Source organism: Flavobacterium agri, assembly GCF_013401995.1.
Classification (GTDB): domain Bacteria; phylum Bacteroidota; class Bacteroidia; order Flavobacteriales; family Flavobacteriaceae; genus Flavobacterium; species Flavobacterium agri.
Genome location: NZ_JACBJI010000002.1, coordinates 230686 through 288356, shown reverse-complemented (window position 1 = coordinate 288356; position 57671 = coordinate 230686). Strand labels below are relative to the sequence as shown.

At 48.3% G+C, this 57671-nt stretch carries 53 protein-coding genes, 2 tRNA genes and 1 pseudogene (2 of these 56 only partly in view); 22 read left to right on the top strand and 34 right to left on the bottom strand.

Features of this window, described 5'->3' with window-relative positions; genetic code table 11:
- A protein-coding gene (locus HZF10_RS05340) for an AI-2E family transporter (protein ID WP_176005149.1) crosses the window boundary here: on the bottom strand, nt 1-432 show its 5' portion. 648 nt of this gene lie to the left of the window's left edge; 432 of the gene's 1080 nt are visible here — the first part of the coding sequence; its start codon is at nt 430-432; its stop codon lies off the left edge, out of view.
- 61 nt (nt 433-493) lie between these two features.
- A complete protein-coding gene (locus HZF10_RS05335) occupies nt 494-1273 on the bottom strand; it encodes an alpha/beta fold hydrolase (protein ID WP_176005148.1) in 780 nt (259 codons plus the stop codon).
- Nucleotides 1274-1378: 105 nt separating this feature from the next.
- On the opposite strand from HZF10_RS05335, the gene bioD reads away from it, so the two are divergent.
- The 5 genes from bioD (at nt 1379) to HZF10_RS05310 (ending at nt 5667) form a co-directional block, all read left to right on the top strand.
- On the top strand, nt 1379-1996 hold the full coding sequence (gene bioD, locus HZF10_RS05330; RefSeq protein ID WP_176005147.1) for a dethiobiotin synthase: 618 nt from the start codon (nt 1379-1381) through the stop codon (nt 1994-1996).
- Between the two features lies 1 nt (nt 1997).
- The gene (gene bioA, locus HZF10_RS05325; RefSeq protein ID WP_176005146.1) at nt 1998-3272 is read left to right on the top strand and encodes an adenosylmethionine--8-amino-7-oxononanoate transaminase; all 1275 of its coding nucleotides are present in this window, start codon (nt 1998-2000) and stop codon (nt 3270-3272) included.
- 75 nt (nt 3273-3347) lie between these two features.
- Nucleotides 3348-3944, top strand: coding sequence for an SET domain-containing protein (locus HZF10_RS05320; RefSeq protein ID WP_176005145.1), 597 nt, complete (start codon nt 3348-3350; stop codon nt 3942-3944).
- A 69-nt stretch (nt 3945-4013) separates the two neighbouring features.
- On the top strand, nt 4014-5168 hold the full coding sequence (locus HZF10_RS05315; RefSeq protein ID WP_176005144.1) for a beta-ketoacyl synthase N-terminal-like domain-containing protein: 1155 nt from the start codon (nt 4014-4016) through the stop codon (nt 5166-5168).
- A gap of 1 nt (nt 5169) precedes the next feature.
- On the top strand, nt 5170-5667 hold the full coding sequence (locus HZF10_RS05310; RefSeq protein ID WP_176005143.1) for a hypothetical protein: 498 nt from the start codon (nt 5170-5172) through the stop codon (nt 5665-5667).
- Here the strand turns inward: HZF10_RS05310 and HZF10_RS05305 are convergent.
- The 3 genes from HZF10_RS05305 to HZF10_RS05295 all read right to left on the bottom strand — a co-directional run bounded on the left by HZF10_RS05305 (nt 5664) and on the right by HZF10_RS05295 (nt 13152).
- Nucleotides 5664-5870 (bottom strand): hypothetical protein, encoded by a 207-nt coding sequence (locus HZF10_RS05305; protein WP_176005142.1) that lies wholly within the window; start codon nt 5868-5870, stop codon nt 5664-5666. The genes HZF10_RS05310 and HZF10_RS05305 overlap by 4 nt on opposite strands.
- Nucleotides 5871-5911: 41 nt before the next feature.
- The gene (locus tag HZF10_RS05300) at nt 5912-6376 is read right to left on the bottom strand and encodes a hypothetical protein (protein WP_176005141.1); all 465 of its coding nucleotides are present in this window, start codon (nt 6374-6376) and stop codon (nt 5912-5914) included.
- A 113-nt stretch (nt 6377-6489) separates the two neighbouring features.
- Entirely contained in the window at nt 6490-13152 is a 6663-nt protein-coding gene (locus tag HZF10_RS05295) for a RemA C-terminal-like gliding motility protein (RefSeq protein ID WP_176005140.1), read from the bottom strand.
- Between the two features lie 453 nt (nt 13153-13605).
- On the opposite strand from HZF10_RS05295, the gene HZF10_RS05290 reads away from it, so the two are divergent.
- On the top strand, nt 13606-14988 hold the full coding sequence (locus HZF10_RS05290; RefSeq protein WP_176005139.1) for a PQQ-dependent sugar dehydrogenase: 1383 nt from the start codon (nt 13606-13608) through the stop codon (nt 14986-14988).
- A gap of 66 nt (nt 14989-15054) precedes the next feature.
- On the opposite strand, the gene HZF10_RS05285 is transcribed toward HZF10_RS05290, so the two are convergent.
- Both HZF10_RS05285 and HZF10_RS05280 read right to left on the bottom strand, forming a co-directional pair.
- Nucleotides 15055-16014, bottom strand: a complete 960-nt coding sequence (locus HZF10_RS05285) for an OmpA family protein (RefSeq protein ID WP_176005138.1) — start codon at nt 16012-16014, stop codon at nt 15055-15057.
- 184 nt (nt 16015-16198) lie between these two features.
- Nucleotides 16199-16960, bottom strand: a complete 762-nt coding sequence (locus HZF10_RS05280; RefSeq protein WP_176005137.1) for an exodeoxyribonuclease III — start codon at nt 16958-16960, stop codon at nt 16199-16201.
- A 336-nt stretch (nt 16961-17296) separates the two neighbouring features.
- Here HZF10_RS05280 and HZF10_RS05275 point away from each other — a divergent pair, with 336 nt between their 5' ends.
- Complete coding sequence (locus HZF10_RS05275) at nt 17297-19111, top strand: GNAT family N-acyltransferase (RefSeq protein ID WP_176005136.1); 1815 nt, start codon at nt 17297-17299, stop codon at nt 19109-19111.
- On the opposite strand, the gene HZF10_RS05270 is transcribed toward HZF10_RS05275, so the two are convergent.
- The 11 genes and pseudogenes from HZF10_RS05270 to serS all read right to left on the bottom strand — a co-directional run bounded on the left by HZF10_RS05270 (nt 19108) and on the right by serS (nt 28351).
- The gene (locus tag HZF10_RS05270; RefSeq protein WP_246282481.1) at nt 19108-19482 is read right to left on the bottom strand and encodes a DUF2752 domain-containing protein; all 375 of its coding nucleotides are present in this window, start codon (nt 19480-19482) and stop codon (nt 19108-19110) included. The genes HZF10_RS05275 and HZF10_RS05270 overlap by 4 nt on opposite strands.
- Nucleotides 19483-19543: 61 nt before the next feature.
- Nucleotides 19544-19909, bottom strand: a complete 366-nt coding sequence (locus HZF10_RS05265; protein WP_176005134.1) for a DUF4234 domain-containing protein — start codon at nt 19907-19909, stop codon at nt 19544-19546.
- A 64-nt stretch (nt 19910-19973) separates the two neighbouring features.
- Nucleotides 19974-20363: a VOC family protein gene (locus HZF10_RS18155; protein ID WP_176005364.1), complete on the bottom strand. Its 390-nt coding sequence runs from the start codon at nt 20361-20363 to the stop codon at nt 19974-19976.
- A 21-nt stretch (nt 20364-20384) separates the two neighbouring features.
- Nucleotides 20385-21323, bottom strand: a pseudogene (locus HZF10_RS05260) (2-hydroxyacid dehydrogenase); the annotation flags it as partial.
- 33 nt (nt 21324-21356) lie between these two features.
- Nucleotides 21357-22004 carry a hypothetical protein gene (locus tag HZF10_RS05255; RefSeq protein ID WP_176005133.1) on the bottom strand — a complete coding sequence of 216 codons (648 nt, stop codon included), beginning with the start codon at nt 22002-22004 and terminating at the stop codon, nt 21357-21359.
- A gap of 116 nt (nt 22005-22120) precedes the next feature.
- Complete coding sequence (gene mgtE, locus HZF10_RS05250; RefSeq protein WP_176005132.1) at nt 22121-23473, bottom strand: magnesium transporter; 1353 nt, start codon at nt 23471-23473, stop codon at nt 22121-22123.
- Entirely contained in the window at nt 23454-24242 is a 789-nt protein-coding gene (rsmA, locus tag HZF10_RS05245; protein WP_176005131.1) for a 16S rRNA (adenine(1518)-N(6)/adenine(1519)-N(6))-dimethyltransferase RsmA, read from the bottom strand. Before rsmA ends, mgtE begins: the two co-directional genes overlap by 20 nt.
- A gap of 1 nt (nt 24243) precedes the next feature.
- Complete coding sequence (locus HZF10_RS05240; RefSeq protein WP_176005130.1) at nt 24244-24564, bottom strand: DUF4286 family protein; 321 nt, start codon at nt 24562-24564, stop codon at nt 24244-24246.
- Between the two features lie 64 nt (nt 24565-24628).
- The gene (locus HZF10_RS05235) at nt 24629-26407 is read right to left on the bottom strand and encodes a tetratricopeptide repeat protein (RefSeq protein WP_176005129.1); all 1779 of its coding nucleotides are present in this window, start codon (nt 26405-26407) and stop codon (nt 24629-24631) included.
- A 136-nt stretch (nt 26408-26543) separates the two neighbouring features.
- Complete coding sequence (locus tag HZF10_RS05230) at nt 26544-26903, bottom strand: nuclear transport factor 2 family protein (RefSeq protein ID WP_176005128.1); 360 nt, start codon at nt 26901-26903, stop codon at nt 26544-26546.
- A gap of 176 nt (nt 26904-27079) precedes the next feature.
- Nucleotides 27080-28351, bottom strand: coding sequence for a serine--tRNA ligase (gene serS / locus HZF10_RS05225; RefSeq protein ID WP_176005127.1), 1272 nt, complete (start codon nt 28349-28351; stop codon nt 27080-27082).
- Between the two features lie 239 nt (nt 28352-28590).
- Between serS and HZF10_RS05220 the strand changes: the two genes are divergently transcribed.
- Nucleotides 28591-30498 carry a M1 family metallopeptidase gene (locus HZF10_RS05220; RefSeq protein ID WP_176005126.1) on the top strand — a complete coding sequence of 636 codons (1908 nt, stop codon included), beginning with the start codon at nt 28591-28593 and terminating at the stop codon, nt 30496-30498.
- Between the two features lie 103 nt (nt 30499-30601).
- On the opposite strand, the gene HZF10_RS05215 is transcribed toward HZF10_RS05220, so the two are convergent.
- From HZF10_RS05215 to HZF10_RS05200, 4 genes are all read right to left on the bottom strand, one after another.
- Nucleotides 30602-31384 (bottom strand): SDR family NAD(P)-dependent oxidoreductase, encoded by a 783-nt coding sequence (locus HZF10_RS05215; protein WP_176005125.1) that lies wholly within the window; start codon nt 31382-31384, stop codon nt 30602-30604.
- A 44-nt stretch (nt 31385-31428) separates the two neighbouring features.
- Nucleotides 31429-31941 carry a cupin domain-containing protein gene (locus HZF10_RS05210; protein WP_176005124.1) on the bottom strand — a complete coding sequence of 171 codons (513 nt, stop codon included), beginning with the start codon at nt 31939-31941 and terminating at the stop codon, nt 31429-31431.
- Nucleotides 31942-32040: 99 nt separating this feature from the next.
- Nucleotides 32041-32988, bottom strand: coding sequence for an aldo/keto reductase (locus tag HZF10_RS05205; protein WP_176005123.1), 948 nt, complete (start codon nt 32986-32988; stop codon nt 32041-32043).
- On the bottom strand, nt 32985-34046 hold the full coding sequence (locus tag HZF10_RS05200; RefSeq protein ID WP_176005122.1) for a Gfo/Idh/MocA family oxidoreductase: 1062 nt from the start codon (nt 34044-34046) through the stop codon (nt 32985-32987). The genes HZF10_RS05205 and HZF10_RS05200 overlap by 4 nt, the downstream gene beginning before the upstream one ends.
- Nucleotides 34047-34211: 165 nt before the next feature.
- On the opposite strand from HZF10_RS05200, the gene rseP reads away from it, so the two are divergent.
- From rseP to HZF10_RS05185, 3 genes are all read left to right on the top strand, one after another.
- Nucleotides 34212-35555, top strand: coding sequence for an RIP metalloprotease RseP (gene rseP, locus HZF10_RS05195; protein WP_176005121.1), 1344 nt, complete (start codon nt 34212-34214; stop codon nt 35553-35555).
- Nucleotides 35556-35638: 83 nt separating this feature from the next.
- Nucleotides 35639-35712 (top strand) — tRNA-Asn (locus tag HZF10_RS05190).
- Nucleotides 35713-35754: 42 nt separating this feature from the next.
- Nucleotides 35755-35826: transfer RNA gene (locus tag HZF10_RS05185), tRNA-Arg, on the top strand.
- Nucleotides 35827-36131: 305 nt separating this feature from the next.
- On the opposite strand, the gene HZF10_RS05180 is transcribed toward HZF10_RS05185, so the two are convergent.
- From HZF10_RS05180 to HZF10_RS05170, 3 genes are all read right to left on the bottom strand, one after another.
- Nucleotides 36132-36500 carry a hypothetical protein gene (locus HZF10_RS05180; protein WP_176005120.1) on the bottom strand — a complete coding sequence of 123 codons (369 nt, stop codon included), beginning with the start codon at nt 36498-36500 and terminating at the stop codon, nt 36132-36134.
- A gap of 548 nt (nt 36501-37048) precedes the next feature.
- A complete protein-coding gene (locus HZF10_RS05175) occupies nt 37049-37483 on the bottom strand; it encodes a hypothetical protein (RefSeq protein WP_176005119.1) in 435 nt (144 codons plus the stop codon).
- A gap of 420 nt (nt 37484-37903) precedes the next feature.
- The gene (locus HZF10_RS05170) at nt 37904-38434 is read right to left on the bottom strand and encodes a hypothetical protein (RefSeq protein ID WP_176005118.1); all 531 of its coding nucleotides are present in this window, start codon (nt 38432-38434) and stop codon (nt 37904-37906) included.
- Nucleotides 38435-38599: 165 nt separating this feature from the next.
- On the opposite strand from HZF10_RS05170, the gene HZF10_RS05165 reads away from it, so the two are divergent.
- Both HZF10_RS05165 and HZF10_RS05160 read left to right on the top strand, forming a co-directional pair.
- Nucleotides 38600-39256, top strand: coding sequence for a DUF6766 family protein (locus tag HZF10_RS05165; RefSeq protein WP_176005117.1), 657 nt, complete (start codon nt 38600-38602; stop codon nt 39254-39256).
- 26 nt (nt 39257-39282) lie between these two features.
- A complete protein-coding gene (locus HZF10_RS05160) occupies nt 39283-40098 on the top strand; it encodes a mechanosensitive ion channel family protein (RefSeq protein ID WP_176005116.1) in 816 nt (271 codons plus the stop codon).
- 81 nt (nt 40099-40179) lie between these two features.
- On the opposite strand, the gene HZF10_RS05155 is transcribed toward HZF10_RS05160, so the two are convergent.
- From HZF10_RS05155 to HZF10_RS05140, 4 genes are all read right to left on the bottom strand, one after another.
- Nucleotides 40180-41604: a TolC family protein gene (locus HZF10_RS05155; RefSeq protein WP_176005115.1), complete on the bottom strand. Its 1425-nt coding sequence runs from the start codon at nt 41602-41604 to the stop codon at nt 40180-40182.
- The gene (locus HZF10_RS05150) at nt 41604-44765 is read right to left on the bottom strand and encodes an efflux RND transporter permease subunit (protein ID WP_176005114.1); all 3162 of its coding nucleotides are present in this window, start codon (nt 44763-44765) and stop codon (nt 41604-41606) included. Before HZF10_RS05150 ends, HZF10_RS05155 begins: the two co-directional genes overlap by 1 nt.
- A 22-nt stretch (nt 44766-44787) precedes the next feature.
- Nucleotides 44788-45870, bottom strand: coding sequence for an efflux RND transporter periplasmic adaptor subunit (locus HZF10_RS05145; protein WP_176005113.1), 1083 nt, complete (start codon nt 45868-45870; stop codon nt 44788-44790).
- A 152-nt stretch (nt 45871-46022) separates the two neighbouring features.
- Nucleotides 46023-46421: a hypothetical protein gene (locus HZF10_RS05140; protein WP_176005112.1), complete on the bottom strand. Its 399-nt coding sequence runs from the start codon at nt 46419-46421 to the stop codon at nt 46023-46025.
- 198 nt (nt 46422-46619) lie between these two features.
- On the opposite strand from HZF10_RS05140, the gene HZF10_RS05135 reads away from it, so the two are divergent.
- Nucleotides 46620-47153: a hypothetical protein gene (locus HZF10_RS05135; RefSeq protein ID WP_176005111.1), complete on the top strand. Its 534-nt coding sequence runs from the start codon at nt 46620-46622 to the stop codon at nt 47151-47153.
- Between the two features lie 154 nt (nt 47154-47307).
- On the opposite strand, the gene HZF10_RS05130 is transcribed toward HZF10_RS05135, so the two are convergent.
- On the bottom strand, nt 47308-47514 hold the full coding sequence (locus HZF10_RS05130) for a hypothetical protein (RefSeq protein WP_176005110.1): 207 nt from the start codon (nt 47512-47514) through the stop codon (nt 47308-47310).
- A 225-nt stretch (nt 47515-47739) separates the two neighbouring features.
- Here HZF10_RS05130 and HZF10_RS05125 point away from each other — a divergent pair, with 225 nt between their 5' ends.
- Nucleotides 47740-49779, top strand: a complete 2040-nt coding sequence (locus tag HZF10_RS05125; RefSeq protein ID WP_176005109.1) for a M13 family metallopeptidase — start codon at nt 47740-47742, stop codon at nt 49777-49779.
- 189 nt (nt 49780-49968) lie between these two features.
- Here the strand turns inward: HZF10_RS05125 and HZF10_RS05120 are convergent, their stop codons facing one another.
- Nucleotides 49969-50253 (bottom strand): hypothetical protein, encoded by a 285-nt coding sequence (locus HZF10_RS05120; protein WP_176005108.1) that lies wholly within the window; start codon nt 50251-50253, stop codon nt 49969-49971.
- 194 nt (nt 50254-50447) lie between these two features.
- On the opposite strand from HZF10_RS05120, the gene HZF10_RS05115 reads away from it, so the two are divergent.
- The gene (locus HZF10_RS05115) at nt 50448-50747 is read left to right on the top strand and encodes a hypothetical protein (protein ID WP_176005107.1); all 300 of its coding nucleotides are present in this window, start codon (nt 50448-50450) and stop codon (nt 50745-50747) included.
- Between the two features lie 71 nt (nt 50748-50818).
- On the opposite strand, the gene HZF10_RS05110 is transcribed toward HZF10_RS05115, so the two are convergent.
- Nucleotides 50819-51322, bottom strand: coding sequence for a lipocalin family protein (locus HZF10_RS05110; protein ID WP_176005106.1), 504 nt, complete (start codon nt 51320-51322; stop codon nt 50819-50821).
- A 632-nt stretch (nt 51323-51954) separates the two neighbouring features.
- Between HZF10_RS05110 and HZF10_RS05105 the strand changes: the two genes are divergently transcribed.
- Entirely contained in the window at nt 51955-52167 is a 213-nt protein-coding gene (locus HZF10_RS05105; RefSeq protein WP_176005105.1) for a helix-turn-helix domain-containing protein, read from the top strand.
- Nucleotides 52167-52889, top strand: a complete 723-nt coding sequence (locus tag HZF10_RS05100) for a BglII/BstYI family type II restriction endonuclease (protein ID WP_176005104.1) — start codon at nt 52167-52169, stop codon at nt 52887-52889. Before HZF10_RS05105 ends, HZF10_RS05100 begins: the two co-directional genes overlap by 1 nt.
- On the opposite strand, the gene dcm is transcribed toward HZF10_RS05100, so the two are convergent.
- Nucleotides 52886-54169, bottom strand: a complete 1284-nt coding sequence (dcm, locus tag HZF10_RS05095; RefSeq protein WP_176005103.1) for a DNA (cytosine-5-)-methyltransferase — start codon at nt 54167-54169, stop codon at nt 52886-52888. The genes HZF10_RS05100 and dcm overlap by 4 nt on opposite strands.
- Before the next feature lie 102 nt (nt 54170-54271).
- Between dcm and HZF10_RS05090 the strand changes: the two genes are divergently transcribed.
- The 4 genes from HZF10_RS05090 to HZF10_RS05075 all read left to right on the top strand — a co-directional run bounded on the left by HZF10_RS05090 (nt 54272) and on the right by HZF10_RS05075 (nt 56524).
- Complete coding sequence (locus tag HZF10_RS05090; protein WP_176005102.1) at nt 54272-54742, top strand: very short patch repair endonuclease; 471 nt, start codon at nt 54272-54274, stop codon at nt 54740-54742.
- Nucleotides 54743-54789: 47 nt separating this feature from the next.
- A complete protein-coding gene (locus HZF10_RS05085) occupies nt 54790-55188 on the top strand; it encodes a helix-turn-helix domain-containing protein (protein WP_176005101.1) in 399 nt (132 codons plus the stop codon).
- Nucleotides 55189-55315: 127 nt separating this feature from the next.
- Nucleotides 55316-55849 carry a helix-turn-helix transcriptional regulator gene (locus HZF10_RS05080; RefSeq protein ID WP_176005100.1) on the top strand — a complete coding sequence of 178 codons (534 nt, stop codon included), beginning with the start codon at nt 55316-55318 and terminating at the stop codon, nt 55847-55849.
- Nucleotides 55850-56038: 189 nt separating this feature from the next.
- Entirely contained in the window at nt 56039-56524 is a 486-nt protein-coding gene (locus HZF10_RS05075) for a hypothetical protein (protein WP_176005099.1), read from the top strand.
- 186 nt (nt 56525-56710) lie between these two features.
- On the opposite strand, the gene HZF10_RS05070 is transcribed toward HZF10_RS05075, so the two are convergent.
- On the bottom strand, nt 56711-57671 hold the 3' portion of the coding sequence (locus tag HZF10_RS05070) for an MFS transporter (RefSeq protein ID WP_176005098.1). It continues 200 nt past the right edge of the window; the window shows 961 of its 1161 coding nt (coding positions 201-1161); the start codon falls outside the window, past its right edge — the gene reads right to left on this strand; its stop codon occupies nt 56711-56713.

Genomic DNA, 57671 nt, shown 5'->3' with positions numbered 1-57671 from the left:
ATCGGTCATGGCCTTATCGTCCGATTGTACGAGGCTGAACATTTTCTTGAGGTCGAAGCCGCGTTCCATCTGCATGTCGAAACCTGTCGTATTTTGTACCCAATCATCGGCACGCGTGGCAAACGTATTGAGGTTGGTTTGCATGTTCGCTTCTACATCGGTAGCGAAATTCCCGACTTGCGTCACCACGAAATACAGAAAACCGATCAACGCCAACGAAGCGAAAAACAACGCGATGAAAGCCGCGAGCGACCTAGGCATCTTATATTTCTCCAAACGGTTGCAGAACGAGGTGAGCAACATCGCGATATAACCCGAAACCATAAGCGGAATCAGGATTTTACGCGCCATGACCATCACGAAAATGATGATGATGATCAGCAGCGACAGGAAAACGGCTTTTATATAAGGCGGAATTTCGGTTCGTGTCATGCCAAAAGTGTTGTTCTCCTAAATATAAGGAAAAACGACACGTTATCGAACCGTAAGCGCTTTAAAGTGAATCGATAAAGCGTTTTGCGGCTTCAATCGTTTGGTCGGGCGCTTCCTTATGAGGCGTGTGGCCGATGTTTTCCAGGATATAGGTTTCGGCTCTTGAGCTTACTTGGGAAACCGTCTTTTCGACCTGTTCCAAACTGCCGAATTCGTCCGATTTGCCTTGAATGAAAAGCAGCGGACAATTTACGTTCGGCAACAAATATTCGATATTCCAACTGCGGAAAGAATCGCTAATCCAAGTCAACGTCCAGGCTTTGAAAAGCATTTCTACTTTGTCGCCATGATACTTTTTGAGGCGCTCGCGAAGATCGGTCGTTTCGAAAGCGACCATGGCTTCGCGGATTCCTTTCAAAGTGATTTCCTCGACAAAAATATGAGCGGCTTCACAAATCACGGCTTTGATGCGATTCGGGAATTTCGCGGCCGCAATCAACGCGATCGAACCACCGTCGCTGTGACCGAAAAGGATGGCGTTTTCGATTCCCAAATCAGATAACAATTCGTTCAACGTTTCGGCTTCTGCATCCATATAATCGTTTGTCCTTTCCCATGTCGGCATCGCATCCGACTTTCCGTAACCCAATCTGTCATACACCAAAACGTTGCAATTTGCAGCCTCGGCAAGCACTTGCGTGAAATCGCGCCAAAGCTTGACACACCCCAAAGAATCGTGCAAAAACACAAGCGTCGGTCGATTTTCGTGACTGTTCGTGTATTCTGCATACGCCTTTTTCCCGACGAGATCGATGTAGGTTTTTATGGTTTCGGACTTCATATCGTCGCTGCTTTTTCTTGGTTTTGGAAAGGTTCAAATATAGGACGGCTGCGTTAAAAATCCGTTTACAAACGTTTATAAACGCTTACACCGTATCTTTGCGCCATGAAGTTTTTTATCACCGGAATCTCTACCGACGTGGGAAAAACCGTGGCTTCGGCCATCGTAACCCAAGCGCTCGAAGCCGATTATTGGAAACCCGTTCAGGCCGGCGATCTCAATAATTCGGACAGCCACAAAATCGAAAAGTACATCTCGAACGACACGACCAAAATCCATGCGAATGCGTACGCTTTGAATACGCCCGCAAGTCCGCATTTGGCTGCGGAGTTGGACGGCCTCCGAATCGATCTTGAGAAAATCGTCGAACCGAAGACCGACAACCATCTCGTTATCGAAGGCGCAGGCGGATTGCTCGTTCCGCTTAACGAAATCGATACGGTTGCCGATCTGATCAAGCCCGATTACAAAGTCATCGTCGTTTCCCGTCATTATCTGGGTAGCATCAGCCATACTTTATTGACGATCGAAGCCTTGAAAAACCGCAAAGCGGATATTGCCGGAATCATTTTTTCGGGTGACGAGAATGCATCGACCGAAAAAATAATCCTTGGAAAAACCGGCGTGAAAATGATCGGACGCATCGAAAACGAGCCGTATTTCGACAAAAACGTGATTGCGGAATATGCCGACGATTTGCGTGAAAACCTTCTAAATTCCTGACATGAACCTCATCGAAAAAGACAACGCCTACATCTGGCATCCGTATACGCAACACAAAACCGCCAAAACGCCCGTGGCCATTGCAAAAGCTGAAGGTGCACTGGTTTGGGACGTGGACGGAAAAGAATACATAGACGCGATCGCTTCGTGGTGGGTGAATCCGTTCGGCCATTCGAACAAATTCATAGCCGACGCGATCTACGCACAACTCACGACATTGGAACACGTACTTTTTGGCGGATTCACCCACGAACCCGCGATAAAAGTCGCCGAACAATTGCTCGACATGCTGCCGTCGAACCAGCAAAAAGTGTTCTTTTCAGACAACGGTTCGACTGCCGTGGAAGTCGCCATAAAAGCGTCGTTGCAATATTTCTTCAACAAAGGCGAGATGCGCAAAACCATCATCGCTTTCGAGGACGCGTTTCACGGAGACACGTTCGCCGCAATGGCCGCAAGCGGGATTTCGCTGTATACGCAGGCTTTTAAGGGTATGTTTATCGATGTCGTACGAATTCCGGTTCCGACTTCGGGTAATGAGGAAGTTTCGAAATCGGCTTTGAAGAAAGTGATTTCCGAAAATGATTGCGCGGCGTTTATTTTCGAACCTTTGGTTTTGGGCGCAGCCGGAATGGTGATGTACGAACCCGAAATTTTGGACGAGCTGATTTCCATCTGCAAACAAAACAACGTACTTACGATCGCCGACGAGGTCATGACCGGATTCGGCAAGACCGGAAAAACCTTCGCCTGCGATTACCTTTCGCAACAACCCGACGCGATCTGTCTGTCTAAAGCGCTTACCGGAGGCACGATCCCGATGGCGATCACGACGTTTACCCAAGAGATTTTCGATGCGTTTTATTCGGACGATATCAACAAAGCGCTTTTCCACGGGCATACGTTTACGGCCAATCCGACGGGTTGCGCGGCAGCACTTGCGGCTTTCGAATTGCTGGCATCGAAACAAATACAGAACGATTTGGTTCGCGTGAACAAAACCCAATCGGCATTTGCCCAAAAAATCGCGAAACATCCGAAAGTCAAGGCTTCGCGAGTACTCGGGACGATTATGGCTTTCGACATCAAAACCGATGGAGAATCGGCTTACTATGGCGAACTGCGCAACAAACTGTACGATTTCTTTATACGGAACGGGGTGATTTTGCGCCCCGTCGGAAATACGGTCTATGTGCTGCCGCCTTATGTGATGACCGACGAGCAACTTGAAAAAGTGTATTCCGTGATCGAAAAAGCGCTAGAGGAAGTCGCCTGACGTGTGGAAAGATTGTGCTGATTTTAAGATTTCGGTTTTGTGAAATCTGTAACTTTAATACAAAATCAGCACTTTATGATTCATCCGGACACCGAACTGCGGTTCATAAGCGACGTCATAGGTTATGGCGTGGTCGCGAAAAAATTTATTCCGAAAGGCACGATTACCTGGGTTCAGGACGATTTGGACCGCATTTTCACACCCGAAGACGAAAACAAGATTTCTCCTAAAATGCGCGATTACCTCGAAACGTATTGCTTCACCAACAGCCGAGGTTATAAGGTGTTGTGTTGGGACAATGCGAAATTCGTCAACCACAGTTTCAAGCCGAGCTGCATGAGTACGGCTTACGATTTCGAGATTGCCGTGCGCGACATCCATCCCGGTGAGCAATTGACCGACGATTACGGCTACCTCAACGTTTCGGAACCGTTCGAAGCCGAAGATGAAGGAACAGAGCGAAAAGTCGTTTACCCGGACGATTTAGTGCATTACTACAAGCTTTGGGACGATTTGATCCGTGAAAACCTATCGGCAATCGCCAACGTAGAACAACCTTTACAGTCTTTCGTTCCCGATACATTGTGGCAGGAATTCTCTCAAGTGATTGACGGAAAGGCCGAACTGAAATCGTTGCTCACTTGTTACTACGATTCGCAGAAAAATAAATAGGATTGGCGTATTTTTGCGGCGAATCGGTTGAGATTCCTCCTTCGTCGGAATCCACCCCAATCCTTACCCGTGCAACAACCTGTTTCCATAATTTCCGTCGCTTCGGTCTCGCCTTTGGGTGATTCCGACGAAAGCGTATGGAACGCCTACCTTTCCCAAAAACCTTTTTTCTCAAAAGCCGATTTCAATGGAAATGTGGCTTGGGGCGCATTCTTGTCTGAATCGATAAAATCGGAAATCGAACAGCTCAAGAATTCGGACAACAAATACCGTTCACTCGACGATTCGGTGCTGTTCGCGATTTTGGCTTCGAGGAAAGCGATCGAAAAAACGAATTGGAAAAAGGACGACATTTTCGGAATCAATATCGGTTCTTCACGCGGAGCTACGGCTTTGTTCGAGAAACACTACGAAGAATTCCGCAGCAGCGCAAAAGCCCACACGCTGGCGTCTCCGACCACGACTTTGGGCAACATCTCGTCTTGGGTAGCGCACGATCTGCAACAGGACGGACCCGAAATCTCGCATTCGATCACGTGTTCGACCTCGCTTCACGCGTTGCTCAACGGAATCGCATGGCTCAATTCGGACATGGCCGACAAATTTCTCGTCGGCGGAAGCGAAGCGCCACTCACGCCGTTCACGATCGCGCAAATGCAGGCGTTGAAAATCTATTCGAAAGAGGAAAGCGAATTCCCGTCTCGCGCGATGGATTTCGAAAAAACGCAGAATTCAATGATTTTGGGCGAAGGCGCGGCGATTTGCTGTCTGGAAAAAGGTATTTCCGAAAACGCGATCGCGATCATTTCGGGAATCGGATATGCGACCGAAATCCTCGAGCACAACACCTCTATTTCTACGGAAGCGGACTGTTTCCAAAAATCGATGAAAATGGCTTTGGGCGATACGAATCCGAATGAAATCGACGCGATCGTGATGCACGCGCCGGGAACGATCAAAGGCGACCTTACCGAATTGCGCGCCATCGAAAAAGTATTCGGAAACCACAAACCGCTGCTTACGACCAACAAATGGCAAACCGGCCACACGTTCGGCGCATCGGGGATTTTGAGCGTCGAGATGGCTGTGATGATGTTGCAAAATCAGGAATTTATCCGAACTCCTTTCCACAAAAGCGAAAAATCGGTAGGTTTGAAAAAAATCATGGTCAACGCGGTCGGTTTCGGCGGAAATGCGGTGAGCGTGATCGTACAAACCAACTGATATGAACGCCATTATTTCGTACACCAAAGAAGTTCCCGTTTTTAAATACGCAATCGGAAGCCTTTTGGTACTTTTCTTCCTTTTCGGATTGCTTTCGTTGAACTACCTAAGCCTGATATTCCTTATTCTCGGGCTTGGAATCATGACAACCGAAGGCGCCGAACTCGATCTCGACGCCAAGACATACCGCACGGTGAAATCGCTTTTCGGCATCAAGTTCGGAAAGTGGCAACCGAACCCGAAGTTCGATTACGTTTCGGTATTCAGTACGCATGAAACGCAGCAAGTGACGGTCGTGACCGCTTCGGCCAGCTTTCGCGAACAACTTATCGTGCTCAACGTGTTTTACGGCAACAAGCATTTTACGTTTTACAAAACCAAAGACAAAACCGATGCGATGGAAAAGGCCAAACACATCGCCATGGCGTTGGAGATCGATGTTTTGGATGCGACCCGCCGTGAAAAAATCTGGCTTGACAAGAATTTGCAGCCGATTTAGTCGTAATACGTAATCGTTCGCTTTCGCAAATAAAGAGGTTTGCCATTGACGGTTTTGGTTTGTTCGATCCAGTTGTTTTTGTGGTCGAATGTGTATTTGAATTCGCAAATTGTGGTCTTGCCGTTAGACGTGAATTTAGCCCGGCTCACCAAACCTTTGGCGTTGTAAGCATATTCTATGGTTTCCGACCATTCGGGATACATATGTTTCTTTTCGAAACGTATGCAGCAGATTGTTTTTGTATTCAAATTACGTTGGAAAAAGCACTTGTAGAAAGCAATCTGCAGTCATAATCGTAACAAGCGTTTTCGCGATAGAAAGATGTGTCGTTGCGTGTCGATATCTCGCTTATCCTATTTTGGTATTCGTCGTACTCGTAACGGTATTTGTTCCTCACCGAATTGTCTTTGTTGAACCAATTGTCGATTTGCATCAACCCATTCTCGTCGTACTGGCGATAATAATTCACAAAATGACTTGCCGCCGACCGTTTCCAAAGGAAATTAAATCGCCGAATCGTCGCCTCGGGACTTACGAAACCCATATGCCCGAATTCGTCATCGGACGAAAAAAGCTTGGCATTTTGACGAATCGAATCGAGGAAATACAGTTTTTCGCGCACCGATTTCACCTTGCCAAAAATCAACGTATCGTTTTGCGCATACACTAGATTGCAAACAAGAAAGAAAAAATAGACGTACGATCTCATATGGTGTTTCTTTAATGGATGCCGTATACGCAAAAAAGGTTGCAAACAAAAAAATCCCGCCAACCAAGCGGGATTTTTACCTAAACTAAACAACTAAAAACAACCTAAGTATCTTAATACATAATTACTTTTTTGGTGATGACCACGTCGTTGTCGAGCGTCACTTTCACGATGAGTACCTGCGATGCGATGTTCAGATCTTTGGTACTGAACAACGTCGCGTTGATGCCTGACTTTTCGTAGACTTTCTTTCCTGTAAGGTCGAAAATCTGGATGTCGGTCATGTTGTAATTGCCCGAACTCACTTCGATGTGCTTGTCCGATTTCACGATGTACACACTATTCTCGTTAGGCGTATGGTCGCCGATTCCAAGCGATGGCGTCTGGTAGTGGATTTCGAAGCGCGAATCGAACGTTCCTGTCGCCGACGTGAACGAATAGTCGGCTTCGCTCAAATTGTGGTAGCTCATATCGGTCTTGTCGAGCAAATAGACGTTCTGGTTTTGGAACAGTCCGTCGAAATGCTCAAGCGAAATCGTGAATGTTCCCGGAACCGAAGTCTTGAATCCGATCGGCACGACATCGGCTACATCAAAAGGCAACGCTCTTCCTTGTATCGACATTTTGCCGTTGTTCACGAAGCTGTAGATGCTGATGAAATTGCCTCCGTTGAAAATAGGCCCGTCGAACAAGCGATCGAGTCCGTTGGTCGCGTTCTGGATGTATCCGAGAAGCATCTCGTCGTAAGCGCCATCGGCATTGTGGATGTTGATCCAAGCCCTGTGTTTTTCCAACCCTACGGTTTGTACCGTCGCAGCGGATGCGTTGTTGGCCACCTTGAAGAATTGGTCGTTCTGGCTCGTGACGCGCATCGAATTGCGGAAGGTCGCCGTATACGAACCGTTGGCCAAAGCCGGATTGGTATCGATAAAGAACGATTGGCCCGAAGCGACCTTACCCGTTGGTTCAACACCTCCCGTGATGGCAGGGTTAGCTGTTTTCACGCCTCCGGTGAGGTTGTATTTCGCATAATCGTCTGCCGTATAATTATATTGTGCGTTTCCTGGAATCGACGCGCTGATGGCCGTGTTGTGCGTCCAAAGATAAATCGTGCCGTTCACGAGGTTCTCGTTGGCCGGATCGGTCAGGAACAAATCGATATCGATAGCCGACGGATACGGATTCCCGACAAGGTTGAATGTTCCGGCACCTTTAGCGATCGGCGCCGCGATGATTCCCGTATTCGGAACACCCACGAACGAACTGTGATAAACACCTTGGGTCGCATTGGTCACGCTCCAATCTAGAGGCGCACGCACGATGTAACCGCGTCCCGGCTGCATCACCTGCGCACCGTTCATATGGATTACCCAGTTGTTGGTCACAGGGTTGAAGCTGTAATATTTGTCGAATCGAGTCAAAGGCGACAAGTTGTAAAGCGTGAAGTTCTGAACCGGTGACGACCAATATGTGAAGTCGTAATTCTTCATCGGAGCCGAGTTTCTTTTAACTGTACTTACGCCAATGTTTGCCGCGTCGTCTTCGATCTGGACGATGCTTCCGTTGCTTTCTACGATGATATTCGAGCCTTCGTCCACGATGATCTCGCGTTCTACGATAAGGTTCGCATTCGATTGCACCGTAATCGTCGCGTTGTTGGTCACTTGACATGTACAGGCCGTGATGTTCGAAGTCAGGTTCAAATTGGCCGATACGATGATCGGGGTAAGCGCCGTCGGAGTTCCGCTCCAAGTACCATTATAGGTGATTGCGGGAAGGATCGTGATCACGACCGGATCGGTATACGCCACCGGACAAATTCCGCTTTGCACCGCAGCCCTGAAATATCTTGTGGACGGGATCGATCCCATTTGAGCCGAAGTCAATACATCTGTCGTGTTCGCGATGTCGGTCACGCCTGAAGTAAAGGTCGAGTTGCTCGCATATTGCCATTTGACGATGGTTCCCGTATAGCCCGTCAACGTAATGTTTTGCGGCATGGAATTGCGGCAGATGACCGTAGAAGGAGACACGAGCGTTCCTGCATTCGTTCCTCCGGAAACGGTTACGGTCGATGTAACGCCTACGGTAGTCAATCCGCACAGGCTGTCACGACGGCGCACCCAATATGTGGTCGTAGCCGTAGGAGAAACCGTGATCGATGCCGAAGCCTCACCTGCGATGATATTCTGTCCTACGGTTCCCGTCCCCCATTGGAACGAACCATTCGTGCCCATCGTTCCTCCCGAAGCGGTCAACGTGACCGACGCACCGTTACATGTAGCGCCCCCGCCGGTAATGGTGGTCGGAGCAGTTGACGCAACGTCCGTTTTGGTGAAGTTCATCTTGAGGTTGGCGCCTCCGCCATTTTCCCTTACGCGCACTTCAATTTGGGAGGTATTGGTCAGGTTGAAACTTCCTGTGATCGCGCCGTTGTTACAGCCTCCGCCTCCGCTCCAGTTGTCGCAAGAGAATACGAGGTTGCCGTCTACGTATACGCGAACCTGGTCATCCCAATTGGCGAGTGCCAAGGTATAAGTTCCACAAGGGAAACCTCTTCTTTTGTAGATGAATGTGAAATTGTCCACCGGAACCGAACATCCGTTCCAACCCGCAGAACTCGAAACCGATAAATTGTTGTTCCAGCTGTTCGTACCGGTCTGTGTGTCGAAACTCAAATCGGTAGACACGTAATATCCGGCGTAGACCGCTGTGGCAAGCGTGATGTCGCCTGTAGAATATCCGTAAACGTTCCATTGGTTCGCACCGAAAGTCGACGGGTTGCCCGGAGCGGCCGTAATGTCGACGGTAGTCGTCGCTTCGGCCGTATATCCCGTACACGGTGCAGCCTGCACGCGACGAACCCAATAAGTAGTCGTCGCTGTCGGTGTTACTGTGATGGTATTGCCTGTTTGTCCCGTAATGATGTTGCTTCCGACAGTACCCGTTCCCCATTGGTAAGTCGCACCCGAACCGCCTGTAGCCGTCAGGGTATAACTCGATCCGGCACAAACCGATGATGCCGGAGCACCTGTAATGGCCGTCGGAGCTGTCGCCGCAGCGGAAACCGTTACGGTTCTCGTTTGTCCGCCCGTAGTCGTATTACAAGGCGCGATATCGAGACGACGCACCCAATAGGTCGTAGTCGCCGTCGGGCTGACCGTGATCGAAACGCCATTTTCGCCTGCGATAATGTTGTTTCCGACCGTACCCGTACCCCATTGGTAGCTTCCTGCCGTTCCCAATGTTCCACCCGTAGCGGTCAAGGTCGTGCTTTGTCCCGAACAGATGGTGTTCGTTCCGGTCACTGCCGTCGGAGCGGTCGATGCCGTATGCACTGTAATGGTAAAATAAACCGCGGTAGAAGTTCCCGAACAACTCGCGTCTACGGTACGTACCCAATAGGTGGTCGTAGCGGCAGGCGTCACGTTGTACGTGTTCCCGTTTTGTGTGCTCAGGATGTTCGCCCCTGCAGTATTTCCCGTACCGAATTGGTATTGTCCGCCGCTGCCTAGAGTAGCGCCCGTCGCCGTAAGCGTCGTTTGCGTTCCCGAACAGATCGGCGAAGTTGCCGAAAGTGCTGTCGGAGCCGTCGACAAAGTCGTTACGTTGATCGTAATCGTCGGTCCGCCTGTTTGCGTATTACAAGGAGTGGGATCGATGCGGCGCACCCAATACACGGTTTGTGCCGTCGGGCTTACGGTAATCGATGCTGCGGTTTGTCCGGCGATGACGTTTTGTCCGACCGTCCAGCCCGTTCCCCAGTTATAAGTCGCGCCGGTTCCTATAGTTCCGCCCGAAGCGGTCAAAGTCGTACTTGCGCCAGAACAAACGGTATTGTTGGTTGCCGTAATCGTCGTCGGATTGGTTGAAGCGGTCGAAACCGTAACCGTATAAGTCACGCCTGCCGTATACGTTCCGCAGGTCGCATCGTAAGCACGCACCCAATAGGTAGTGGTCGCATTCGGATTGATGTAATAATTATTACTCGCAGCGCCTGCAATGATGTTGTTGCCGACAGTCGCGCCCGTTCCCCATTGATATTGGCCGTTGCTGCCTAAAGTAGCGCCGTTTGAGTAAAGCGTCGTTCCTCCTGTTCCGTAGCACAAGACATTCGTGCCTGTGATAGAGGTCGGAGCGGTTGGCGCCACGTAAGTGTTCAACGTATAGAAAACCGCGGTCGTTCCCGGACATGGTCCCTGGTCGACCAAACGCACCCAATAGGTAGTCGTAGCGGTCGGTGTTACGGTGATGGTTGCGGCGGTTTGTCCGGTGATGATGTTTTGTCCCGCCGTATTTCCGGTTCCCCATTGGTACATGCTTCCTGTTCCGGGTGTTCCGCCGTTAGCGGTCAAAACGGTAGACGTGTTCGCGCAGATTGTTCCCGCTCCGGCAATGCTCCAAGGTCCGGTCGAACCTTTATAAACCGTTGCGGTTACACCCGTCGTGTAGGTCGCGCAAGAGGCGTCGTATCGTCTTACCCAATATACGGTCGTAGCCGCCGGGTTTACATAAAGTGTCTGGTTCGTGCCTACAATCACGTTGTTGCCGACAACCGCTCCCGTTCCCCATTGGTAGGTCGCGCCTGCAGCAGCCGTTCCGCCATCCGCGCTAAGCGTGACTCCGGAAATACTGCAAAGTGACGGGCTTCCCGAAATGGACGTCGGAGCTGTAGAAGACGCATTCACCGTTACCGTTACCGTAGCCGCGTTCGTTGGCGTATTACAAGGCGACGGGCTCGTTCTTCTCACCCAATAGGTAGTCGTGGCGGTTGGTGTGACCGTAATGGAAACGCCCGTCGCACCCGCAATGATGTTCGAACCGACCGTTCCCGTCCCCCATTCGTACGCTCCTCCGGCTACAAGCGTTCCTCCGTTCGCGGTCAAAGTCGTGCTTCCGCCGCAAGTGGTCGTAGTTCCTGTGATCGAAGTCGGTGCAGTCGATGGAATCGTAACCGTAACCGTTTGCGTAACGCCCGAAGTCGTAAGGTTACAAGGTGTTCCGTCGATTCGACGCACCCAATAAGTCGTATTCAAGTTCGGGTTTACGGTGATTGAAGCAGCCGTTTGTCCCGTGATGATGTTGTTGCCGACTGTCGCACCCGTTCCCCATTGATACGTGGCGTAAGCACCCGCATAACCGCCGGTAGCCGTCAAAGTAGTAGAGCTTCCGTTACAGATGGCATTGTTTCCCGAAATCGAGGTCGGAGCCGTAGAAATATCGGTACAAGCCGTATAATTGAACGTGACGCGGGTGTCACCGCCTCTTTCGTAGAATTCGATCACGAAATCCTTGCTTCCGCTCAAATAAAGATTAGCCGTAGATGATGTAGCGTAACCGTGATCGGCCCAGTTGGAAAGCGTCCAGGTGGCGCCGCCGTCCATACTGAAACGGTAACCGTCGTCCCCACCGACCGTGAACGTGTAATAGCCAGCCGTCCAGTTTTTGCTCATCTTGAAACGGATCGCGAAGTTCCCGGCATACGTGCCGCAAATGTTCGCACCGCTGATGGCTGCCGTGCCCAAGTTATAATCGAAAATTTCAGGTTCTGCGATCGTACCGCGATAAACCGTGGTCGTAAACGGAGTCGCCGGCGGGTTGGCCGCATCGATTCCCGAATACACATATCCGATCCATGAATTCGTTGCGTATGAAACCTGATCGCCCGGAACTGGTGTTACCGTTACCGTAGCGGTAACTCCTGCAGTTCTTCCGCAGTTGCCGCCATTGATGCGACGTACCCAATATGTGGTTGTAGCGGTTGGTGAAACCGTGATGGAAACGCCTGTCTGGCCTGCGATCGTATTATCGCCGACAACACTTCCGGTTCCCCATTCGTAAACCGAACCTGCGGCCAAAACACCTCCGTTTGCGGTTAGTGTGGTGCTGCTTCCGGCACAGATGCTGGTAGTTCCCGTAATGGATGTGGGAGCTGTAGACGTTGGCGTAACCGTCACCTGTTGCGTTACGCCCGAAGTCGTCATCGCGCAAGGTGCCGGATTCTGGCGTCTGACCCAATAGGTTGTTGTCGCAGCGGGATTTACTGTAATCGAAGCGGTTGTTTGTCCGGCGATGATGTTGTTTCCGACGACATTTCCGGTTCCCCATTGGTAGGTAGAACCTGCCGCAGCATATCCGCCGGTTGCGGTAAGCGTAGTCGAAGAAGCGCCGCAGATGTCTGTAGTTCCCGAGATTGCAGTTGGAGCCGTCGAAGGATCGGTACAAGCCGAATAAGCAAAACTCACATGATATTGTCCGCCTTGATCATAACTTTCAAAAACCATATCGAGTGTTCCTGAAAGGTACAAAGTGGCAGTTGTAGTTTGGTAAGAATGATAGTTCCAGTCTGACATGGCCCAAGTCGCGCCACCGTCAATACTCAATCTCACGCCGTCGTCACCTCCGATCGTCACCGAATAATAACCCGGAGTGAAGGTTTGGCGCATCCTGTAACGCACAGAAAACGAATCGGGATAAGAGCCGCAAACCGTTGCAGCCGTCGGAGCCGCGTTGACCAGATCGGAATCGAACTGTTCGGCCAACGTGATATAGCCGCGATACACCGTAGTCGTGAACGTGTTTTGAGGCGGATTGTTCGCATCGAGCCCGGAATAGACATAACCTGTCCAGAATCCTGTGCTGTAATTGTTAGGATTACCGGGCGGCGTAGGACATTGCGCCCACATGGACGCACTTGCGAAAAAGAACAACAGCGTGTAAATCAACGAACGGGTGAAGTTCGGTGTCGTTACGTCGCTAAAGTAGTTTGTTTTCATTGAGATTGAGGTTGAATTGTTTTTAAGACTTGTAGTCTTACGGTAAATTGTTTGTTTAGGTTTTTCGTCTGACTTCTCCCAAATAGAAATCATCGACCAAATGTATATAATCATCGACGAAATGCACAAATTTTAATTTTAAATAATTTTTTTCCTACATACTTACTATAACGTTATAGTATGCTATTTTACTATATAATAATCTGATTTACAGCAAATTAAAAATTATCCATTTTTATTAGAGAAATTGTAAGTTTTTTCAAAAAGGAAGAAAAAACCTACAACAATTTTATGTAGTTTGTCGGATTTATTGAACACTTCGTCGATAAAACAATAATTCGAAATTTTACTATATTGCTGTTTTACAGTAAATTATATAAGTATGAACCATACTCCTCTTAAATCGTCTGTACATTTCCTATTATCTTTATGACAACCTAAAAAACAATAGCCATGAAAACACTTCTATCTACTATGCTTTTGATGTTGGGAATAAGCGTGTTGGGCCAAACGATAGGCCTTACGACGGTCGCTTCCGGATTTTCGGGGCCGATCGCGATTGAAAACGCCGGAGATTCGCGGTTGTTTGTCGTACAGCAAGGCGGCGCGATCCGAATCCTGAATCCCGCAACTGGAACAATCAACGCTACCAATTTTCTTACGCTTACCACGGCTACGATCGCTACCGGCGGCGAACGCGGGCTTCTTGGCTTGGCGTTCCATCCGAATTATGCCAGCAATGGCTACTTTTACGTGTATTATACCCGAACAGGCGACGGCGCTTTGGTCGTTTCGCGTTATTCTGTAAGCGCGAATCCCGATGTAGCCGACGCTTCTAGCGGATTCCCTATCATCTCGGTGCTTCACCCTACGAACAGCAACCACAACGGCGGATCGCTCAGATTCGGGCCCGACGGCTATCTGTACATCGGCATGGGTGACGGAGGTGGCGGAGGCGATACGCCCAACAATGCCCAAACCCTTACTCAAAACCTCGGTAAAATGTTGCGTATCGATGTCGATTCGGCTTCGCCATACGGCATTCCGGCGACGAATCCTTTTGTAGGCATTGCCGGAAATGACGAAATCTTTTATGTAGGTGTGCGAAATCCCTGGAAATGGTCGTTCGACAAGGAAAACGGCGACTTATGGATTGCCGATGTCGGTCAAAACGCGATCGAGGAAGTAAACCACCTTGTGTCTCCGCTAACGCCCGGACAGAATTTGGGCTGGCGCTGTTATGAAGGAAACGTGCCTTACAACACGTCGGGTTGCCAACCGGCTTCGAATTACGTGATGCCTTTGGCGCAATACACGCATGACGACACCAACGGATGTTCGGTCACGGGCGGTTATGTGTATCGCGGCAGCCAGTACCCGAATTTCATCGGAAAATATTTCTTCGCCGATTACTGCATCAGCGAACTCGCGACCATCAATGCGGGCGGAAGTACCATTACGTGGACGAACAACCTGAATTTCGCAGGTTCGATAACGACTTTCGGACAGGGCATGAACGGGGAATTATACGTGAACGGAGGCGGCACGATTTACAGGATCATCGACACATCTTTAGGTGCCGATGATTTTGCGCGCAACGGCATGCGCCTTTACCCGAACCCAAGCGAAGGCGAAGTGTTTCTCGATGCTCCGAATTTGCCTTATCCGGCACAATTCAAGGTGTACGAGAATACCGGAAAAATCGTGGTGGACGAGCGCATCGAAAACACGTTGGGCGGACATTTCACGACAGGAGATTTGGCCCGAGGCGTTTATATGGTGATGCTCGAAGACAGCCAGGGAAATATGTACAGAACCAAACTTGCTATAGAATAAGTTCGATTTTCGTCAATAAAAAAAGGTTCCTTGTTCGGGAACCTTTTTTCGTAGCATTTCTATTGGTTAAATCTCGTTGAGCATCTTCGATATCTCATCGAGTTTTGGGGTAAGGATGATTTCTATGCGTCGGTTTTTGGCTTTGCCTTCGGGCGTGTCGTTACCCGCGATCGGGGAATACTCGCTTCGTCCCGATGCGGTAAGGTTGCCCGGGTTGATGCTCTTGTTCTCCATCAGGATGTTCACGATGGCCGTGGCACGCTTGGTAGACAAATCCCAGTTGTCTGAAATCTGGCCAGAGCCTTGGTATTTCACGTCGTCCGTGTGGCCTTCGATTTGTACGGTGATGTCCGGGTTTACGCCCAACACCTTACCTACTTCCACAACGGCGCGGCGTCCTTCGCTTCCGACAGCCCAACTTCCCGAACTGAAAAGCAGCTTGTTTTCCATCGAAACGTACACTTTGCCGTTCTTTTGCTCTACGGTCAAGCCTTTGCCTTCGAAGCTGTTGAGCGCTTTAGACAAGGTTTCCTTGAGCTTTTTCATGGCCGCGTCTTTTTGCGACATCATGTTCTCGAGTTCGGCCAAACGTTGTGAACTCGATTGCAAATCGGACTTTAGCTTGTCAAGACGTGCCTGTTCGGCGGCGAGCGCTTTTTCTTTGGCTTCGAGTTTGGCCAAAAGCTCGCGGTTCTTGTTCATGTTGCTTTGCAGTTCGTCGCTGCTGTTCTTTTCTAAAGCGGCATAAGACGATTGCAGGTTCTTGAGGCTGTTCGAGGCGGCCAAATACTCGTTCTGCAGCTTATCGCGTTCCGATTTGGTCTTCGCGAGTTCGTCCTGAAGCGTTTTGTAATCGAGGTCGAGCTGGTTTTTCTCTTTGGTCAGGTTGTCGTTCGTATCGGCGAGCGAGCGGTTTTCCTTTTTGAGCTTGGCGTATTTGTCCTCGAGTTCGGTGTACAATTTTTTGGACACGCACGATGTGGAAAGCACGGCGATCAAAAGTGCGACTGTGATTTTCTTGGTCATTTGGTTTTGATTTGGATTCGTAGGAATCGTTTATGGTGGTTTTGTTGATTTCGACGAAGGAGAAATCTCATCCAAGGCGAACTGGTCGAGATTTCTCCTTCGTCGAAATCAAAACCTCATCAAACCACTCCGTACAAAATTAAAAACCCGCATCGGGCAAAGGATGCGGGTTTTGAAAAGTTATTCACTCGATTTCAACAAGCACCGGACAATGATCGGAATGGTGCGCATCCTTAAGGATGACCGCGCGCTTGAGTCGGTTTTCGATCTCGCGCGTGACCAAAAGATAATCGAGACGCCAGCCTTTGTTATTGGCACGGGCGTTGGCGCGGTACGTCCACCAGGTATAATGATGCGGATCTTGGTTGAAATGCCTGAACGAATCGATGAATCCCGAATCGATGAACATGCCCAGCCATTCGCGTTCGCGCGGCAAAAACCCCGAAACATTAGCGTTGCGGATCGGATCGTGGATGTCGATCGCGTTGTGGCAGATGTTGTAATCGCCTCCAATCACGAGGTTCGGGATTTCTTTGCGCAGGTGCGAGATGTACTTGTGGAAATCGTCCATATATTGGAATTTGTGGTCGAGACGCGCGATATTGGTTCCAGACGGCAAATACAAACTCATCACCGAAATGTTGTCGAAATCGGCGCGCAGGTTACGTCCTTCAAAATCCATCGATGGGATTCCGGTTCCGAAAACGACATTCTTGGGTTCGGTTTTGGAAAGGATTGCCACGCCGCTGTAGCCTTTCTTTTCGGCCGAAAAATAATATTGGTACGGATATCCGGCTTCCGAAATCAATTCGGTCGGGATTTGGTCGCGCGTGGCCTTGATTTCCTGCAGGCAGATCACGTCCGGGTCGGCCATTTTGAGCCATTCGATAAAACCTTTGTTGATGGCGGCGCGAATGCCGTTGACGTTATAGGAGATGATTTTCATTAGTATGTAAAATGTTTTTTTGTGAAATGTGAGATGTGAGATGTGAAATGTGAGATGTGAATCTTTTGAAATATTGGTTTTTCTTGTCAGCATTCGATCCAAAGTTATGATTTGGACGCGTAATTCAAATACTCGCATCCTAAATCCTCCAACAATATTATACGGAGTCGACCATATCACATTTTACATTTCACATCTCACAAAAAACATTTCCAGTCTCCGTAGCAATATCTCAACACTACTGCCAAATCCGCTCGAATTTTTGCGAGAAATGCAAACGTTACAGTCGCTTAACATGGCGTAATTTTCCTATCTTTGCCCGATAAACCAAACCAAATGGGGCTCGTCACCGCTAAAGAAATCGCACGTGCGATAAATGCTGACAAATATGGAGTTTTCGGGACTTTTGCCGGCTGGGTGCTGATGAAAGTGCTTCGTATCTCTACCCTGAGAAAAATCTACAACAGGCATAAGGACGAATCGGCCGTAGACTTCCTGAATTCGGTCATAGGCGAATTCCAGATCAAGTTCGAGATTCCCGAAGAAGATTTCAAAAGACTTCCTAAAGAAGGCCCTTATATCACGATTTCAAACCATCCGCTTGGCGGCATCGACGGCATTTTGCTGCTCAAGATGATGCTCGACCGCGAACCCGATTTCAAGATTATCGCGAACTTTTTGCTGCACCGCATCGAACCGCTCAAACCGTATATCATGCCGGTAAATCCGTTCGAGTCGCACAAGGACAAATCGAGCGTGATAGGACTTAAGGAAACGTTCCGTCATTTGAAGGACGGACATCCGCTGGGCATGTTCCCTGCCGGAGAAGTTTCGACGTTTAAAGACGACAAACTCATGGTAGACCGTCCGTGGGAAGAAGGCGCGATCAAAGTAATCCGCAAGGCACAAGTTCCGGTCGTGCCGATTTATTTCCACGCGAAAAACAGCCGCCTTTTCTATTTCCTGTCGAAAATCAGCGACACTTTAAGAACGGCGAAGCTTCCGTCGGAACTGTTGACACAGAAAAAGCGCGTAATCAAAGTGCGCATCGGGAAACCGATTTCGGTAGCCGAACAAAACGAATACCAATCGCTAGAGGAATACACAACGTTTTTGCGTACCAAGACGTATATGCTCGCGAACGCTTTCGAGAACGATCCGTCTTTCCTGAACAACGCGAACAAGCTGTTGCAACAGCAGCAACGTCCGCCCAAGCAGATCGTGCATCCGGCGAACCAGGACAAGATACTCGAGGAAATCTCGATGTTGCGCCAAACCGACGACGCTTGCTTTACGCGCAGCAAGAACTACGAGGTTTTCTTTACCGAAGCGCAGAAAATCCCGAACATCCTTCACGAGATCGGGCGTCTCAGGGAAATTACGTTCCGCGAAGTAGGCGAAGGCACGAACGAGTCGATCGACCTTGACAAATACGACCAGTATTACCATCATATGTTTTTGTGGGACGACGAGGCGAAATGCATTGCCGGCGCGTACCGCATGGGATTGGGAACCGAAATCTATCCGAAATACGGCATAGACGGTTTTTATTTGCACGAGCTTTTCCGATTCGAACCCGAATTGTTCCCGATGATGAGCCAATCGATCGAAATGGGACGTGCGTTCATCGTTCCCGAATACCAACAAAAACCGATGCCGTTGTTCCTGTTGTGGAAAGGCATCGTGCATACGACATTGCGCCATCCGGACAACAAATACCTGATCGGCGGCGTGAGCATCTCGAACCAGTTCTCGAATTTCTCGAAATCGCTGATGATCGAGTTCATGAAGTCGCATTATTACGATCCTTATGTGGCGTCGTTGGTGTCTCCGAAAAAGGAATTCAAGGTCAAATTGAAAGATGCCGACAAAGATTTCGTGTTCAACGAAGCCGAAGCCGACCTCAACAAATTCGACAAGATCATTGACGAGGTCGAACCGGGGAATTTGCGCTTGCCGGTGCTTATCAAAAAGTACATCAAGCAGAATGCGAAAGTGGTCGCGTTCAACGTGGATCCTTTGTTCAACAATTCGGTAGACGGTTTGATGTACATCCGCATCGCCGATTTGCCCGACAGTACCGTAAAACCCGTACTCGAGGAATTCCAGGCCGAACTCGAAAGAAAACTGGAGAAAAAAGGCGAAATCTAACGCCAGATCGATTGTAGCATCACCTCATCATAAGTGTGGTTTGCCAGGAAAAAGCACAGTCGTATAAAGTGATAAACAATCAGGGTTATCGCAAGCGTCCATCCTATTTTTTTACTGTAGAAAACAGAATTGAAGTATTCTTTTCCCGTAGAAAGTTCCAACGGCAAAAGAACCAACAATCCTAGGCAGAAAACAAATGTCGAAAGCCCGAAAATGTGGTAATACAGGCTTTTGTAAATATCGCCTTCATACAAAAAAACCAAAGATTTGGTAATCCCGCAACCCGGACAAGGCATGCCCGTGAGCATTTTGAACGGACAGAACGACTGGGCGGTTTCGAGATGGTTTCCGCTTTCGGTGAGATGTATCAAAAAAGGAATTGCCAGGGTCAAAACAGCCCCGGCAATTCCGTAAATCTTGTACTTTTTCTTCTTATTTGTAAAGCTTGTTGATGTCACCTTGTACGATCATTGCGGCTACCATCGGGAAAAAGAATCCTAAAACCAACAAAAGAACCGATTGGTCTTTTTGTGTCTCGCCTGTTTTTTGATACAAAACCGGCAACGCTTCTTTCCCTGCGAGGTAATAAAAATACATGTTTACGGGTGTGCAGCATCCGGCGAAAATCGCGATCGGCTGCGAAATGACTTCACGTCCTACTACGGCGTTCATCACTTGTGCCGCTTTGATGTTCCAGTAAATGAGGTACAGGCCGCAGGTCAAAAACCCGAGCACAAGCACCAAAATAGGGTCTACGTTGAATACAGGAATGTCGTTGTTCTCCCTAATTTCTTCCATATTTGTTTGATTTAAAGGTTGGTTGATTTTACGAAGAACGGAAAATCTCACAAAAAAAGCAAACCTACAGGAAAGCGCTGTCGAACGGTTCCCAAAGTTCGATCTTATTGCCTTCTAAATCGAGTATCCATGCGAATTTGCCGTATTCGAAAGATTCGGGCTCGCCAACCAGCGTCACGCCTTCGTTTTTGAGTTGGGCAAGCAGCCTGTCGAGGTTTTCGACGCGGAAATTCTGCATGAACGGCTTGGTCGACGGTTCGTAATACGTCGTGTCTTCCTTGAATGGCGACCATTGCGTAGAACAGTCGTTTCCATCGGCGTCTTTCCACCAAAATGTCCAACCGTATTGATCGACCGGAATTCCCAAATGTTGTTTGTACCAAGCCTTCAACGCGTCGGGGTCTTTTGCCTTGAAGAAAAAACCGCCGATTCCCGTGACGCGTTTCTCGGGCATTTCGCCAATCGTGTATCCGAAATAGAGCATCTTGATTTTATTGACGATGACCTGGGCGAGTCGTTGTTTGCTTTCGACTGTCCAACCCGCGATGTGAGGCGACAACAGCACGTTTTCGGATTGGAGCAGATATTGGAACGCCGCTGGCATTTCCCCGTCGAACAGATTTTCGAACGAGAGCTTTTCGTATTCAAGTACGTCCAAACCTGCGCCAAGGATTTTCCCCGATTCCAAAGCCGAAACCAAATCATCGGTCACGACGTTTTTGCCGCGTGAGGTATTGATGAGCCAAAACGGTTTTTCGAACGCGTTGATAAAGGCCGAATCGACCATTTTGTCTGTTTCGGGCGTCCATGGTATGTGAAGGCTGAGCACGTCGGCTTTTTGCTGAAGTTCCGATAACGAAACCTGCTTGGCATTGCCGTCGGACACGTTTTCCTGAATATCGTAACACAAAACCTCGACATCGAATCCTCGCAGTTTTTTGGCGAACGATTTCCCCATGTTGCCGTACCCGATGATTCCGACCGTTTTGCCGTCGAGTTCGTGTCCGCGGTTCTTTTCGCGATTCCAGTGACCCGCACGGATTTCTCGATCGGCTGTGTTGAGTTTGTTGAAAAGACTAAGCAGCATGCCTAATGAATGTTCGCCCACGGCATTTCGGTTGCCTTCGGGAGCGGCTATGAGTTCGATGCCTTTGGATTCGGCATAGTCGATGTCGATGCTTTCGAGTCCGGCGCCGACGCGGGCTATGAATTTGAGGTTCCGAGCGCAGTCGAGGAACTGTTTGTCGATCTTGAAACGGCTTCGGATGACGATACCGTCATAATCGGCGATCTTGGCTTCGACTTCCGATTTCGAAGACGTATAATCTTCGTGGTTCTCAAAACCCGAATCGGCAAGTTGTTGCAGTAAAATTTGATGGTTGCTGTCTAGATGAAGGATTTTCTTGGCACTCACGGCTGTGTTTTTGCCAAAGTTACCAAAAAGGCATTATTCATTGAAGATGACCATGTCTGAAATGATGCCTGTATCGGCAGCCCAAGTGTCCGAAGTGAGTACTTTCCCTTTGTCGTCGGTCACTTCGTATGTGATCGTACTCGGCCAAACCGTGCCTACGTCGGTGACTTTGAGCGCTACTTTATTGAAACCTTTATCCAACGGAATGTCAATCGATTCGCGCGTACCCGTCATGACAAGGTCGCGTACCAACCTATCGTTGATGTAAACCGAAATACGCTCGCCGTCTATGAAAGCTCCCGTATCCTGATAATGAATCGTAATCAAACTGCTCTTCACGCGAAATTCGCCTACGTGCTTGTTCACGCGCAATTCTTTGAAATTCTTCCCGCCGCTGCCTTCGGTGTTGATTTTCTCGGCTACCGCATCGCCCGGATTCTCAAATTTTGGCTTTGGCGCACCAAAATTGATCTTGTTGTCCAGATCCAGACTGTAGGTTTTAGAAGGTTCGCCCTTAATCGAAGGCGGCACATAATACGGATCTTTCTTTGGAGGCGTAACCACAGGCGCGGTTATTTCGGGAGGTTTGATCGGCGGAATGTTGAGCGCGTTGTTGCCCGTGTCGCGCTGTGAAAAAGCGTTCGCAGCGACCAAAAGCAATATGGGCAACCATAATTTCATGCGTTCAAATAAATGAGAGTCACAAATGTAACGGAGAAACTTTCGCTTCGGTATGGTTTAACTTAAAATTGTAGTTTGGATGCAATCGCCGTGGTTCCTCGACTGCGCTCGGAACCTCAAAACCCCAAAATCAACTTCGCAATCGAGAAGTAAATCAAAATCCCGCAAATATCATTGCTCGTCGTAATGAACGGGCCGGTCGCGAGAGCCGGGTCAATCCCGAACTTATCGAGCAAAATCGGGATAAAAGTACCGATAAGCGACGCGATGATGATTACCGAAACCAAAGCGATGGTCACGATTAACCCTACGATCATTTCGACGTCCAAAAGAAAATGACTCCCGAGGAAAAGTATGATGGCCAGGATCGATCCGTTGAGCAACGCAAGCGACACTTCCTTGATCAATCGGTTGAAAAGCGAACCGCTGATGGTGTTGTTGGCCAAACCCTGAACGATGATCGCCGACGATTGTACGCCCACATTTCCCGCCATTGCCGCAATCAAAGGCGTGAAGAAAAACAAGTGACCGTGTTCAAGCATCGCGCCTTCGAACAAACCGAGTACGCGAACCGAAATGAATCCGCCCAAAAGTGCGAGAACCAGCCATGGCAAACGCGCGCGCGTCAAATCGAGGATGCTGTCATCGGCCTCGACGTCCTGTGAGATACCCGCCGCGAGCTGGTAATCCTTGTCGGCTTCGTCCTTGATTACGTCTACGATGTCGTCGATCGTGATGCGCCCTACGAGAATACCCATTTCATCGACTACTGGAATCGCTTCCAAATCGTATTTCTGCATGATGCGCGCAACCTCGACGTCTTCGGTATCGATTTTCACCATGTTCAGTTTTCGGATATAGACATCCGAAATCGCCGTTTTGGTAGAAGTCGTGAGCAAATCTTTCAATGACAAACGCCCTTTCAGCCTGTCTTCGTCATCGACTACATAAATCGAATGCACACGCGACACGTTTTCGGCTTGGATGCGCATTTCCTTCACACACGTCAAAACGTTCCAGTTCTCGTTGACTTTGACGAGTTCCTTGTGCATCAAACCGCCCGCCGTGTGCTCGTCGTAACGCAAGAGTTCGACGATGTCCTTGGCGTGCTCCACGTCCTGAAGCTCGAGGATGACCTCCTCTTTCCGGCTTTGCGGAAGTTCGGCTATGATGTCGGCGGCGTCGTTCGTATCGAGCGCGTCGAGTTCTTCGGCAATCTCTTTAGGGGAAAGGCGCTCAAGGATGTCCTCGCGTTGTTCCTCGTCGAGTTCCAAAAGGATTTCGGCCGTCTTCTCGGTATCGAGAATTTTGAAAATATACGTGGCTTCGTTGGCGTCGAGTTCGTCGAGGATTTCGGCAATATCGGCAGGGTGCAGATCGTTGAGCAGGGTTTCGAGTGCCCTGTCGTCTTTGCTCGTGATGAGCACTTCGATTTGCGAAATTAATTCCTTACTGACTTTGAACTCCATCAGCCTCGATGTTTTGGGTTACCGAAATGAACTGCGCCACGTCCAGTTGCTCCGGACGGAGGTCAAAGATAGGATTTTCGCGCAATTTTTCGGACAGGCCGAAGCTTTTTAAACTGTTCCGGAGTTGTTTCCGACGTTGGTTGAAAGCGGTCTTGACGACATTGAAAAAGAGCTTTTCGTTACACGGAAGCGTATAGTTTTCCTTCCTCGTCAATCGCAAAACGCCCGATTTCACTTTAGGCGGAGGCGTGAATACGTTCTCGCTCACGGTAAACAAATATTCGGCTTCGTAAAACGCCTGCACCAAAACCGAAAGGATTCCATAGGTCTTGCTGCCTTTTTTCTCGCAGATGCGTTCGGCCACTTCCTTTTGGAACATACCCGAAAACTCGGGAATCTGATGCCTGAAGTCGAGCGTCCTGAACACGATTTGAGACGAGATGTTATACGGAAAATTCCCGATGATCGCGAATTGGCGCTCCTCGAAAACCTCTTTGATGTTGTATTTCAGGAAGTCTTTCGAAATGATCTTGCCGTGAAGCTTCGGATAATGCGCATTGAGATAATCGACCGATTCGTGGTCGATCTCGATCACATAAGTCGTAAAGTCTTTTTCGAGCAGATATTTCGTCAAAACGCCCATTCCGGGACCGATTTCCAAAACATCCGAATAACCGTTTCCGCTAAGGGTTTCGGCAATTTTTCTCGCGATGTTCTCGTCGTTGAGAAAGTGCTGGCCGAGGTGTTTTTTGGCTTTTACCTTATCCATGTCATACGGTTTTGTGATCCGAAATCAACTCGAGTTCGGTGCGGAACGCCAGCATTTTATCGCCCCAAAGCGCGACTCCTTCGGCTCTCAATCTTGGCGCGTCTTCTTCGTAATAACGCTCGAGCATTTCGCGGTTTTCGGCGCAATATTGTATCGAATACGTCGTGCCGCCCATGTCTTCATCGACCAAAACCTTGACCATTCGCGCCGAGGTGAATTTGCCCGTCGCGAGCACGTCGGCTATGTGTTTGTGCTGGATCCAATGCATCCATTCGTCGTGAACGGATTCGTGTATGTTGATGGTGACGTTGTATAGAATCATGATTTGATGTTTTGATGTTCCGAACAGAAACGATCGGAATTTGGAATTTGGGTTTTGAAATTTTCTACAAGTTCGTATCGCCGCGCAAAGTGCGGTATTTCTTTCTTGCTTCGACGAAATAAATCGAATCCTGATGCTCGAATATCACTTTCTCGTAAAGCGGTTTGGCTTTTTCGGGATCTTTGAGGTTGTAGTTGTAGATGTCGGCCGAGAAGTACAAGGCTTCGTCTACATAAATACCGTCTGCGTGGTTGTCGATGATACTTTTGTACAGCGTCAAAGCCGTATTGTAATCGCCTGTCTTTTCGTAAATCCTGCCCAAACGAAGCAAGGCCACACCTTCGATCGGCTGACCTTTGAATTCCTGCAAAATGGCCTGGAACGCGGCTTCGGATTCCTTTATCTTGTTCTGGTAAAGCAAATAATCGGCTCGTGCGAACTTTTTGAGAGCCGTTTGCGTGGAATCTTCGACGGTATTGTCCGAAATCAGAAGGAAATATTCCAAAGCGTCATTCGCGATCAATTGCGTCGATGCCGATTTGAGCGTCTTGAACTGCGCTTGCGCCCAAGTGAAATCGCCTTTAAAGTAGCTTGTACGCGCCGACTTGAGGCTGGCTTCATGTCCGACGGCATCGTTTTTCAAATCGTCCTCGATCTGCGAATAATAAATCAACGCCTGGTTGAATTTCTCTTCGTACAGCAAAATATCGGCAAGTTCCATTTTCACGTCCGATTGCTGGTATTTGTTGAGTTGGAGCTGCAACGCTTCCTTGAGCAAGGTTTTGCCCAATTCAGGATTTTTCATGTTGAACGTCACGAAATGCGCCTGCAGAATCTGCAAATCCAACGTGAACGGATTGAGTCCGAACTCGTCCATGAGCTTCTTGAAATCGCCTTCAATCAACGCGTTGTCTTTATCGGTCGCCGATTTGACGCGCATTTCCATAAGGTAATAATTGGCCTTGACACGCAAATCGATATCGGTCGTATTTTCCAAAACCCATCCGAAAATCTCCTTGGCCGTCTCGGAATCGTTTTCCTGAACCGCAAGTTCGGCGAGGTTCACGATGTTGAAGAACGTCTCGGGATTGCGTTTGTAGATCGCCTTTTCCTGTATGAACGCTTTTCCGTATTCTTTTTGTTGGACGTAGAACCAGCTCAGGTATTGGTTCCAGAAAATGTCCTGGTTTTTTTGGGCACGCAATAATAAAGCTTTGCGAAGGGTTTCGTTGAAATTCGTGTCGGCGTCCTCATTCATGAAACGCGACAACTGGTTTTGCACGACGATACCGCTGTTCGGATTCGTGAAGGCCTCGTCGAGAAAGGTATTGATCATCATCTCGGTATTGCCTTGTTGTCCGTAAAGCAACGCCATCTGATAGTTGAAATTCATTTTCGGTTCCTTCTCGAGCGCAAGTTTATAGGCGCGCAACGAATAATCGAGCAGCGAACGTTTTTCGAAAGTCGAGGCGACACTATAAACCTCTCCTACATTCTGCTTGATACGGTCGAGCGCGTCCTCGTAATATTTCTTGGCTTTGGATTCGTCCTTTTTGAGTTGGTAATTGTACCCGATCTCGACCAAAAGACCGCCTTGTTTGTATCGGTCGAAGCGTTCGCGCAACAGGCGTTCGGCTTCTTCAAGTTGTTGCAATTGCTGGAAAGATTCGATCAGACGTTGAAAATAAATGCTGTTCGACGGCTGGTTCTTGAGCAATTCCTGATAACTGACTTTGGCCTTCTCGAATTCGCCTTTGTCAAAGTAATTCTGGGCGAGCTGCTCGTTCTGTGCGAAAGCGGCCAACGAAAAAAGCACGGCGATAAGGGCAAATATGCGTTTCATTTCGGGTATTCCTAGACCTTTCCAATATAACACTTTTTTGTACGGATTAGTGTATCGGAAAGCGCAAAGATACGGGCGTTGAGGCATTATGCACGCACTTTTGGGAAAAACCCAAGATTTTTATGGGTTTCCCGATTCAACCCAAAAACAAATGCAGCGACTTGATTTTGCCGTTTTCGATTATCGCGACGTCTGATCCTTTGGCGACAGGCGTTTGGCCGGGAATGCCGAGCGTCCACGAAATGAGTTGGATTTCATTATTGGCTTTGGCGGGCTCTGTAAGTTGGAATGAGAATTCAACCGGCCATTCCGATTGCAGTTTCCCGATCACATCATTGATCGCGTCGTGGCCGACGAATGGTTCGTCGCCGTCAGTTTCAAAAAATTGGATATCGGACGCATAGATTCTTTGCATGGCCTGCAATCTGTTTTGCGAATTGCGGTCATTCCAAATGACCAATAAGCTGTCTTCTAAAAGTTGGGCTCGATTTTTCATGATGTTTACGATTTTGTATAAACCAAAAGTAGATCATGTAAAATCGTGACGTATTGATATTTGTCATAAAAGGAGATTGACAAATGTCAAGTGTAAGCCACGAATTTCACCAATCTATTTGTGCGATTCGTGTCATTCGCAGCTAAAAAAAAGCCCCCGAAATTGGAGGCTTATTGTTAGTTGATGATGTCGAATCCTGTATACTTTCGCAACACTTCCGGAATCACGATGCCTTCGGGCGTCTGGTAATTCTCGATGATTCCGGCGAGAACACGCGGCAAAGCCAACGAGCTTCCGTTGAGCGTGTGCGCCAAATGGTTCTTGCCGTCCTTGTCGCGGAAACGCAATTTCAAACGGTTAGACTGGAAGGTTTCGAAATTCGATACCGAACTGATCTCAAGCCAACGGTCCTGGGCCGTAGAGAACACTTCGAAATCGTAAGTCAAAGCCGAAGCGAATCCCATGTCGCCACCGCACAAACGCAACACGCGGTACGGCAATTTGAGCTCGTCAAGGATGTTTTTTACGTGTTCGACCATTCCGTCGAGGGCCGCGTATGAGTTTTCTGGTTTTTCGATGCGTACGATTTCTACCTTGTCGAATTGGTGCAAACGGTTGAGACCGCGCACGTGAGCGCCGTACGAACCGGCTTCGCGTCGGAAACACGGTGTGTAACCCGTATTGAGCACCGGCAATTCGTTCTCGTGAAGGATCACGTCGCGGTACAGGTTGGTCACGGGAACTTCGGCCGTCGGGATCAGGTACAGATCGTCTTCGGTCACGTAATACATCTGGCCTTCCTTGTCCGGAAGTTGGCCCGTTCCGTAGCCCGAAGCCTCGTTTACCAAATGTGGCACCTGGACTTCGTTATATCCGGCTTCTGTGTTTTTGTCGAGGAAATACGAAATCAACGCGCGCTGCAATTTCGCGCCTTTGCCTTTGTAGACCGGAAAACCTGCTCCCGCGATTTTCACGCCGAGCTCGAAATCGATGATGTCGTATTTTTTCACAAGATCCCAATGCGGTTGTGCTTCGCCGTGCAATTGCGGAATTTCGCCGCTTTGGAACACGGTTTCGTTGTCGTCGGCAGTTTTGCCGTGAGGGACGATGTCGGCCGGGAGGTTCGGAATCGTGTACATTTTTGCCGTGAGATCGTTCGCGAACACGTCGAGTTTTTCAGAAAGGTCTTTGCTCTTTTCCTTGAGTGCGACCGTTTTTTCCTTTAGGATCGCGGCTTTGGCCTTCTCCCCGTTTTTCATGAGTTCGCCAATGTCTTTGGACAGCTTGTTCGATTCGGCTAAAGTATTGTCGAGTTCGGCCTGGGTTGCGCGGCGGTTTTCGTCTAAAGAGACGACCTCGGCGATCAAGGCGGTTGCTTCGATGTTGCGCTTGGCAAGGGCATCGATTACTTTTTGCTGGTTTTCGCGAATGTAAGCTATTTGTAACATGGCGTATTTTCTTGATTTTTCGGTGATAGAGCGGCAAATTTAGTCATTTGTTTTTAAGGTAGATGTTATTTGGTGCGATTTCGTTGGGATTCCGAAGCGTGAGGAATCTGGGTTTTCGAATCCCAACGAAATCCGTAATGTGTACGCTGCTTTCTGTTGCTACTGCCTGTTACTTTATTGCCACATTAACACACAATTACATCAATATTGATTACTTTCGCTCCAATTTTAAAATTTCTATGAAAAAACTGTACTTTTTGGCAACGTTGTTTGCGGTTTCCGTTTTCGGACAAAACCCTGTCAACGGGATTGCGAAAATCGCCGAATCGGAAATGAAATCGGCCGAGAGCTTGCTTTCGGTGCAGATCAACCCGAATACGACCAACTACGACATCACGTACCACAAACTCGAGTTTACCGTAGATCCCGCCGATTATTTCATCACGGGTAAAGTCACCACGACGTATACGGCCTTGTCGAACATGAGCAATATCCATTTCGATTTGACAAATTCGCTCACGGTGAGTTCGGTAAAGCTGGGCACGACGAACCTGACGTTCAACCAAACGGCTTTGGAATTGGTCGTGACGCTTCCGTCTGTGCAAACGGCCGGCACATCGGCTACGCTCGAAATCAATTATTCGGGAGAACCTTCGTTCGGGGAACAGGCCTTCACCACGACCACTCACAACGGAACGCCTGCGCTTTTCACGCTTTCTGAGCCTTTCGGCGCACGCGATTGGTGGCCTTGCAAGCAAGATTTGAACGACAAGGTGAACAGCGTCGACATTTTCATCACGGCTCCATCCCAATACGTGAGCGTAGCCAATGGCTTGGAGGTCGGACAAACGACTTCGGGCTCGAACAAGACGACGCATTTTCATCACAATTATCCGATACCAGCTTACCTCATCGCGATCGCGGTTACCAATTATAGCGTGTTTACGCTCAATGCCGGAACGGCGCCGAACGAGTTTCCGATCGTCAATTACGTGTATCCCGAAAACCTCGAGGATGCACAGGACGGCTTCGGACAAACGCCTGCAATCATGGATTTGTACGAGGAATTGTTCGAAACGTATCCGTTTTCGGATGAAAAATACGGACATGCCCAATTCGGTTGGGGCGGCGGAATGGAACACACGACCGTTTCGTTCATGGCCGGATTCTGGAGGGAACTCGTCGCCCACGAACTCGGACACCAATGGTTCGGCGACAAGGTGACGTGCGGAAGCTGGAAAGACATTTGGCTCAACGAAGGCTTTGCGACCTATCTTGCGGCGTTGGTCATCGAACATTTTGACGGCGTGCCCGATTTCATAAACTGGAAAGGAGATGTGATCAACGATATTACGTCGTCTCCGAACGGCGCGGTTTACCTTACCGATTTCGAAGCGACGAACGTGAACCGCATTTTCAGCAGCCGATTGAGCTACAACAAAGGTGCAATGGTTCTTGAAATGTTGCGTTGGAAACTCGGAGATGTGAATTTCTACCAAGCACTTCGCAACTACCTCGCCGATCCCGATCATGCTTACAAATATGCGGTTACGACCGATTTGCAGTCGCATTTCGAAGCGGTTTCGGGAGAGAATCTCGACGAGTTTTTCGACGATTGGATTTTCAAGCAAGGTTATCCTACCTATAGTATAACGGCTTCAAACTGGTCGGGCGGGATTTGCCATTTGACCGTGAACCAGACGCAATCGAACCCATCGGTGAGCTTTTTCGAAATGCCGGTTCCGGTTCGTGTTTTCGGCGCGGGCGGACAGCAGATGGATTTGGTGCTCAACAATACTTCGAACGGACAAACATTCAACATGCCCGTTCCGTTTACGGTGACTTCGATCCAATTCGATCCCGACAAGCACATCATTTCGCGCGACAGCAACGCTTCTTTGGGCGTGGGCAGTTTTACGACTCTTGCGGGCGCGAACATTTATCCGAACCCGACAAGAGACATTTTGAACGTGAACCTGCCATTAAATGTGAATTTGCAGAAAGTAATCGTGACCAATCCATTGGGCCAACACGTTCTGGAAACCACACAGGATAAAGTGAACGTTTCCGCATTGGCTTCGGGCGTGCATTTCGTGACGGTTTATACCGATGGAGGCGAACGCACTTTTAAATTCGTCAAAGAATAACAGAAGATAAATCTCTTTTTAAATCAAAAGCCGCTGCGATGAACAGCGGCTTTTTTTATGGGTTGGGTTTTAGGCGGAGATTCCTCCTTCGTCGGAATCAAAATCAAGCGATCGTCGTCACCAGACCACCGTCTACCCTAACCGACGTGCCATTCGTAGCCGCGGCTAGCGGACTCGCCAAATACACAATCATACTTGCGATTTCGTCCGGTTGGGCAAAACGCCTGATCAGTGAGGTCGGGCGTGCGGTCTCGAAAAATTCCTTTTCTTTTCGCGCCTTGTTTTCTTCGTCGAGGTCGATAAAATCGGTAAGCCCTTCCGAAGCCGTCGGTCCCGGCAACACGCTGTTCACGGTCACGCCCGAATCTTTGGTGAGTTGCGCCAAACCTCTGGCCACAGACAATTGGGCAGTTTTCGTCATGCCGTAATGGATCATTTCCTGAGGAATGTTGAGCGCGCTTTCACTCGAGACGAAAATAATGCGTCCCCAATTTTTCGCGAGCATTTTCGGGAAGTAATGGCGCGACAGACGCACGCCGCTCATCACGTTGACCTCGAAAAATCGAAACCAATCCTCATCGGGTATTTCGGTAAATTCGACGGGTTGGAAAATCCCCACGTTATTGACCAGAATGTCAACTTCGGGCAAGGTTGCCAACAGATTTTCGATATCGTCCTTTTTAGAGAAATCACAGACGATGCCTTGCACTTGCGCATCGGGAATTTCGTTTTTCAGACGGTTGATCGCTTCGTCTATGCCGTTTTGTTTCCTTCCGTTTATATACACTTTCGCGCCTTCCTTGAGCAAAAGCTTCGCGGTCGCAAAACCGATTCCGGCCGTCGATCCCGTGACCAACGCCGTTTTATTTTTTAGCTGTAAATCCATTATATATAAAGTTCAAGGTTTGATTGGATTTGTCGATGCGGAAATCAATGGACGAGCTCGAGGCTCCAAGTCTCAAGAAGCCCTTGCGCTTTTCCGTAAACCGGATCGTATTCGGGAATCGGCACTTTCGCGATGTTTGCATCGGCTTTCGGACGTTCGCCGGCCTCGCCTTTCATCAGGTCGTACTCGCATCCGTCCGGATAAGCGCCGACTACGGCGAAATCTTCCGATTGGGAAACGCGTTTATGGGCCACGCCTGCCGGAATCACGATCACGTCTCCGGCCTCTACCGCTAACTGGACGCCTTTTTCACCACCGAGCTGCAAGACCGCGCGCCCTTGATAAATCCCGAGGACTTCGTGCGTAATGCTATGATAATGATGGTAATCGTATACGCCGTTTTTCCAGGCGTTGCGCCATCCGAAGTCGCGAAAATGGGCAATCATCGCATCGGCATCTACATATTCCTCGAGGAAAACGCCTTTGTAGAAAAGCAGCGGTAACGCGCTGTTCGGGATAATCCCGTCGTCTTTGAAAGTGAAGGTGTGTGGTTTCATGGTGGTTGTGTGTTTTAGTTGAGTCGTTGTGGTATTAATCGGGTCGCATTTGTACGATGTGGATTCGTTATTGGGAATTGTATTGTAAAAACGTTCATATTACCAATGGCTAGCTGCGTTCAACGTAGCGATGTCACCGGCTACCAAGTCGAGGTTTGGTGCTGCGATTATGCTTTCTAGTTGTTGGAGGTTCGTCGCACTTACGATAGGAGCCGTAACGGATTGGCGGTTGATCAGCCATGCTAGCGCAACTGCTGCAGGCGTCGTATCGTGCGCTTGCGAAATCTCGTCCAAAGCCGAAAGTATCTTGAGTCCGCGGTCGTCGAAATACTTATCCATATCGCCGCCACGCGGGCTTTTCCCAAGGTCGGATTTCGTTCGGTATTTACCCGTTAAAAATCCGCTCTCAAGCGAAAAATACGTGATTACACCAAGTGAATGACTCAGACAAAACGGCTCGTACTGGCTTTCATACAGTTCGCGCGCATACAAATTGTAATGCGGTTGCAATGTCTGATAAGCCGGAAGACCTTTCAATTCGCTGGTATCCAAAGATTCCTTTAATCTATCCAAGCTCATGTTCGAAGCACCGATCCAACGCACTTTCCCGTCTTTGACGAGTTGGTCATAAGCTGAAAGCGTTTCCTCGACGGGCGTCGATTCCACATCGAAATGCGTCTGGTACAAATCGATATAATCGGTGTTCAGACGTTTGAGCGAGGCTTCGACGGCGCGCAGTATGTAGTCTTTTTTTAGCGATCGGCCTTCACCCATATCGCTTCCGACCTTGGTAGCCAAAACGATGCTGTCGCGATTGCCTCTGGACTTGAGCCAATTCCCGATGACGGTTTCCGATTCGCCACCCGAATTCTGGGGCGCCCATCGCGAATACACGTCGGCCGTGTCGATACAGTTGAAACCCGCGCCTGTAAACGCATCTAGAATTTCGAACGATTGTTTTTCATCAATCGTCCAACCAAATACGTTGCCTCCGAAAACGATCGGATAAATCTGTAAATCGGATTGGCCTAACTGTCGCTTTTTCATGAAACCTGAACGGATTGGAATTGGATGATTTTCTTTTCGGACGAACTTTCGATCGCCGCTTCTATGATGCGCATGGTCTTTATACCGTCTTCGGCCGAGACCGGAACGGCTTTGTGTTTTTTGATCGCCTGGTATAAATCGTCGAAGAAATAATAGTAATTGCCCGGAAGCGTCGGTACGTGCTCGCGTACTTCAAGTCCTTCGATTTCCGTATGCAGTACGCCTTTGCGGAAATCGGGTTCTTTGCCCCAATCGGTGACCATCGGTTTTTTGCCCGTCTTGAGTTCGTCTTCCTGCACGTCGCCGCGGCTTTTGATGAACGATCCTTTCGTGCCGTGGATCACATACGAAGGCAACGGCTCTCGCACGAAATAACTCGATTTGAGACGTACGCGGAATTTCTTGTAGAAAAGCGTGATGTCGAACCAATCGTCTACGACCGAATTCTCGCGTGTGACGCGGATGTCGGCGAACAAGCATTCCGGAAAACCGAAAAGAAACATCGCCTGGTCGATGATATGCGGTCCCAAATCCTTGAGCACGCCCGAACCGCCGGTGCGTACTTCCTTGTGCGCTTTCGGGCTCAAATTCGGGTTGAAGCGATCGAAATGGAATTCAGCCTCGACGATATCACCCAAAATATCTTTGTCGAAAATATCCTTGACGGTCCTGAAATCGCTGTCGTAACGGCGGTTCTGGAACACGGCGAGCTTGAGGTTTTTCTCTTGGGCGAGTTCGTACAGTTCTTCGGCTTCGGCAACGGTCGTCGTGAAGGCTTTTTCTACGAGCACGTGTTTTCCGGCTTCAAGCGCAGCCTTGGCATATTCGAAATGGGTTTCTGTAGGCGTATTAACGATAACGAGTTCGACCTGCGGATCTTTGAGTACGGCTTCTAAAGTCGGATAACTCCTGACCATCGGGAAATCGTCGTTTATGAGTTTTTTGGAACGTTCCCAAGCTCCGACAAGTTCGAAACCGGGATGTAATTCAAGGAAAGGCGCGTGAAAAATCTTACCCGACATTCCGTAGGAAAGCAACGCTGTGGAAATTTGCTGCATTATTTGTGGTTTTTGCTTAAAGGAACACAATCGGTTCCTCAGTAAATTTAACCCTTAAGGCGCGAAGCTTCGGGAACTATTAACAAACATTTACAAGTTCAACCGATATCGTTAAGAGGCTGTTTGGGATAAAACGTTATTTTTGCCTCCAATTCAATACATTTTATGGATATCGTAGTCAAGCTTTCCCAGTTTTTGCTGAGCCTTTCGCTCCTGATCATCTTGCACGAACTCGGGCATTTCATACCGGCCAAATTGTTCAAGACGCGCGTCGAGAAATTCTATTTGTTCTTCGACGTCAAGTTTTCGCTTTTCAAGAAGAAAATCGGAGAAACGGTTTACGGAATCGGATGGCTGCCTCTTGGCGGATACGTCAAGATTTCGGGCATGATAGACGAAAGCATGGACACCGAACAGATGGCGCAGGAAGCCCAACCGTGGGAATTCCGATCGAAACCGGCCTGGCAACGGCTTATCATCATGCTCGGAGGCGTTACGGTGAACTTCGTCCTTGCGTTTTTGATTTATATCGGGATCGCTTATGCCTACGGAGATTCCTATGTCGCGAACACAGAAGTCAAAGACGGGATTTGGGTGACGAACGAGATCGGTGAAAAAGTAGGTTTCAAGAACGGCGACAAAATCGTCAACGTAGACGGAAAGGAATTCACGGCTTTCGAAGACGCGGCTTACGCGACGGTTTTCGGACATAAAGTAACCGTAGAACGCAACGGCCAGCTCAAGGAAATCGATTTGCCCGTAGACCTTACCGGACGCATGATGGACGGCGAAAAAGTGCCGTTGTTCACATACCGTATCCCGTTTGTGGTGGGTAATTTCGCCGATGATTCCCCTAACAAGGACATTTTGCAGAAAGGCGACGTACTCAAATCGATCAACGGGGAAACGTTGCGCTATTTCGATCAGGTGAAAGCTTTCGGACAACAACACAAAAGCCAGACACTCAATGCCGTGGTTTTGCGCGACAACAAAGACGTGCAGACCAAAGTCACGTTCAATAAGGACGGAAAGCTGCTCATCAATCCTGCGATTCCTACGTTGCGCAACTTAGAACGCCTCGATTACTATAAGCTTAGCGTCCACGAATACTCGTTTTCTGAATCTTTCCCTGCCGGAGTGAACAATTTCAAGGAGAGCATGGGCAAATACCTTACGCAGCTCAAGGCGATTTTCACGCCGAGTACGGGCGCTTACAAAGGCGTTGGAGGATTTTACGCAATCTTCAACATTTTTCCCGACGAATGGGCTTGGCAGAACTTCTGGAACATTACCGCCGTGTTGTCGATCATGCTCGGGGTGATGAACCTTTTGCCGATTCCTGCGCTCGACGGAGGCCATGTGATGTTCTTGCTTTATGAAATGATCACACGCCGCAAACCGAGCGACAAATTCATGGAATACGCGCAAATGACTGGTTTTGTGCTGTTAATCGGCCTCATTTTGTTCGCCAACGGAAACGACATTTACAAGGCGATTCTGGGCAGATAATTTTTCTTGAATTTTTTCTTGAAATTGTTTGCAAAAATGGATTTTCGCTTTATCTTTGCCACCGCTTAAAAGATATAACATCTTCCTCCTTAGCTCAGTTGGTTAGAGCATCTGACTGTTAATCAGAGGGTCCTTGGTTCGAGCCCAAGAGGGGGAGCAAAACAGAAAAGCCATTCGAACAGAGTGGCTTTTTTTATTCGGCCTCGTAGTTCAACGGATAGAATGGGAGTTTCCTAAACTTTTGATCCAAGTTCGATTCTTGGCGGGGCTACTTAAAGATCGCATAAAGCGGTCTTTTTTGTTTCCTAGCTTTTGATCCAAGTTCTCCCGTCCCGAAGTATCGGGATCGTGGATTGGCGGAGCTACTTAAGATCGCTTTGGGCGGTCTTTTTTGTTTCCTAAACTTTTGATCCAAGTTCTCCCGTCCCGAAGTATCGGGATCATGGATTGGCGGGTCGCCTTAAGATCGCTTTGGGTGGTCCTTTTATTTTTGACACACCTAATTTTGACGAATCATACACAAACAAAAAAGCACCGACTCTACGCCGATGCTTTCCTGTCATGGTTTTTACTTTTTTAGTCGACCGCTACCGATTTGGTCACAAATTCAGTTGCCGATTTCTTGAACTTAAGGCTGTATGTGCCTGCCGCAGTCGGTTTGAATTTGTAGATCGTGTCTTTGATCACGGCCGCCGCTTCGCAGTTGTTAGCCTCGTACTTGGCCTGGATGCCGATGGTTTTTGTCGTTCCCGATGTCGTTTCTACGTATCGGTTGAACAACCCGCATTCGTTGTCTACGGCATACTTGACGGTGTAGGTCAATTCCTGGTTCACGTCTCCGGTTTCAGGTCCGGTCACTTCTGTAGCGAACGCTTCCTTAAGCACGGTTGATGTATTCGAATCGTCATCGCTGCACGAAGCTGCTCCGATTGCAAAAAAAGCCATTAAGGCTACGGTTTGAAACTTGATCTTTTTCATAGAATTGTTATTAAAGTTCACCTGTAAGAGGGCTCGGAATCGAAAGGGTTGCGCATCGGAATATGTTAAAAAAGTATGGAAAACCGTAAGTCACGAACAACAATCTTATCGTCAAATCTTTCCCGAACACTTACATGTGTAACAATGGTAATTTTTTAACATCCCAACACACAAATTGCGGCTTTGATGCTGACCTTTGCCGCAAGTTTGTGTTAAAGACAGTGTTTAGGTCGCCATCTTGGTGTGTTGGAACGGCCACTTTTGTCACCATCGCAACTTTTGATCCGGGAAGAACTCGGTATATCATTCTTGATTCAAGCCCTAACAGCGCAAACAGCAATGTGGAATAGGGCCACAGGTGAAGAATCCTATTAAAGCCAGGAAATCTGATAGCACATCCACAACTTCAAACCTGTCGTTTGTGAAAATGGCATAAAAAAATGCTATCTATGTATAATCGGGATGAAAGCCAGTATGTTGCTTAGGATAGCGATTGATTTCTTGATTGTGTATTTCTAACGTTTCTCGGGCGCTAAATTTAACGTATAACCCAAAATCCTTATTATGCCATCTTCAGATTTGGCCATCGTAATGGTCCATTTTCCTTTGCGCTTTTCGAATTCGCATTCGTATTCCAGATAATATTCTCCCGATTGTACAGATCCTTCAGATACTTTTGTCCTTGAAAAGACAAGTTCGAAGCTTTGTAGTGACCCCATCTCTTGCTTCATTTGGGCAAGCATTTCGGGAATTTTTTCGGCTGGCGTAATCTCTAGGAATTTGTGGTCGAACAAATCGGACAATCCGTTATAATCGGACCTTTCCATCGCGAAAAAAAGCGATTCGGCGACAATGCCGGCCGCTGCTTTATCGGACGGCCTGTTTTTATGGGTTTCCGTATAGCAACTGAAAAACAGGATTGTCAATAACAGAAGTGGGATTTTTTTCATGTTTGTTTCTTACTAAAATATTCGGTTATCGCTACCAAGTTCAAATAGCTTACTTATTGAAAATAATGACCTCGCGGGTTTCTTTTTTTATGAGCTTTAACGACATCTCGCCCTTGCGTTTTATTAGAGAATCGCCTTGTTCTATTTCTCTATCTACATTCCAATCATTATAGGATAAGATGTACTCCTGCCCTTTGATGATAACTTTTGGTGTTCCCTTATTACTGCTATACGATATTTTTTCTACTGCTCCATCAAATTCATAATTTCCAGTTATGAAATACGACCTGAGATGCAGTAAAATGATTAATGACGCGAAACAGGAAAGACCGATTAGAGATGTTTTAATCTTTTGATCTAACATAATTAATAACTTTTATCGTAATAACAATTTCATTTTCGATGATCCGTTTATGTTAATTAACGAATCTCGGCATCGGCGGGAGCCAACAAAACAATATTCGACCTGCGATCCAAAACCTGAAAAAGGATTGTCGCCGGGTTTTCATCTCTGTTTTCTGTTACTAGCATCAAATCGCGGAAGTCGTTATATCCGTAGTCTTCCAATTTTCTATAAGGAAAAAGATATCTCTTGGTTCCGAACTCCAAATAGCACGAAGCCATATGATTTCTCTTCAGATAAGCCGCAAGACGAACAAAATCACGCTTTTGCCGTTCGCTGAACACAGAAATCACATCGTTGCTTTCTAAACGTTTTATCGTTCCGACCGGCTCTTCATTTACAAATATGCTATCATTGGCTTTGACGATATAATTTTTGTTGGCATCCCGCCTTTCGGGAAGGATGGCCATCAGGTCGGTCATTTGAGACATCGCTTTCTCTACGCTTAATACGTCATCTTTTAAAACAATGGTGTTTCGTTCTACAGGATTATGATAACACGATATGCATCCTATCAGGATCAATAAACAAATTGAAGTAATTCTCATACGTTTTAATAGATCATCGACAATTCTTTCGGATTCAAAGCCCGCCAAATTTACCCATTAATTCATTCCCGATCCATCCAAAATCTTACAAAAAGAAACGCATTCCCTATAACTTCAACAGTCGTTAAAATCCTGAAATTAGAGAAACCCAAATGTTCTCCGGAAATGAAGCGCTTTTTCAGAAACAATGGACTGTCGGTCGTCTTCCTGTTATTGTTCTTGCTTTCAATTGCAGGCCAGATTTATTTCGGATTTTCGGAATTCAACAAAGAAGTGACCGAAGATGGAGGTCGTGCCGTAAATCTCGCGTCTTATCTCACATCGGGACATTTCCTGCAATCGACATTCGAAAACTGGGAAAGCGAATTCCTGCAAATGGCGTTGTTTATCGTGCTGACGATTTTTCTGCAACAAAAAGGTTCGTCCGAATCTAAGGATTTCGACAAAGGCGAAGACGTGGACCGCGAACCTGATCCGAAACGGAAAGATGCGCCTTGGCCCGTCAAAAAAGGTGGATTCGCGCTCGAGATTTACAACCATTCGCTTACGATTGCGTTCACCGTCTTGTTCCTGATTTCGTTTGTGTTGCATTTCTTCGGCAGTCTCGAAGACGAAAACCTTAAGTTGTCGTTAAAAGGCGAACCGATTGAAACCGCATCCCAATACCTAAGCGATACACGTTTCTGGTTCGAATCGTTCCAGAATTGGCAAAGCGAGTTCTTGTCGGTATTCGCAATCGTGATGCTGTCGATTTTCCTTAGGCAGAAAGGTTCGCCCCAATCCAAACCGGTCGATGCGCCAAACGCCCAAACCGGAGAATAACAACATCAATCCAACAGATTTTCGCCATGGAAGAATTCTTTAACGACCTTGTCAAAAACATAGAAGGCTATTACAACCAAATCGTAGCCGTGACTCCAAAATTACTGCTCGGACTGGTCGTGATCGTCATCATGTGGCTGATTGCCGCGCGCATCAAGATGTTTGCCGACGTCCGACTCAAAAAACGCATGCACGACCCGTTGCTCGCCACGTTTATCGCCAATCTGGTCAAAGCCGTACTGATCATCATCGGGATTTTCATGATGTTCCGCATCATTGGGCTCACCGCCGTGGCGAGCAGCATTTTGGCCGGAGCCGGAATTTCGGCCTTCGTGATCGGATTCGCGCTTAAAGACATAGGTGAAAACTTCCTCGCGGGGATTTTACTCGCGTTCAAGCGTCCGTTTACGGTTGGCGATATCATCGAAAGCAACGGTGTGCGCGGAAAAGTCATGGCGCTCAATCTGCGTGACACCCAAATCAAAAGCGACGGGAAAGACATTTACATCCCGAATGCGCTACTCGTCAAGAACACACTGATCAACTTTAACCGAGGCGGTTACCTGTTGCAGGATTTCACATTCGGACTTGAATACGGTTCCGATTACCGCGCCTGTATAGACTTGGTGAAACAAATCCTCAACGACGAAAAAGACGTGGTCTCCGAAGGAAAGAACAGCATCGTCGTGCTGTCGGGCATCGTCGCGACGGCACCTCAGGTCAACGTGCGTTATTGGGTCAAAACCGACAGTTTGTCTACCGACGGGCGCGTACGTTCCGAAGTGCTCATCAAAGTCTTCACCGCGCTTAAGGAAAACGGCTTCGTGCTCAAAAAAGAATGAACTTGTTTAGACTTTTCCGATCGGCTCTATGCGTTCAATAAAAAAGAGCCGGCAAAAACCGGCTCTCCGTTCAGGATTCGCTTACTTCCAACCGCCTCCTAAATCCCTATACACATTCACGACAGCATTCATTTGCGCTTTTTTGGTTTCGATAAGCTCCATTTTGGCCTCGAGCGCATCGCGTTGTGTGAGCAAAACTTCCAAATAGTCGGCCCTTGCGGATTTGAACAAATCGTTCGAAACGTCAATGGAACGCGTCAAGGCCGCCACTTGTTTCGTTTTCAAATCAAAGCTCTTGTCGAGGTTTCCGATGTTCGAAAGCTGGTTCGCCGTTTCCACATACGCGTTGAGGATCGTCCTTTCGTAATTGTACAAAGCCTGGACCTGGCGCGCGTTGGCGTTCGCATATTCAGCCTTGATCGCATTTCGGTTGACCACGGGAGCGACCAGATCGCCCACAACGTTATAGAGCAACGATTCCGGCAAGGTGAACAGATACGAAGGTTTGAACGCCTGGAACCCGATGGCAGCCGAAATATCGAAAGAAGGATAAAACTCCGCCCTTGCCACTTTCACGTCGAGTTTCGAAGCGGCCAATTCGAGTTCGGCTTGCTTGATATCGGGACGGTTCGCGAGCAATTGGGACGGGATTCCCGCGTTGACCAAAGCCGGCGCCAAATCGATGATGTTGGTCTTCGTACGCGTGATTTCCTGAGGATAGCGGCCGAGCAGGAAGTTGATTTTGTTCTCGGTTTCCTTGATCTGCTGCAGGATTTCGTACTCGAGGCTTTGGGATTTGAGGACCTCGGCGTTGAACTTTTGCACGGCGAGTTCCGTGGCGCGCGCGGCTTCTTTCTGGACCTTGACGATCTCGTATCCGTTTTTCTGGATTTCGATGTTCTGGCGCACGATTTCCAATTGGCTGTCCAAAGCAATCAACTCGTAATACGAATTGGCGACTTCGGCAATCAGGTTCGTCATCACAAAATTCTTGCCTTCGACAGACGACAAATAGCGCTGTACTTGCGCCTTTTTAGAGTTCCGAAGTTTTTTCCAGACATCGACTTCCCAGTTCGCGACGGCTGCAATCGTGAAATCGGCAAGCGGATCGGGCACTTCCTCTCCCGGACGGATTTCGGTAGAGGCGTCGCCCGCACCTTGGCTCGTGTAACGCCCGACTTTCTCGATTCCGGCTCCGGCTCTAAGCCCGACCGAAGGCAGATACGCCCCTTTCTTGATGCGCACCTCATTTTTGGCGATCTCGATTTCCTGTAGCGTGATGTTGAGCTCCTGGTTGTTCTGGATCGCGACGTCGATAAGTTGCTGCAGGTTCGGATCGGTGAAGAATTGACGCCATTTCACCGAGGCGCTGTTGATGGTGTCCTTGTTCGACGCGAAGGTTTCGGGCATCGGCTTTGGCTCGTTGGAAGTCGCCGCGGAAGGCACTTTACAACCCACGACGCTCAATGCGGCCGCAGCGACTATGATATATTTTGTTGCTTTCATCAGTTCTCGATTTGTTCGGTTAGAGGGCTTTCTTCTTCATTCTTGACAAATTGGGTCTTGGCGGCGATTTTTCCGAAGATGTAATACAATCCCGGAATGATCACGACACCGAATACGGTCCCGAAAAGCATACCGCCAGCGGCGGCCGTACCGATTGTCCTGTTCCCCACCGCACCCGGACCTGAAGCCAGGCACAACGGGATCAAACCGGCAATAAACGCGAACGAGGTCATCAGGATCGGACGGAAACGCACCGCAGCGCCTTCCATGGCCGCTTCGAGGACGGTCGCGCCTTCGGAGTGTTTCTGTACCGCGAATTCGACGATCAATACCGCGTTCTTACCCAAAAGTCCGATAAGCATGACCATTGCGATTTGGGCGTAGATGTTATTTTCCAATCCTGTCAATTGCAATAGGAAGAACGCTCCGAAAATCCCGATCGGAAGCGAAAGGATTACCGCAAACGGCAGCACGAAGCTTTCGTATTGGGCCGAAAGGATCAAATACACGAATCCGAGACAGATCAGGAAAATCCAAATCGCCTGGTTTCCTTGAGCAACCTGGTCCTTCGAAATACCGGCCCAGTCGATTCCGTAGCCACGAGGCAGTGTCTTGGCTGCGACCTCGTTGATTACGTTGATGGCTTGCTGGCTCGAATAACCCGGCGCAGGCGAACCCGAGATCTCGGAAGCCGTGTACATGTTCTGGCGCGTGATTTCGCTCAATCCATAGACTTTGTCCATGCGCATGAAGGCGGAAAACGGTACCATTTCATCTCTGTCGTTCTTGACGTACAATTTCAGGATGTCGCTTGGCAACGCGCGGTAATTTGGCGCGGCTTGCACGATGACTTTGTAAGCGCGACCAAACTTAATGAACGAGATCTCATAATTCGATCCGACCAAAGTCGAAAGCGTGTTCATCGCGTTGTCGATCGAAACGCCTTTCTGTTGGGCGATGTCGTTGTCGACGTGCAACATATATTGCGGAAAACTCGCGCTGAAGAAACTGAACACCGACTGTAATTCTTTTCTGGACTTCAATTCCTTCAGGAAATCGTTGCTGACCTGTTCCATTTTCTTGTAATCATTTGTGCCCGTTTTGTCGAGCAGACGAAGTTCGAAACCACCTGCGGCACCATAACCCGGAACGGCCGGCGGCTGGAAAAATTCGATTTGCGCACCCGCGATGTCTTTGGATTTCTCTTCGAGCTCTTCGATGATCTCGCGTGCGTTTTCCTTGCGTTCGTTCCAATCCTTGAGGTTGATGAGACAGGTTCCGGAGTTCGCTCCGGTTCCTTCGGTCAGGATTTCGTAACCCGCCAAAGACGAAACCGAAGACACGCCATCGATTCCTTCGCAAATCTTCTGCAAGTGCTGCGAAATTTGGTTGGTGCGCTCGAGGGACGAACCCGGCGGCGTCTGGATCACGGCATAAATCATTCCTTGGTCTTCACCTGGGATGAAGCCGGTAGGAACGCTTCCGCTCAGGAAATACGTGAGTACGCAGAAAACGCCGAGCACGCCGAACGTCACCACGCGGCGGCTCACGATTTTGCGCAAGATGTTGTCGTATTTGCCCGCCATGTTGTTAAAACCACGATTGAAACCATCGAGGAATTTGTCGATAGGCGTTTTCTTTTTGGCGTGGCCGTGGTTGTTTTTGAGGATCATCGCACACAAAGCCGGTGTCAAGGTCAAGGCGACGATACCGGAAAGGATGATCGCGGTAGCCATCGTGATCGAGAACTGTCGGTAGAAAATCCCGACCGGACCTGACATGAACGCCACTGGAATGAACACCGCCGCCATCAAGAACGTAATCGCGATGATCGCACCTGCGATTTCCTTCATCGCTTTTTGGGTGGCCTTTCGCGGTTTGAGGTGTTCCTCTTCCATCTTGGCGTGAACGGCCTCAATCACGACGATCGCGTCATCGACTACAACTCCGATTGCCAGGACCAAGGCGAACAGTGTGATCAGGTTGATCGTGATTCCGAAGAATTGCATGAAGAAAAACGTCCCGATAAGCGAAACCGGAACCGCCAAGGCCGGAATGATCGTCGAACGCCAGTCACCAAGGAACAGGAAAACCACGAGACCGACGAGGATGAACGCTTCGACCAACGTGTGCAAAACCTTGTCGATGGATGCGTCGAGGAATTTGGAAACGTCGTACGAAATCTCGTAATCCATGCCTTTCGGGAACGAGTTGCCCTTGATCTCGGCGAGTTTGGCCTTCACGTCCTCGATGACTTGTTGGGCGTTGCTTCCGTAGGATTGTTTCAGGACGATTGCCGCTGACGGTTTTCCGTTAAGATTCGAGTAGATATCGTACATCGAACTTCCGAATTCGATATCGGCCACGTCTTTAAGGCGCAGGATCTCACCATCGGGAGTGGAGCGCAAAACCACGTTCTGGTATTGCTCTTTCGTTGTAAATCGGCCCGAATATTTCAATACATACTCGAAAGACTGGGAACGCTTACCCGAACTTTCGCCCGTTTTTCCAGGCGACGCTTCGAGACTTTGGGAGGACAGGGCTTCCATGACTTCCTCGGCCGAAATCTTGTAGGCAAGCATGCGGTCAGGTTTGAGCCAGATGCGCATCGCGTATTCGCGGTTACCCAAGATGTCGGCATAACCCACGCCATCAACGCGCTTCAACTCGGGAAGGATGTTGATGTCGGCGTAGTTGAACAGGAACTTCTGGTCGGTGTTCTTGTCGGTCGAATACAAGTTGACGTACATCAACATGTTCGATTCCTCACGGGTGATCTTCACGCCTTCGCGGATGACGAGCGGCGGAAGTTTGTTCGTGACCGAAGCCACGCGGTTTTGCACGTTAAGCGACGCCACGTTCGGGTCTGTACCGAGGTTGAAGACGACCTGGATCGTTCCTTCGCCGTCGTTACCCGCGTCGGACGCCATGTATTTCATTCCCGGAACGCCGTTGATCGCGCGTTCCAATGGAATAATTGCCGATTTGATCAGCAATTCGTTGTTCGCGCCCGGATATTCCACGGTCACATTCACCTTTGGAGGCGAAATCGACGGGAATTGGGTAACGGGCAATTGTATGAGTGCCAATACGCCCAAAAACACGATGATGAGCGAGATGACAATAGACAGCACTGGTCGCTGTATGAACCTGTTAAACATGATCGGAGATTTTGGTGTTAGACTATTCTGCGTAAAGCTTCAAGTGGGCGATCACGTCTTTCGGATCTTTGAAATCGTAGGCAATCTTTTGATCGTCACGCGCTTTCTGGACGCCGTCGAGCAGGATTTTGTCGGTGGCTTTGATGCCTTTGGTCACGACGTACAAATCGGCAAGGTCGCCTTTGACCTCAACTTCGCGCGAAAGAATCTTGTTGTCGCTTCCGACCACGAAAACATACTTTTTGTCCTGGATTTCGTAGGTCGCTTTTGACGGAATGATCAGCGCATCTTTAACCGGGAAAGTCATCTGGATTTTACCCGTTTCGCCGTTTCTCAACAGTTTGTCGGGATTCGGGAATTTGGCGCGGAAGGCGATGTTTCCGGTCTCGTTGTCGAATTCTCCTTCAATAACTTCTACCGAGCCTTTGTACTTGAGCGGTTCTCCGTTGGCAAGCATCAACGTGACTTTGGAATCGCCCCTGTCCTTGATTTTGGTCATGTAATCGATGTATTCCGGTTCGGAAACGTTGAAGTAGGCGAACATTTCGGTGTTGTCGGAAAGGCTTGTGAGCAATTCGCCTTCGTCGATTAGACTTCCGAGTTTTTTCGGTATCCTGTCGATCGTTCCTGAAAACGGCGCGCGGATTTCGGTGAACCCGAGGTGCAATTTCGCGAGCGCCATTTCGGCTCTTGCCTGATCGAGTTTGGCCTGGGCCACTTTTTGCTCGTTGCGCGAAATGACGTTTTTGTCGGCAAGGACTTTAGTGTTTTGCAGCTCGACTTCGGCGGCTCGCGCTTCGGCTTCGGCTTTAGAGAACTCGGCCTGGTACATTTTGGGCATGATGCGGAAAAGCACTTGACCGGCTTGGACGAATTGGCCTTCATCGACAAAAATCTTCTCGAGGAACCCTTTTTCCTGACTCCTGATCTCGATGTTGCGCACCGAACGGATCTGGGACACGTATTCCTTGGTGAAAGCCGTGTCGATCACGACGGGATTGGTAACGGTGAATTTGCCGGCTTCTTCTTTCGCTTCAGTCTTCGAAGAACAGCTGGCAAGGCTCAAAAAGGCTGCAAAGCCCGCGAGCATGACAATTTTTTTCATGATAATGTGATGGCGTTTGAATGGATTAATTCAAAAATGTTGGAAGTAAATTTTTGCAGAAAATACCATCAGCCGCCAGATTGTCTGGAGCGTGCATCAAAACACAGGTACACATCCGCCAGAGCAAATCTGGTGAGACCGATGTGTACGGATCAAATCCTCAGAACCCTGTGGATAATGTAAATCGGGGAAGAATAGCCGTGATAAGGCGCGAATGCCTTAAAGCCGTTTGAAGAAAAATTAGAAAAATATCGACCGGCGATAGAAAGAAACCAGTCTTGAGGTAAAATAAAGTCGTGGTGAAGGAACGCTTGTGCGTCGTCTCCCGAAAAATCGTCGTTGAGATCGTCGCTGCCGTTGTGTTCTTCTTCGTCAAGATCGGCGTTTTCGTCTACGGAAGTGCCGAAATCTGGATTGACATATTTGGAATGGTGGTTTTTGTCTACACTTTGCGAATAGCTGATCTTGTGCTGCACCTTTTGGTCCAACACATAGTGATTCCCTTTAAGGAAGAAGGAAAACAGGTAGACTAAGAAAAACGCTATTCTCATTTCGAGGCCAAAAGTAAGTAAAGAATACAATCGGAAATGAAAAATTCAGATAGCGTTAACATCTTTTATCAACTATAACGTTTTCAGTTGAACATCAATTATTTATGACGCCACAATGCAATATCGAGGCTAGAAAGAGGCCTCTTTTTTGTTTGGCACGCGCGAATGTTTTATAACTTTATGAAAAAATCGATACCGATGAAACGCATCTTCCTTCTATTGGCCGCCGTTTGCCTTGTCTCGTGCAAGCAAGGAAAAACCGAAACTCCGGGCGCGCAACCTTTTTTCCTGTTCGATAAAGTGATCCATTACCACAAGGATATTTCGCAGGCCGAAATGGACAGCCTCGATTCGAAACCCGATAAGTCGCGAATGGATCTGGGGCTCATGCAAATCGTGACCGGAAACGTGCCTACAAGTCCGAGAGACACACTTTTCGTGCAGAATATGGATATCCTCAAATTCTCGAAAAAGGAACTCGACGCTTCTTTAAATATGAAACTTTCGGAAATTTTTTCACAAAAGGAAACCAAAGGAACGAACTCCGAAACCAATTGCCGTCCCATTTATAAAGACGTTTTAGTGTTTCGCCAGAAAGGAAAAGTCGTAGGTGTGGCCAAAATCAGTTTCGATTGTAAAAAGCAGCAAATGGTAGGTATTCGCTACACGCCCAAAGATTTTGGGAAGGCGGGCGAGTATGAGGAATTGCAGAAGGTTTTGAGCGCGAATTGATTTGTTGAACTTCAAAGGTTTTATGCGCTGCGCTCCGACGTTTCGGGACGGCTAAACCTCAAAGGTTTTCAAAACCTTTGAGGTTTGTAAAAGAACCGGACATAAAAAAAATCCCCGCCAAAACGACGGGGATATTTTTTTGGGCTTGATCGTCTTACTTGGCAGGAGCTGCCGCTGTAGTATCTGCCGGAGCAGCCGCTGTAGTATCTGCCGGTGGCGGTGGCGGCGGAGCAGTTGTCGTGTCTACTGCTACGCTGTCTACGGCCGCACCGTCTGCAGCACCTTCTTTTCCTTTGCAGGAAGCAAGAGTGGCGGTAACTACCAAAGCCAACGCCATAAGATTAAGGAAACGTTTTTTCATAACTGGTCTTTGATTTAAAGTTCGTCTAAATATAAAAAAAATATAATGCGTTGATTGACATGACCTTAATTTATTGTGCAAAAAGTTTCGACAATTTGTTAATTGTTTCGAGGGAATGCACGCATCGGGACGCTTTTTTGTAACAATCGAAAACGTTTTTGTACTAATCGCTGTTTCAATTCGCTAAATTTGGCGTCCTTACATGCAATCATTAACCAACTTGATATGACCAACAAAACATTGATCCGCATCCCCATTTTGACGGGAGCGGTGTTATTGTCGCTCGCGTCTTGCCAATCGGACAAGAAAGAAGAGCTCGCTTCGGGCATTTTGCTCAAAAACATGGATACGCTCGTCAAACCGGGCAACGACTTCGACGCCTACGTGAACGGCGCGTGGATGAAGAACAACAAAATTCCGGCCGACAAAGCGTCGTACGGTGTAGCCGAAATCCTCGACGACGAGGCACAGGAAAACGTGAAGAAAATCATCGAAGAGTCGGCCAAAGGCGACTTTTCGGATGGATCGAACGAACAGAAAATCGGCGATTTCTACAACTCCTACATGGATCAGAAAACCCGCGATTCCAAAGGTATCACGCCGTTGAAGCCGGAATTGGCGGCCATCGACGAGATTAAGACCTACGACGATCTCGCGGCATATTTCGGAAAAGCGAACGCAAACGGAACGACTACTCCTTTTGCCGTTGGCGTCACCGAGGATTTCAAGGATCCGACGAAATACATGCTGTACACCTGGCAAAGCGGAATTGGGCTTCCTGAAAGGGAATACTACTTCCTGACCGACGCCAAATCGGTGGAAATCCGCAATAAATACGTGGCGCACATCGCGGCCATGCTCAAATTCATCGGTGATGAGAAAGCCGACGAGAACGCCAAAAAAATCATGGCACTCGAAACGGCGATCGCTTCCAAGCACATGACCAAAGAGCTTACACGCGACGTGACCAAGATGTACAATCCGCAGGAAATCGCGAACCTCAAGACGATCATGCCGAACTTCAATTGGACGGCCATGCTCGAGAACGCGAAAATCAAAGGGCAGAAAACCATTATTTTCCCTCAGGTCGAATTCATGAAAGCCATCGACGGCATCATCAAGACCACGCCGATCGACACCTGGAAAACCTGGTTGAAGTGGAACACGATCCACGATGCGGCTACGGTATTGACTGCCGAAATCGACAAGGAAAACTTCAACTTCTACGGAAAAACCCTTAACGGAACCGAGAAACAGCGCGAGCAATGGCGTCGTGGCGTCGGTGCGGTAAACAACAATCTGGGTGAGATCGTAGGTGAGGTTTACGTGAAGAAGCACTTCTCTCCGGAAGCCAAGAAACGAATGGAAGAATTGGTTCAGAACCTTCTGAAAGCCTATGAGGAAAGCATCAAGGAATTGACCTGGATGACGCCGGAAACCAAAAAACAAGCGCTCGAGAAGCTGTCGAAATTCACGCCTAAAGTCGGATATCCCGACAAGTGGAGAGATTATTCATCCTTGAAAGTCGTCAAAGGTGACCTTTACGGAAACATGGAGCGTTCGACCGAATTTGAATACAACCGCCAAATCTCGAAACTAGGCAAAAAAGTGGACCGCTCGGAATGGGGCATGACGCCTCAAACGGTGAACGCTTACTACAACCCGTCTTTGAACGAGATCGTGTTCCCGGCCGCGATCCTGCAACCGCCTTTCTTTGATTTGAATGCGGACGACGCGGTGAATTACGGTTCTATCGGAGCGGTTATCGGGCACGAGATCGGACACGGTTTCGACGACCAGGGAAGCTCATTCGACGGAGACGGCGTATTGCGCAACTGGTGGACCGAAAAAGACCACGCGGCGTTCAAGGAAAGAACAGGTGCTTTGGTGAACCAATACAACGAATTCAAGGTTTTCCCGGATCTAACCGTGAACGGAGCGTTTACTTTGGGTGAGAACATCGGCGATTTGGGCGGCGTTACGATCGCATATCGCGCATACCAGATCAGCCTTAAAGGAAAACCGTCTCCCAAAATGGACGGGTTCACGGGTGAACAGCGTTTCTTTATCGGTTATGCGCAATCTTGGTTGAGCTTGCAGCGCGAAGAATCGTTGCGTAACCAAGTGGCTTCCGACCCGCATTCGCCGGCTCATTTCCGCGTGAACGGAATCGTGCGCAACATTCCCGAGTTCTATAAAGCGTTCGACGTGAAACCGGGCGACAGTTTGTATTTGGCTCCCGAAAAGCGTGTGAAAATTTGGTAAGAGGAAAAATTCCAAATTCCAAATTCCAAATTCCAAATTCCAATCGTTATTTGGAAGATGATTTAAAATAGACAATCCCGGTTACTTGATGTAATCGGGATTTTTGTTTGGGGTTATTTGGAGATTCCGACGAAGGAGGAATCTAGTCCGATGCGTTTTGGCCGAGATTCCTCCTCCGTCGGAATCAACCTACATCGCAAAGTTCACGATCGCGATCATCGTATTGAACATAAGGCTCGCGATCAGGAAGTTGTAGATCGTACGCGGGCTTTGCTGTGAAAGGATGCTGCCGTTGAATCCGATGGCGGCCACGACGACAAAGAAAAGCTGTGCCATCTGCGCGAATGACGTACCGTTTTGCAGCACGGCCATCGCGGCGATTCCGCCCATAATACTTGAAACGAGTACGCCCATGGTGATGCTGGCGAAGAAACTGCTCTCGAACTTGTGGAAATATCTGTCGTAAGTGCTCATGACGTTTGATTTAGAATTACAAGTCAAAATTACCTCCGCGTTTCGGGCCGTCATATGACATTTATCATGTTGGGATAAAATGTTTTAGCAGATATTTGGGAAAGGCGTTTGGGGGAAAGTGGTAAATTGGAGTGACTGAGTAGGGAAACGCTTTTTCAAGCGATATCCAAATCAAGAATTCAACAACTACGACCATGACCGACAAGTACAAACACATACTCGACTCACTGATCGCCGAGGGTTTTCACCAAATCACCGAGAAGAGCAAGCACGGACACGATTTCGATTTCAAGATCACGCCGTATTCGCTGAACACGAAATTGAGTTTCCGGTTCGACAGCCTCGACCATTTCGTCGAATTTTTGAAACGGACCGACGCGTATAACGAAAAAAGAGCCGAAGTACTCAACGCGACCTTTATAGAGTTGGGGTTGAAACCGTACGAATTCTTCTACGTCAACTTTTTCAAGCAAGGCAAAGAGGTCGAAATGTAAACGCTTTCGCACCACAAAAAAATCCGGACATGACATCCGGATTTTTTATTGGGCAATTGGTATCGAGGAAATTAATCTATCGTAAAAACGGTGGTGACGTCGCCTTGCGCGGTTTCAGGATCGCCGGTTTCGTGGTCGATGCGCGGATAATCGGCCTGAGGCAAAATCCGGCTCATGGTTTGGTCTTCCTGCGAGAACGTGAACTGCATCGGCTGTCCCGAATGAGGCGTCGCGATGATCACGTTGCCGTTGCGCGTCCAATTCCCGGTCGTGGTTCTCGAATGGCAATCGGTCTCGGAACCGGCGACGACAAGCTGGTTGTGGCGAAGCCGATATGTGCCGTCCGAATTGAACGTGAGGAACGACGGATGGTAACAATCGGATTCGTGTATCAAATTCGAAGACGATTGGCCGTTCTGGTCGATGTCGACAGCTTCGGGAACGATGTATCCGGTGAGTTTAAAGGTGGCAACGATGTCCTGATTTGGATTGACCGTTGCCGGAGAATCGTCGCAATCTTCGCAAGACAAGATACCGACCGATAAAATAATAGCAGTAAGTAAAGGTGCTTTCATGATTGTGTGGTTTGTAGTGTCAAGTTAAAATCGGGTTGAAAATGGTGGTTTATAGGATTTCTACTTTTTGATGTATAATTTTAATGTTGGTTTTTCTTTTGGTTGAAGAGTTTAAAGTTTGTGTAGTATGTAACCTGCAGGTGACCTTCTTTTGTCTTGAAACAAAAGAAGCAAAAATTCAAGGCTCGCATAAAATCGGCTAAAAATCCGGCCCATTGCCTAAAAAGAATAAACTCGCTGCGCTCAAACAGTATTCTTTTCTTTACGGCAATGGGCTGGATTTTCTTTACGCCGATTTTATGATGCCTCGGGAGTTTGGAAGTGTTTATTGACATTTTGCTTGCGCGCTGCGCAAAATGTGTGCCCGGTGGAACCGCCTGGGTTCGAGCGAATCCTCTTCGACCGCGCATTACAACAGACACGCGACGTTTGTCGGACGTGAAACAGACTGCTAAACGGATTTTTCGTGGTTTCGGTGCTACCTAATTCGGGAATCGAGATCCCGACACCTCAGTGGGATTATTGGATGGATATTTAATCCCTCTAATTAGAGGGAATTTTTTTAAAACACAATTAGAAGGCGGACTATACCCCGTTGTATTATAATCGACGATCCATCAATTTTATCCGATATGGAATTGAACGACATCGTTGGCTCTCGAATCAAGGCATTGCGCCTTGAAAAGAAGATTTCCCAAGAAACTTTGGCAGGACTTGCCGATATCGACCGCACTTATATGCAGAGTATCGAGAAAGGGCAACGCAATATATCTATAGATATGTTGCGGAAACTCGCAAAAGCTTTGGGTACGACCATGTCCGCGATTCTTCAAGATATCGATTGATGGAATATATAGCACATTCTTTTCGACATGCTGGAGTAATCCTGCATGAACCTGACTTCGTCGACCAGTTTTATGAACTGACAGGCGTCATAGATAGCATATCGGATGAGGACATAATACTTATGCATTCCTCTTATGGCGCAAAAAGTGTGGAAGGCATTCCGAAAAGCCTTTCGCGAGCGATAAACCAGTTATTACGCGAAAGATTCGTCGCGGAAGGCTGGCGGGAGGAATCGGAAATATTCCAGAATCCGAAATATCAAGGCGACACATGGCGTCTTGACTTCGCGAAAGGAGACATTTCTGTCGAAGTCGCGTTCAACCATGGTTCGGTGGTGGCGTGGAATCTTTTGAAACCTGTATTGGCCAGCGAATTGAATCATGTCCAGAAAGCAATCCAAACAAAAATTGGTGTGGTCATTACCGCCACGGAAGCCCTAAAAAGACTAGGAGGCTTCGATGGTGCCGTAGGAACTTATGAAAAGTATTTGGAATATCTACCCCCGTTGAATAATGTACTGACAGTACCGTTGTTCATTATCGGACTATTGCCGCCAAAGACATTTAAAATAGGCCATCATCAACACGCGGATAGGAAGAAAATAGGAAACATAGTGATGGAGGTCGGTTATGAGAATCCGTTTCTTAAAAAACTGGAAGAGACAACTATTCTAAAAACACAAGACCCAAACTCCAGCCCACAATATGACACCCAACTTTAACGGTCGATCTCTTCCGCTAAAACCTCGGCCACACGTTCGATGATTCCAACGACAAGTGCATTGCCCATCAAAAAAGCACGTTTCGCGTCCGCAACACCTTCCAACTCCGTGTGGTTGTCAGGAAACATGTTAAGCCTCTCAAGCTCGATCGGCAACAATCGTCGTAACCCTTTTTTGGTAGTGATCACATGTTTAAATCTTGATGGCGATTTGCCGCCTTCACCTGTAATGATTGTCCTTGAAGGTTCGTCTAAAGGATCAGGGAAAACCATTCCCCCTTCAGAATAATTATATTCGAATCCCGTACTACTTTTCCGTATCTCCTTTTTCGCTCCTTTCAGGTATGTCCATTTGTCGCGGTCGGCTTCGTCTATGAAATATTCTTCAGGAACTTCAGATTCATTTACTAAGACGCTTCTCAATGCGGCCTTTTCTCCTTCATAACTAGGGATGGCTTTGGCAGTATAAATATGCCCGTCAAACATGATTCCTGAGTTAAGAAAGGGTGATACTTTCATACCTTTTCCAAAATCATCACTTACTTCCTTCAAATCCCCTTTGATATCAAATGGCTGAGCGAACTTCAAATCACTATCGACAGGAAAAGATTTTGCCATTATTCCTTCTTCCCTAATCCATTCCTCGGCGGAAGCTTTTTTCATCCTTTTATAAAGATCCGACGTTTTATGGAACCCGAGGAAAAATATCCTTCTCCTTCTTTGAGGAAATCCGTAATCCGCTGCGTTTACGACCCGCCACTCCACGGCGTAACCCAATTCGTCCAAGCCTTTCAACATGACGGCAAAATCACGTCCACGTTGATTACTTGGGGACTTGAGCAGACGATCTACATTTTCCAGGAAAAGATATTTCGGCTTTTTTTTCTTTTCATTCAATATGCGGTGTATCGACCACCACAGTACCCCTTTTTTTCCCAAAAGTCCTTTGGAGTTCTTTAAAGTCGTGGCCACCGAATAATCCTGACATGGAAAGCCACCGACCAGCATATCATGATCAGGGATATCCTTGACATCCACATCCTCGATGCTGACGTTAGAATGGTTCCCGGATCCGAATTTATTCTCGTATATTCTGGAAGCGTGTTGAGTCGTCGTGGATGGCTCCCATTGGTTGCTCCATACGACGCCATAAGCTTGCTTTTCTAATTTTTTGTTGACTCTTTCCAAGCCAACCCTGAACCCGCCGACTCCGGCGAATAGCTCAATCGTTTTTATCATGTCTAAGGGGAAAGTACTTGAGGCAAATATAGGCAATGACATAGCAATCGGACAATGTTTCTTCTAAATCCGATTTTGTTAAAATCACGACACCCGCATATTCATTAATCCATTTGGGTGTAACTTTAAAATAAATGATGATTGATGGACAAATTCTCCAAGGAAAAACGGAGTCAACTGATGTCGAAGATAAGAGGGAAAGAAACCAAAGAGGAGATTCTTTTGGCCAAAACCCTTTGGCATCGCGGCCATCGATACCGAAAAAACAACCGGAAAATCAAAGGTACCCCTGACCTGACTTTCAAAAAATACAAACTCGCCATTTTCGTCGATGGAGAATTCTGGCACGGCCACAACTGGCAGGAACGAAAAGGAAAAATCAAATCGAATGCCGAATTTTGGGAAAAGAAAATCGAGCGGAATATCCAACGCGATCTGGAAGTCAATGCCTACCTTGCTTCCAAAGGCTGGACCGTCCTCCGTTTCTGGTCCACCAAAATCAAAAAAAACCTAGACGAAGTAATCTCTACAATCGAACAGACTATAGTTTCCATCCGTACTAAAAAATACAAAGCCAACAATAACAATTCCGATTTATTAGCGGCTGAACCATAACCATAAAATTGTATTTTTGGAATATAACTTTCTACACCAAAATCATTATGGAAACCCCAACCAAACACATCGGCCGCAAAATATCCCGCATCCGCGAACTCCGTAACATGAAGCAGGAATATCTTGCGCAGGAACTAGGAATCAGCCAACAATCGGTTTCCAATATCGAAAACAGTGAGTCGGTCGATGAAGAACGATTGCGTCAAATCGCCGAAGTGTTAGGTGTGACTTCAGAAGCCATCAAAAACTTTTCTGAAGAAGCGATCTTCAATATAATCGGGAACACGTACCACGATAATTCATCTTCCCTAAATTATAACTGCACCTTCAACCCCCTCGACGAACTCCTCAAATCCCACGAAGAAAACAAACAGCTCTACGAACGCCTCCTACAAGCCGAGCGCGAAAAAGCAACCCTCTACGAAAACCTCTACAAGAGCAAATGATACACCACCCTCCACCCCGGAGGGTTTTTTTAGCTCCAATCATATCTTGAGGCAAAAAAAATTCTTGTAAAAAATTCTGCCTCAAATCTGAGGCATTTTTTTATCTTCAAGAAAAATTTGCCTCAAAATGAATACTGCTACCTATGTCAGAACCCAACTGAACTTGTCCCAACAGGAAATGTCGACATTATTGAATATATCCCGCAGCCATTATTCCATGATCGAGCTGGGGCGGCGCGATCTCCATTTGGCAGGCCAGCAGCTGTTAGCCGAACTGTTGGTGTTTTCAAAAGGAGCAGTAACGATAACCAAAAAAACGCCTAAAGCTTCCGACCACTCCCAACTCCGCAACCACCTCCAAAACGAACTACTCGAAAACGACTACCAGCGCGCACTTGCCTCACGGCAAATCGCGTCCCTTAAAGAAAAACAGGAAACCGCGCTGCGCCGTTCACAACTGGCCGCTTTCCTGCAGCAACGCAACGCAGGTAAGCCCGAAGTCCTACAACGCAATCTTGACGCATGGATAAACAAGATGTCCAAAACATCAACCAAAGACACCGATACCGAACTTCCGAAACTCGAACTGCGTCTTGAACTCCTCGAACTCGAAGAAAAATTCCTGCGATCGAAGCTGGATTCTCCCAATTCAAGACCATAAATCAAACTCGCGCAAACACCATTGGCAGCCGTTCGGAAATTTTGCCGGATATCCACGTCAATCCCACTGAAATCCACTGCTCAATTCACGAATCGCATGTGTCCATTCGCGAATGAGAATAGCTTCATTCGCGAATGGCGCCCACAACTTTTTGTTTCGGTTGCGGTACGCCGATAGTTTCGCCTTGCGATGATTCGGGATGGCGCCGTCCCGGAATCGCGAAACTCCAGTATTAACCAAAACATTCGAATCATGAATTATTCAGTACAGAACCTGGCCACGATCGCCGACTGCAACGTGTTGCTGTCTATGGCGGCCAAAGAGAAAGCCGACCTCGATTTCAAGAAGCTTACCGATGAACGCCTTACCTCGCGTTTTACCGAGGCGTCCCTTCAGTTGTCCGCCGATTTGCAGGGCGTGATCGCCGAACTGTCGGCTACGGAAACGATCATCGCAGCCCTGCCCGACGGACCGTCCAAGGAAGACGCGATGGACCGCAAGACCCGATTGGAATACAAGAAGTTCCTCATCGAGACGCGTATGGAAAGCTACGGCACCGTGGCCCTGCTCGTAAAAGAAATGGATTTGCGCCGCATCCTCCGCGAGTTGGAAGAAGTGGACGTGTTCATCGAAGCCGTGACGGCCCGGATGGGGCAGCTGTCTCCGGAAAGTTGACGGCAAAGATTTCGAAAGCGGGTTCAGGCCCGCTTTTTTTTGTGCCGTGGACGATTTAGACCCCGAAAAGCCGTCCGCGCAAAGCGATGGCAAAGGGTAGTCAAAGCGTAGGATACTTGTAGTCTAAGGCATGAAAAAGATTAGGTCACGAACGTGAACGTCCGCCCATCATAAAAGGCGGTTTCCTTATGCCTGGGATGCGACGATCCTTGCACGCTTCAGGAACGCGATCACGACCCCGGCCCCGACCAAACTCATCACCACACCAACCAAATTCGGGAATTCATACCCGTATCCGAAAACGAGCGGCAATCCGCCCAGGAAAGCCCCGAGCGCGTTTCCGATGTTGAAACTCGCCTGGATCGCCGCCGACGCCAACATCTCGGCTCCTTTGGCCGTCTGTATCATCAGCATTTGTATGGGTGCGGCCATCGCGAAAGCCGTACATCCCGTCAGGAAGACAAGGAAAAGCGAAACGTATTGATTTTCCGAGAACAGGAAGACCGATACCAACACCGCGGCCATCACGACTTGCAAGCCCAAAACCGCTTTGGCAGGTGAAAACGCGTCGGCGAGACGACCACCGATCACGTTGCCGAGCACCATTCCCAATCCGGCGAGGATCAAAATATACGGAACGGATTCAGCCGAAAAATGCGATACGTTCGTAAGCAAAGGCGCAATGTAACTGATCCAACAGAACAACCCTCCGAAACCGATGGCCGTGATCAACACAATCAGCCACGCTTCTACTTTGCCGAAGAATTTCAGTTGGGTCCTGATGTTTTCGCTTTCCGTTTTCGTAAGGTTCGGCATCAGCAAGTACATCGAAAGCAACGTGAGGAACCCGATCACCGAAATGATCACGAACGTGTATCGCCAATCGAGGTGATGGCCGATGTACGTTCCGATCGGTACGCCGATCACGTTGGCGATCGTGAGTCCGGCGAACATGATCGAAACCGCCTGGGCTTCTTTTCCCTTGTCGGCCAGACGGCTCGCGACGACCGCACCTACTCCGAAAAACGCCCCGTGAGGCAATCCGGAAAGCAGACGCGTCAAAACCAAAAACTCATAATTGGGTGCAATGATCGAAAGGCCGTTCAAAAAAGCCAGCGCGAACGAAAGCCACAACAGCATTTTCTTA

Excerpts from the sequence above, each read along its gene's own strand:
- HZF10_RS05335 (WP_176005148.1), bottom strand. The coding sequence starts at position 1,273 with ATGAAGTCCGAAACCATAAAAACCTACATCGATCTCGTCGGGAAAAAG.
- bioD (WP_176005147.1), top strand. The coding sequence starts at position 1,379 with ATGAAGTTTTTTATCACCGGAATCTCTACCGACGTGGGAAAAACCGTG.
- bioA (WP_176005146.1), top strand. The coding sequence starts at position 1,998 with ATGAACCTCATCGAAAAAGACAACGCCTACATCTGGCATCCGTATACG.
- HZF10_RS05320 (WP_176005145.1), top strand. The coding sequence starts at position 3,348 with ATGATTCATCCGGACACCGAACTGCGGTTCATAAGCGACGTCATAGGT.
- HZF10_RS05310 (WP_176005143.1), top strand. The coding sequence starts at position 5,170 with ATGAACGCCATTATTTCGTACACCAAAGAAGTTCCCGTTTTTAAATAC.
- HZF10_RS05305 (WP_176005142.1), bottom strand. The coding sequence starts at position 5,870 with ATGTATCCCGAATGGTCGGAAACCATAGAATATGCTTACAACGCCAAA.
- HZF10_RS05300 (WP_176005141.1), bottom strand. The coding sequence starts at position 6,376 with ATGAGATCGTACGTCTATTTTTTCTTTCTTGTTTGCAATCTAGTGTAT.
- HZF10_RS05295 (WP_176005140.1), bottom strand. The coding sequence starts at position 13,152 with ATGAAAACAAACTACTTTAGCGACGTAACGACACCGAACTTCACCCGT.
- HZF10_RS05290 (WP_176005139.1), top strand. The coding sequence starts at position 13,606 with ATGAAAACACTTCTATCTACTATGCTTTTGATGTTGGGAATAAGCGTG.
- HZF10_RS05285 (WP_176005138.1), bottom strand. The coding sequence starts at position 16,014 with ATGACCAAGAAAATCACAGTCGCACTTTTGATCGCCGTGCTTTCCACA.
- HZF10_RS05280 (WP_176005137.1), bottom strand. The coding sequence starts at position 16,960 with ATGAAAATCATCTCCTATAACGTCAACGGCATTCGCGCCGCCATCAAC.
- HZF10_RS05275 (WP_176005136.1), top strand. The coding sequence starts at position 17,297 with ATGGGGCTCGTCACCGCTAAAGAAATCGCACGTGCGATAAATGCTGAC.
- HZF10_RS05265 (WP_176005134.1), bottom strand. The coding sequence starts at position 19,909 with ATGGAAGAAATTAGGGAGAACAACGACATTCCTGTATTCAACGTAGAC.
- HZF10_RS18155 (WP_176005364.1), bottom strand. The coding sequence starts at position 20,363 with ATGCCCGAGAAACGCGTCACGGGAATCGGCGGTTTTTTCTTCAAGGCA.
- HZF10_RS05255 (WP_176005133.1), bottom strand. The coding sequence starts at position 22,004 with ATGAAATTATGGTTGCCCATATTGCTTTTGGTCGCTGCGAACGCTTTT.
- mgtE (WP_176005132.1), bottom strand. The coding sequence starts at position 23,473 with ATGGAGTTCAAAGTCAGTAAGGAATTAATTTCGCAAATCGAAGTGCTC.
- rsmA (WP_176005131.1), bottom strand. The coding sequence starts at position 24,242 with ATGGATAAGGTAAAAGCCAAAAAACACCTCGGCCAGCACTTTCTCAAC.
- HZF10_RS05240 (WP_176005130.1), bottom strand. The coding sequence starts at position 24,564 with ATGATTCTATACAACGTCACCATCAACATACACGAATCCGTTCACGAC.
- HZF10_RS05235 (WP_176005129.1), bottom strand. The coding sequence starts at position 26,407 with ATGAAACGCATATTTGCCCTTATCGCCGTGCTTTTTTCGTTGGCCGCT.
- HZF10_RS05230 (WP_176005128.1), bottom strand. The coding sequence starts at position 26,903 with ATGAAAAATCGAGCCCAACTTTTAGAAGACAGCTTATTGGTCATTTGG.
- serS (WP_176005127.1), bottom strand. The coding sequence starts at position 28,351 with ATGTTACAAATAGCTTACATTCGCGAAAACCAGCAAAAAGTAATCGAT.
- HZF10_RS05220 (WP_176005126.1), top strand. The coding sequence starts at position 28,591 with ATGAAAAAACTGTACTTTTTGGCAACGTTGTTTGCGGTTTCCGTTTTC.
- HZF10_RS05215 (WP_176005125.1), bottom strand. The coding sequence starts at position 31,384 with ATGGATTTACAGCTAAAAAATAAAACGGCGTTGGTCACGGGATCGACG.
- HZF10_RS05210 (WP_176005124.1), bottom strand. The coding sequence starts at position 31,941 with ATGAAACCACACACCTTCACTTTCAAAGACGACGGGATTATCCCGAAC.
- HZF10_RS05205 (WP_176005123.1), bottom strand. The coding sequence starts at position 32,988 with ATGAAAAAGCGACAGTTAGGCCAATCCGATTTACAGATTTATCCGATC.
- HZF10_RS05200 (WP_176005122.1), bottom strand. The coding sequence starts at position 34,046 with ATGCAGCAAATTTCCACAGCGTTGCTTTCCTACGGAATGTCGGGTAAG.
- rseP (WP_176005121.1), top strand. The coding sequence starts at position 34,212 with ATGGATATCGTAGTCAAGCTTTCCCAGTTTTTGCTGAGCCTTTCGCTC.
- HZF10_RS05180 (WP_176005120.1), bottom strand. The coding sequence starts at position 36,500 with ATGGCTTTTTTTGCAATCGGAGCAGCTTCGTGCAGCGATGACGATTCG.
- HZF10_RS05175 (WP_176005119.1), bottom strand. The coding sequence starts at position 37,483 with ATGAAAAAAATCCCACTTCTGTTATTGACAATCCTGTTTTTCAGTTGC.
- HZF10_RS05170 (WP_176005118.1), bottom strand. The coding sequence starts at position 38,434 with ATGAGAATTACTTCAATTTGTTTATTGATCCTGATAGGATGCATATCG.
- HZF10_RS05165 (WP_176005117.1), top strand. The coding sequence starts at position 38,600 with ATGAAGCGCTTTTTCAGAAACAATGGACTGTCGGTCGTCTTCCTGTTA.
- HZF10_RS05160 (WP_176005116.1), top strand. The coding sequence starts at position 39,283 with ATGGAAGAATTCTTTAACGACCTTGTCAAAAACATAGAAGGCTATTAC.
- HZF10_RS05155 (WP_176005115.1), bottom strand. The coding sequence starts at position 41,604 with ATGAAAGCAACAAAATATATCATAGTCGCTGCGGCCGCATTGAGCGTC.
- HZF10_RS05150 (WP_176005114.1), bottom strand. The coding sequence starts at position 44,765 with ATGTTTAACAGGTTCATACAGCGACCAGTGCTGTCTATTGTCATCTCG.
- HZF10_RS05145 (WP_176005113.1), bottom strand. The coding sequence starts at position 45,870 with ATGAAAAAAATTGTCATGCTCGCGGGCTTTGCAGCCTTTTTGAGCCTT.
- HZF10_RS05140 (WP_176005112.1), bottom strand. The coding sequence starts at position 46,421 with ATGAGAATAGCGTTTTTCTTAGTCTACCTGTTTTCCTTCTTCCTTAAA.
- HZF10_RS05135 (WP_176005111.1), top strand. The coding sequence starts at position 46,620 with ATGAAACGCATCTTCCTTCTATTGGCCGCCGTTTGCCTTGTCTCGTGC.
- HZF10_RS05130 (WP_176005110.1), bottom strand. The coding sequence starts at position 47,514 with ATGAAAAAACGTTTCCTTAATCTTATGGCGTTGGCTTTGGTAGTTACC.
- HZF10_RS05125 (WP_176005109.1), top strand. The coding sequence starts at position 47,740 with ATGACCAACAAAACATTGATCCGCATCCCCATTTTGACGGGAGCGGTG.
- HZF10_RS05120 (WP_176005108.1), bottom strand. The coding sequence starts at position 50,253 with ATGAGCACTTACGACAGATATTTCCACAAGTTCGAGAGCAGTTTCTTC.
- HZF10_RS05115 (WP_176005107.1), top strand. The coding sequence starts at position 50,448 with ATGACCGACAAGTACAAACACATACTCGACTCACTGATCGCCGAGGGT.
- HZF10_RS05110 (WP_176005106.1), bottom strand. The coding sequence starts at position 51,322 with ATGAAAGCACCTTTACTTACTGCTATTATTTTATCGGTCGGTATCTTG.
- HZF10_RS05105 (WP_176005105.1), top strand. The coding sequence starts at position 51,955 with ATGGAATTGAACGACATCGTTGGCTCTCGAATCAAGGCATTGCGCCTT.
- HZF10_RS05100 (WP_176005104.1), top strand. The coding sequence starts at position 52,167 with ATGGAATATATAGCACATTCTTTTCGACATGCTGGAGTAATCCTGCAT.
- dcm (WP_176005103.1), bottom strand. The coding sequence starts at position 54,169 with ATGTCATTGCCTATATTTGCCTCAAGTACTTTCCCCTTAGACATGATA.
- HZF10_RS05090 (WP_176005102.1), top strand. The coding sequence starts at position 54,272 with ATGGACAAATTCTCCAAGGAAAAACGGAGTCAACTGATGTCGAAGATA.
- HZF10_RS05085 (WP_176005101.1), top strand. The coding sequence starts at position 54,790 with ATGGAAACCCCAACCAAACACATCGGCCGCAAAATATCCCGCATCCGC.
- HZF10_RS05080 (WP_176005100.1), top strand. The coding sequence starts at position 55,316 with ATGAATACTGCTACCTATGTCAGAACCCAACTGAACTTGTCCCAACAG.
- HZF10_RS05075 (WP_176005099.1), top strand. The coding sequence starts at position 56,039 with ATGATTCGGGATGGCGCCGTCCCGGAATCGCGAAACTCCAGTATTAAC.